30 protein-coding genes and 5 pseudogenes (1 of these 35 running past the window's edge) are annotated in these 57,671 nt (G+C 61.0%); 18 read left to right on the top strand and 17 right to left on the bottom strand.

The annotated features are described in order from the left end of the window. The 10 genes and pseudogenes from RS887_RS11615 to RS887_RS30560 form a co-directional block, all read left to right on the top strand. Nucleotides 1-67 carry the final stretch of an SCP2 domain-containing protein gene (locus RS887_RS11615; RefSeq protein WP_322615496.1) on the top strand. The gene continues 557 nt to the left of window position 1, outside the view, so 67 of the gene's 624 nt are visible here — the last part of the coding sequence; the start codon falls outside the window, past its left edge; the stop codon is at nt 65-67. After that, nucleotides 64-1,668 carry a ubiquinone biosynthesis regulatory protein kinase UbiB gene (ubiB, locus tag RS887_RS11610; protein WP_322615495.1) on the top strand — a complete coding sequence of 535 codons (1,605 nt, stop codon included), beginning with the start codon at nt 64-66 and terminating at the stop codon, nt 1,666-1,668. The genes RS887_RS11615 and ubiB overlap by 4 nt, the downstream gene beginning before the upstream one ends. Before the next feature lie 91 nt (nt 1,669-1,759). Then, complete coding sequence (gene hisI, locus RS887_RS11605) at nt 1,760-2,161, top strand: phosphoribosyl-AMP cyclohydrolase (protein WP_007909357.1); 402 nt, start codon at nt 1,760-1,762, stop codon at nt 2,159-2,161. Next, on the top strand, nt 2,154-2,486 hold the full coding sequence (locus RS887_RS11600; protein ID WP_090328169.1) for a phosphoribosyl-ATP diphosphatase: 333 nt from the start codon (nt 2,154-2,156) through the stop codon (nt 2,484-2,486). The genes hisI and RS887_RS11600 overlap by 8 nt, the downstream gene beginning before the upstream one ends. Before the next feature lie 25 nt (nt 2,487-2,511). Next, on the top strand, nt 2,512-2,784 hold the full coding sequence (locus RS887_RS11595) for a twin-arginine translocase TatA/TatE family subunit (RefSeq protein ID WP_008017048.1): 273 nt from the start codon (nt 2,512-2,514) through the stop codon (nt 2,782-2,784). A gap of 10 nt (nt 2,785-2,794) precedes the next feature. Beyond that, entirely contained in the window at nt 2,795-3,238 is a 444-nt protein-coding gene (tatB, locus tag RS887_RS11590; RefSeq protein ID WP_322615494.1) for a Sec-independent protein translocase protein TatB, read from the top strand. Beyond that, the gene (tatC, locus tag RS887_RS11585) at nt 3,235-4,029 is read left to right on the top strand and encodes a twin-arginine translocase subunit TatC (protein ID WP_008017050.1); all 795 of its coding nucleotides are present in this window, start codon (nt 3,235-3,237) and stop codon (nt 4,027-4,029) included. Before tatB ends, tatC begins: the two co-directional genes overlap by 4 nt. Further along, nucleotides 4,026-4,733: a 16S rRNA (uracil(1498)-N(3))-methyltransferase gene (locus tag RS887_RS11580; RefSeq protein ID WP_322615493.1), complete on the top strand. Its 708-nt coding sequence runs from the start codon at nt 4,026-4,028 to the stop codon at nt 4,731-4,733. Before tatC ends, RS887_RS11580 begins: the two co-directional genes overlap by 4 nt. Before the next feature lie 206 nt (nt 4,734-4,939). Next, nucleotides 4,940-6,001 (top strand): annotated as a pseudogene (locus tag RS887_RS30565) (methyl-accepting chemotaxis protein); the annotation flags it as partial. Further along, the gene (locus RS887_RS30560) at nt 5,984-6,856 is read left to right on the top strand and encodes a methyl-accepting chemotaxis protein (RefSeq protein WP_416339966.1); all 873 of its coding nucleotides are present in this window, start codon (nt 5,984-5,986) and stop codon (nt 6,854-6,856) included. The pseudogene RS887_RS30565 and the gene RS887_RS30560, both read left to right, overlap by 18 nt. A gap of 155 nt (nt 6,857-7,011) precedes the next feature. Here RS887_RS30560 and RS887_RS11570 read toward each other — a convergent pair whose 3' ends face one another. Beyond that, nucleotides 7,012-7,746 carry an amino acid ABC transporter ATP-binding protein gene (locus RS887_RS11570; RefSeq protein WP_322615491.1) on the bottom strand — a complete coding sequence of 245 codons (735 nt, stop codon included), beginning with the start codon at nt 7,744-7,746 and terminating at the stop codon, nt 7,012-7,014. After that, the gene (locus tag RS887_RS11565; RefSeq protein ID WP_322615490.1) at nt 7,739-8,698 is read right to left on the bottom strand and encodes an amino acid ABC transporter permease; all 960 of its coding nucleotides are present in this window, start codon (nt 8,696-8,698) and stop codon (nt 7,739-7,741) included. The genes RS887_RS11570 and RS887_RS11565 overlap by 8 nt, the downstream gene beginning before the upstream one ends. 265 nt (nt 8,699-8,963) lie before the next feature. Between RS887_RS11565 and RS887_RS11560 the strand changes: the two are divergent. Further along, a pseudogene (locus RS887_RS11560) lies at nt 8,964-9,909 on the top strand (IS110 family transposase). 123 nt (nt 9,910-10,032) lie between these two features. On the opposite strand, the gene RS887_RS11555 reads toward RS887_RS11560, so the two are convergent. From RS887_RS11555 to RS887_RS11495, 14 genes and pseudogenes are all read right to left on the bottom strand, one after another. After that, nucleotides 10,033-10,830: a transporter substrate-binding domain-containing protein gene (locus RS887_RS11555; protein WP_322615489.1), complete on the bottom strand. Its 798-nt coding sequence runs from the start codon at nt 10,828-10,830 to the stop codon at nt 10,033-10,035. A 305-nt stretch (nt 10,831-11,135) separates the two neighbouring features. Then, entirely contained in the window at nt 11,136-13,706 is a 2,571-nt protein-coding gene (mdoH, locus tag RS887_RS11550) for a glucans biosynthesis glucosyltransferase MdoH (protein ID WP_322615488.1), read from the bottom strand. Next, nucleotides 13,699-15,513: a glucan biosynthesis protein G gene (locus RS887_RS11545; protein WP_322615487.1), complete on the bottom strand. Its 1,815-nt coding sequence runs from the start codon at nt 15,511-15,513 to the stop codon at nt 13,699-13,701. Before RS887_RS11545 ends, mdoH begins: the two co-directional genes overlap by 8 nt. A gap of 321 nt (nt 15,514-15,834) precedes the next feature. Continuing rightward, nucleotides 15,835-16,272: a D-aminoacyl-tRNA deacylase gene (gene dtd / locus RS887_RS11540; RefSeq protein ID WP_322615486.1), complete on the bottom strand. Its 438-nt coding sequence runs from the start codon at nt 16,270-16,272 to the stop codon at nt 15,835-15,837. Then, nucleotides 16,269-17,240 (bottom strand): prolyl aminopeptidase, encoded by a 972-nt coding sequence (pip, locus tag RS887_RS11535; protein WP_111289437.1) that lies wholly within the window; start codon nt 17,238-17,240, stop codon nt 16,269-16,271. Before pip ends, dtd begins: the two co-directional genes overlap by 4 nt. 104 nt (nt 17,241-17,344) lie before the next feature. After that, nucleotides 17,345-18,250 carry an alpha/beta hydrolase gene (locus tag RS887_RS11530; RefSeq protein ID WP_322615485.1) on the bottom strand — a complete coding sequence of 302 codons (906 nt, stop codon included), beginning with the start codon at nt 18,248-18,250 and terminating at the stop codon, nt 17,345-17,347. A gap of 146 nt (nt 18,251-18,396) precedes the next feature. Next, on the bottom strand, nt 18,397-19,344 hold the full coding sequence (locus RS887_RS11525; protein WP_322615484.1) for a choline ABC transporter substrate-binding protein: 948 nt from the start codon (nt 19,342-19,344) through the stop codon (nt 18,397-18,399). A 260-nt stretch (nt 19,345-19,604) separates the two neighbouring features. Next, nucleotides 19,605-20,408, bottom strand: a complete 804-nt coding sequence (hutG, locus tag RS887_RS11520; RefSeq protein WP_322615483.1) for an N-formylglutamate deformylase — start codon at nt 20,406-20,408, stop codon at nt 19,605-19,607. A 10-nt stretch (nt 20,409-20,418) separates the two neighbouring features. Beyond that, nucleotides 20,419-21,624 carry an imidazolonepropionase gene (gene hutI, locus RS887_RS11515; protein WP_322615482.1) on the bottom strand — a complete coding sequence of 402 codons (1,206 nt, stop codon included), beginning with the start codon at nt 21,622-21,624 and terminating at the stop codon, nt 20,419-20,421. Between the two features lie 181 nt (nt 21,625-21,805). Next, nucleotides 21,806-23,338: a histidine ammonia-lyase gene (gene hutH, locus RS887_RS11510; RefSeq protein ID WP_322615481.1), complete on the bottom strand. Its 1,533-nt coding sequence runs from the start codon at nt 23,336-23,338 to the stop codon at nt 21,806-21,808. 12 nt (nt 23,339-23,350) lie between these two features. Next, nucleotides 23,351-23,431, bottom strand: a pseudogene (locus RS887_RS30555) (hypothetical protein); the annotation flags it as partial. A gap of 540 nt (nt 23,432-23,971) precedes the next feature. Beyond that, the gene (locus tag RS887_RS11505; RefSeq protein ID WP_322615480.1) at nt 23,972-24,619 is read right to left on the bottom strand and encodes a hypothetical protein; all 648 of its coding nucleotides are present in this window, start codon (nt 24,617-24,619) and stop codon (nt 23,972-23,974) included. Nucleotides 24,620-25,321: 702 nt separating this feature from the next. Next, nucleotides 25,322-26,032 carry a hypothetical protein gene (locus RS887_RS11500; RefSeq protein WP_322615479.1) on the bottom strand — a complete coding sequence of 237 codons (711 nt, stop codon included), beginning with the start codon at nt 26,030-26,032 and terminating at the stop codon, nt 25,322-25,324. Between the two features lie 50 nt (nt 26,033-26,082). Further along, the gene (locus tag RS887_RS11495) at nt 26,083-37,251 is read right to left on the bottom strand and encodes a peroxidase family protein (RefSeq protein WP_322615478.1); all 11,169 of its coding nucleotides are present in this window, start codon (nt 37,249-37,251) and stop codon (nt 26,083-26,085) included. Between the two features lie 680 nt (nt 37,252-37,931). Between RS887_RS11495 and RS887_RS11490 the strand changes: the two are divergent. Continuing rightward, a pseudogene (locus tag RS887_RS11490) lies at nt 37,932-38,683 on the top strand (ABC transporter transmembrane domain-containing protein); the annotation flags it as partial. Between the two features lie 151 nt (nt 38,684-38,834). Then, nucleotides 38,835-39,113: a hypothetical protein gene (locus tag RS887_RS11485; protein WP_322615477.1), complete on the top strand. Its 279-nt coding sequence runs from the start codon at nt 38,835-38,837 to the stop codon at nt 39,111-39,113. 199 nt (nt 39,114-39,312) lie between these two features. Here RS887_RS11485 and RS887_RS11480 read toward each other — a convergent pair. Beyond that, nucleotides 39,313-50,002: pseudogene (locus RS887_RS11480) on the bottom strand (peroxidase family protein). A gap of 675 nt (nt 50,003-50,677) precedes the next feature. Here RS887_RS11480 and RS887_RS11475 point away from each other — a divergent pair. From RS887_RS11475 to RS887_RS11455, 5 genes are all read left to right on the top strand, one after another. After that, complete coding sequence (locus tag RS887_RS11475; RefSeq protein WP_322615476.1) at nt 50,678-52,414, top strand: type I secretion system permease/ATPase; 1,737 nt, start codon at nt 50,678-50,680, stop codon at nt 52,412-52,414. 6 nt (nt 52,415-52,420) lie between these two features. Then, nucleotides 52,421-53,761 carry an HlyD family type I secretion periplasmic adaptor subunit gene (locus tag RS887_RS11470; protein WP_322615475.1) on the top strand — a complete coding sequence of 447 codons (1,341 nt, stop codon included), beginning with the start codon at nt 52,421-52,423 and terminating at the stop codon, nt 53,759-53,761. A 1-nt stretch (nt 53,762) separates the two neighbouring features. After that, nucleotides 53,763-55,091: a TolC family outer membrane protein gene (locus RS887_RS11465; protein WP_322615474.1), complete on the top strand. Its 1,329-nt coding sequence runs from the start codon at nt 53,763-53,765 to the stop codon at nt 55,089-55,091. A gap of 246 nt (nt 55,092-55,337) precedes the next feature. After that, nucleotides 55,338-56,468: a carbon-nitrogen hydrolase family protein gene (locus RS887_RS11460; RefSeq protein ID WP_322615473.1), complete on the top strand. Its 1,131-nt coding sequence runs from the start codon at nt 55,338-55,340 to the stop codon at nt 56,466-56,468. 3 nt (nt 56,469-56,471) lie between these two features. Further along, nucleotides 56,472-57,512: an AraC family transcriptional regulator gene (locus tag RS887_RS11455; protein ID WP_322615472.1), complete on the top strand. Its 1,041-nt coding sequence runs from the start codon at nt 56,472-56,474 to the stop codon at nt 57,510-57,512. Nucleotides 57,513-57,671 lie beyond the last annotated feature (159 nt).

The following is a 57,671-nucleotide window of genomic DNA, read 5'->3' as shown; positions in this document are numbered from 1 at the left end:
TCTGGAACGTCTCGAGGCGCGTTTCGAGCGCCTTTCCCGATCCCTCGACCCAAGCGATAACGCATGAAGCTGCTTGCCGTCCGCCGTCTGTTGCGCATCCAGCGCGTCGTGATCCGCTACCGCCTTGATGACCTGTTGTTCGATCTGCCACTGCCCTGGTTTCTGATGGCGCTGCGCTATGCCTTGCCGTGGCGCTGGTTCCCGCGCAAGCCGCTGGACCTGAGCCGTGGCGCGCGCTTGCGCCTGGCGTTGCTGGACCTGGGGCCGATCTTCATCAAGTTCGGGCAGATCCTGTCCACTCGCCGTGACCTGTTGCCGGAAGACATCGCCGATGAACTGATGAAGCTGCAGGACCGGGTGCCGCCGTTCGATTCGCAGGTGTCGGTGAAGCTGATCGAAGAGCAGTTGGGCAAGAAAATCAGTGACGTGTTCAGCCGTTTCGACGTTGAACCGCTGGCCTCGGCCTCGGTGGCGCAGGTGCATGCCGCGCAACTGAAAACCGGTGAAGAAGTCGTCGTCAAGGTGATCCGCCCGGGCCTCAAACCGGTCATCAAGCAGGATCTGGCGTGGCTGTTCATTCTCGCGCGCGCTGCCGAAAGAGTGTCTGCCGATGCGCGCCTGCTGCATCCGGTTGACGTGGTCAGCGACTATGAGAAAACCATCTACGACGAACTCGACCTGCTGCGCGAGGCGGCCAACGCCAGCCAGTTGAAGCGCAACTTCGACGGTTCGCCGCTGCTATACGTGCCGCAAGTGTATTGGGACTGGTGCCGGCCGAAAGTGCTGGTGATGGAGCGCATCTACGGCATCCAGGTCACCGATCTGGCGACCCTGGCCGACCAGCGCACGGACATGAAAATGCTCGCCGAACGCGGCGTGGAGATCTTCTTCACCCAGGTGTTCCGCGACAGCTTCTTCCACGCCGACATGCACCCCGGCAACATCTTCGTCAGCACCGTGCAGCCGTGGAGCCCGCAGTACATTGCGATCGACTGCGGCATCGTCGGCAGCCTGACCCCGGAAGACCAGGATTACCTGGCACGTAACCTGTTCGCCTTCTTCAAGCGTGATTACCGCCGCGTGGCGCAATTGCACATCGATTCGGGCTGGGTGCCGGCGGAAACCAAACTCAACGAATTCGAAGCAGCGATCCGTACCGTATGCGAGCCGATCTTCGAAAAACCATTAAAGGATATTTCCTTCGGCCAGGTGCTGATGCGCCTGTTCCAGACCGCGCGACGCTTCAATATGGAAGTGCAGCCGCAACTCGTGCTGTTGCAAAAAACCTTGTTGAACATCGAAGGCCTGGGCCGCCAACTGTACCCGGACCTCGACCTGTGGAACACCGCGCAACCGTTCCTCGAACGCTGGATGCGCGAGCGCGTCAGTCCCAAGGCCTTGTTTGGCAACGTACAGAGCCAGATCGAACAGATCCCGCACCTGGCCAACATGACGCGTGACCTGCTCGAACGCCTGTCCCAGCCCCATGCCAACGATCCGTCTCCAACATGGCATCGACGCCAGGACGACTGGTTCCTGCGCCTGCTCGGCACGGCTCACCTGGCCGGGGGCGCTATCCTTGCCGCCGGCGGCCCGCTGAACCAGTTGGCTTACTGGCCGGCCGGCATCATGATGGCGGTCGGTTTGTATCTGGTCGTTCGCCGATAGCCAGTCGTGCAACACGCTGGCACACTGTTTGGACGCTGCATTGAACGCAGGCCCCCGATTATTGAAGTGCGGGCCCGTATTGGAGTCGTTGATGAAGAATTGGCTGGACGAGATCAAGTGGGACGCTGACGGCCTGGTGCCGGCCATTGCCCAGGACCACAAGACCGGGCGCGTCCTGATGATGGCCTGGATGAACCGCGAAGCACTGGAACTGACCGCTGCCGAGAACCGCGCCATTTACTGGTCGCGCTCCCGTGGCAAGCTGTGGCGCAAGGGCGAAGAGTCCGGCCATGTGCAGACCCTGCACGAGATGCGCCTGGACTGTGACGCCGACGTCATCATCCTGATGGTCGAGCAGATCGGCGATATCGCCTGCCATACCGGCCGCCAGAGCTGCTTCTACCGTGTATTCGAGAACGGCGACTGGAAAACCGTCGATCCGGTACTCAAAGATCCGCACGCCATCTATTCCGCAGGACACAAACATGAGTGACACTCTGACCCGTCTGGCCGCCGTGCTGGAAGAGCGCAAAGGCGCTGCCGCCGACAGTTCGTATGTCGCCAGCCTGTACCACAAGGGCCTGAACAAGATTCTGGAAAAAGTCGGCGAAGAGTCGGTCGAAACCATCATTGCCGCCAAGGATGCCGCCGTCAGCGGTGACTGCAGCGATGTGATCTACGAAACCGCCGATTTATGGTTCCACAGCATGGTCATGCTCGCCCAATTGGGGCAGCATCCGCAGGCTGTACTCGATGAACTGGACCGTCGTTTCGGTCTCTCCGGACACGCCGAGAAAGCCTCGCGCCCGTCCGCCTGAATAACTATTAGAGAGGAGCAGCAGCATGGGCATTTTTGACTGGAAACACTGGATCGTCATCCTGGTTGTCGTGGTACTGGTATTCGGCACCAAGAAACTGAAAAACCTCGGCACCGACGTCGGCGAATCGATCAAGGGCTTCAAGAAAGCCATGAACGACGACGAAAAACCGGCCGACCCGGCAGCGACCCCGACCCAACCGGTTCCGCCTGTTCAGCCGCAGGCCTCGGTGAACCAGCCGCACACCATCGACGTGCAGGCCCAGAAAGTCGAAGAGCCGATCCGCAAAGACGTGTGAGCACTGACTAATGTTTGGTATCAGCTTCTCTGAACTGCTGCTCGTCGGCCTCGTCGCCCTGCTGGTGCTGGGCCCCGAGCGCTTGCCGGGCGCTGCGCGCACCGCTGGCCTGTGGGTCGGGCGTCTGAAGCGCAGCTTCAACGCGATCAAACAGGAAGTTGAACGTGAAATCGGTGCCGACGAGATACGTCGGCAACTGCACAACGAACACATCCTGTCGCTTGAGCAGGAGGCGCGGAAAATCTTCACGCCGACCCAGCAGGAGCCGACGCCGGTGGAGCATGTGGGAGAGCAGACGATTCAGGCTCCCGCCGCCAGCGTCGCAACACCTGCGGCTGCGGCGGAACCTGCACCCGTTGTTGCAGCAGCCATACCGGTTGAACCTGTCACACCTGCGGCTGCGCCTGTTGCGCCAGCCCCTCATGACCCCACACTGCCGCCGCGAGCCCCATGAGCGATCTTCCTGAAAACGACCAGCACATGCCGCTGGTTTCGCACCTCACCGAGTTGCGTACCCGACTGCTGCGCTGTGTAGCGGCGATTTTCATCATCTTCGCCGGGTTGTTTGCTTTCACCCAGCAGATCTACACCTTCGTCTCCACACCGCTGCGCCAGTACCTGCCGGCTGGCGCGACGATGATTGCCACCGACGTGTCGTCGCCGTTCCTGACGCCACTGAAGCTGACCATGATGGTCTCGCTGTTCCTGGCGATTCCGGTGATCCTGCATCAGATCTGGGGTTTCATCGCCCCCGGCCTGTACAAGCATGAAAAGCGCATTGCCGTGCCGCTACTGGTGTCCAGCATCCTGCTGTTCTACGCGGGCATGGCATTCGCCTATTTCCTGGTGTTCCCGTTGATCTTCAAGTTCTTCGCCGCGGCCACCCCGGCCGGTGTGGAAATGATGACCGACATCACCAGCTACCTCGATTTTGTCATGACGCTGTTCTTCGCCTTTGGTGTGGCGTTCGAAATCCCGGTGGCCGTGGTGCTGCTGGTGTGGATCGGCGTGGTCGACGTCAAATACCTGAAGAAAATCCGCCCGTACGTGATCATCGGCTGCTTCGTGGTCGGCATGATTCTCACGCCGCCGGACATCTTCTCGCAGACCCTGCTGGCCGTGCCGATGTGGTTGCTGTTCGAGATCGGCATCCTGTTCGGCAGCCTGATCAGCAAGCGCAGCGACCATCAGGAAGACCAGCCGGCTGACGATCACAACGACCAGCCGCCAGCGACCCAAGCGTGAACCTGCTGCTCCTCATCGATGCCGACTTCATTGCGGTCGACCGGGCGGTCCTGCGTGATCGCCGGTTGACCCACATGCAGGAAGTCCACCGCTGCGAAGTCGGCGACAGCATGCGCGTCGGGCGGATCGGCGGACTGATGGGCTCGGCCGAAGTGCTGCGCCTGGACGCCGACGAAGCGGAATTGCGTGTCACCCTCGACCAGCCGCCTCCTGCCAAGCTGCCATTGACCCTGGTTTTGGCCCTGCCAAGGCCCAAGATGCTGCGTAGGGTGTTTCAGACCGTGGCGGCCATGGGTGTGCCACGGGTCGTGCTGGTCAACAGCTATCGCGTCGAGAAGAGCTTCTGGCAGACGCCATTCCTGGAGCCCGAGGCGATTCGCGAGCAGTTGATCCTCGGCCTGGAACAGGCGCGGGACAGCGTGCTCCCGGAAGTCATCATCGAGAAGCGCTTCAAGCCGTTCGTCGAAGACCGTTTGCCGGCGATCACCGACGGTACCCTCGGCCTGGTGGGGCATCCGGGCAATTACCCGCCCTGCCCTCGCGCACTCAGCGAACCAGTGACCCTGGCCATCGGCCCCGAAGGTGGCTGGATTCCCTACGAGATCGACCTGCTGGGCAAATCCGGCCTGCAACCGGTACAACTGGGCGAACGCATTCTCCGGGTCGAAACCGCCGTGACCGCGCTGCTGGCACGCCTTTTCTAAACCCCCGACACAATCCCTTGTGGGAGCGAGCTTGCTCGCGATGGCGATGTACCAGCCGCCATTGCAGTGGCTGACAGACCGCCATCGCGAGCAAGCTCGCTCCTACAGATGGTCATTCACCCGTACGTCGAGTAGCGCCTACAGATTCAGGCACCCCTGCCGATATACCCCCATAAAACCAAATTGCGGTCCGGGGGAGTTTCAGCATGTATCAATGGCTAGCCGAAAATCTGGGAAACGTCAGCGTCAAACGCAAGCTGGGGATCGGCTTCGGTCTGGTGCTGTTACTGACCCTGCTGATCACCTTCACCGGCTGGAGCGGCCTGAGCGGCGTGACCAGCCGTGGCGATAAACTGGGGTTCATCGCCAGCCTGAACGACCTGACCAAGGACCTGCGCATCGCCCGCCTGGATTACGAGATGCGTCGCGGCGAACAAGGTCCCGGCGCCGTCAACGATCTGTTGGGCAAACTCGAAAACGGCCTGCAGACCGCCCGCGGCCTGATCGAACAACCGGCTGATACGGCCATGGTCGAGCAACAACTGGCTGCTGTCGCCGAATACCGTCGTGCATTCGGCGACATGACCCAGGCCGGCGCCCAGCGTGAAGACGCCCGTAGCAAACTCGGCGCCACCGCCGATAACGCCGTGGCCCGCGTCGCCGAAGTGGAAAAATCCATGCTGCAAGGCGACAGCGTCGCAGCGTTCAACAGCGTGATAGACCTGAGCAAACTGATCCAGCTGGCGCGCTTCCAGGTCCGCGGCTACACCTACAGCGGCAAGAGCGAAGCCGAACAGCCAGCCCTCGACGCCATCGACAACGCCCTGAAGAACCTCGAAAGCCTCCCGGCCAAACTGCCTGAAGAACACATCGCCAACCTGCAACAAGCGACGGATTCGCTGAAGGCCTACCGCGCCGCTGTCAGCCAGTTCCGCGACTCCCAGGTGGCCAGCGCCAAGGCTCTGGTACGCATGTCTGCCCAAGGTGAGATCCTGTTGGACATGAGCCAGAAACTCACCGTCTCACAGACCGTCGTGCGCGACACCGACGCCGCCCATGCCAAGAATATGCTGACCCTCGCTACGGTGCTGGCCATCGCCTTCGGCCTGCTGGCTGCCTGGGCGATCACCCGGCAGATCATCATTCCGTTGAACCAGACCCTGGCCGTGGCCGAGCGCGTCGCCAGTGGCGACCTGACCCATAACCTGACGTCGCAGCGCCGCGACGAACTCGGCCAGTTGCAGCGTGCCATGCAGAGCATGACCCAGGGCCTACGCGAACTGATCGGCGGCATCAGCGATGGTGTCACGCAGATTGCCAGCGCCGCCGAAGAGCTGTCCGCCGTCACCGAGCAGACCAGCGCCGGGGTCAACAGCCAGAAGGTCGAGACCGATCAGGTTGCGACGGCCATGAACGAAATGGCCGCCACCGTGCAGGAAGTGGCGCGCAATGCCGAAGAGGCCTCCGAAGCCGCCGTCGCCGCCGACCAGCAGGCCCGCGAGGGCGACAAAGTGGTCGGTGAAGCCATCGCCCAGATCGAACGCCTGGCCGCGGAAGTCGGTCACTCCACCGAGGCCATGGGCGAACTCAAGCGCGAAAGCGACAAGATCGGCAGCGTGCTCGACGTCATCAAGTCCGTGGCCCAGCAAACCAACCTGCTGGCACTCAACGCCGCCATCGAAGCCGCCCGCGCCGGTGAAGCCGGGCGTGGTTTTGCCGTGGTGGCAGACGAAGTCCGCAGCCTGGCCCAGCGCACCCAGAAGTCCACCGAAGAGATCGAAGAGCTGATCGTCGGCCTGCAAAACGGCACCCAGCAAGTCGCGACCATCATGGACAACAGCCGCACCCTGACCGACAGCAGCGTCGAACTGACCCGCCGCGCCGGTGGCTCACTGGAAAGCATCACCCGCACCGTTTCGGCGATCCAGGCGATGAACCAGCAGATCGCCGCTGCCGCCGAACAGCAAAGCGCCGTGGCCGAAGAGATCAACCGTAGCGTGCTGAACGTGCGGGATGTGTCGGATCAGACCTCGGCAGCGAGCGAAGAGACCGCGGCCTCCAGCGTTGAGCTGGCGCGGCTGGGGACGCACCTGCAGATGCTGGTGGGCAAGTTCAAGGTTTAAGGCGATTCAATAACCTCGGTTCACTCGAAACCGAGGCGATTCCATCGCGAGCAAGCTCGCTCCCACAGACTTGATGTGAACACAAATTTTGTGATCAACCCAAATCACTGTGGGAGCGAGCTTGCTCGCGATAGCAATCTAAAGTGCGCTAGAGATTAAAGAACCTGTCGCAAGAAAGCCTGCGCCCGCGGATCCTTCGGCGCATCGAAGAACTCCGCTGGCGAGGCGTCTTCCAGCAGTTTGCCGTGATCGAAGAACAGCACCCGGTCCGCCACTTCCCGGGCAAAACCCATTTCATGGGTGACGCAGACCATCGTCATGCCTTCCACGGCCAGGTTTTTCATCACATCCAGCACTTCGCCGACCATTTCCGGGTCGAGTGCCGAGGTCGGCTCGTCGAACAGCATGACCTTCGGCTCCATCGCCAACGCCCGGGCAATCGCCACACGCTGTTGCTGACCACCGGACAGGCGTGACGGAAACTCGTTGGCCTTCTTCGCGATCCCGACCTTTTCCAGCAGCGCCAGGGCCTTGGCCTCGCGTTCTTGCTTGCCGCGCTTGCGCACGACTTTCTGCGCCAGACAGAGGTTTTCCAGCACGGTCATGTGCGGGAACAGATTGAAGTGCTGGAACACCATGCCGACTTCACGGCGGTAAGCGTTGACGTCGGTTTTCGGATCAGCCAGTTGCAGGCCGTCGATGCTCACCGAGCCCGAGTCGAACGCCTCCAGGCCGTTGAGGCAACGCAAGAAGGTCGACTTGCCGGAGCCGGACGGACCGATCACCACCAGCACTTCGCCCTTGGCCACATTGGTGGAGACGTTATCCACCGCGCGCACCACCTGGCCGCGGGTGTCGAAGACTTTTACCAGATCGTGGACTTCAATCACTTTGCGCGAGCCTCCGCTCAAGCCGGCTGGCGATTTTCGACAGCGGCAGGTTGATCAACAGGTACAGACCGGCGACGCAGAACAGAATCTCGAACGGCGAAAACGAAGTGGTGATGACTTCGCGGCCGCTTTTAAGCAGCTCGGTAATCGCGATCACCGACACCAGCGAGGTGTCTTTCACCAGGCTGATGAACTGCCCGGCCAGCGGCGGCAGCACACGCTTGAAGGCTTGCGGCAGCACCACATGACGCATCGACTGACCTGCGCTCAAACCGAGGGAGCGCGCGGCTTCGTTCTGGCCACGGGCGATGGACTGCACGCCGGAGCGGATGATTTCCGCCACATAGGCACCGGTGAACAGCGACAGCGCGGCGATCCCGGCGAATTCCCGGGACAGGTTCATCACGGTGCCAATGAAGAAGTAGAAAATGAAGATCTGCACCAGCAGCGGCGTGCCGCGTACCAGCTCGACATAAATGGTCGAAAGGTCACGCAGGGTCGGGTTGTTCGACAACCGGCACAGGCCAGTGGCCAGACCGATCAGCAGCCCGAGAACGCCGGACACCACAGACAGCCACAAGGTGGTCCAGAGCCCCCACATCAGTGGTCCTGCGGCCCAATGGCGGGTCACGCCGATGACGTCGCCTTCGGCTACGTCATCACCCTGGGCGACTTGCAGACTGTTTTCGTCGACGGTCAGGTGTTGCTCATCACCCGCGTCGTTGCGCAGGGTGACTTCAGCCTTGTCGCCCTTGCGCACCAGCTCGCTGACGGTGGAGATGTCGGCGGCGCGCTGGGACTCTTCGGCGTGGTAAGCGAAGTATTGCGGCACACGGTTCCAGCGCCATTCGTAGGACATCAGCGAGGTGGCGTAATACAACGCGCCGGCCAGGCCGATCAGCACCAGCACGGTCAGCACGTGCCAGGGCCATTGGGCTTTTTTCTGTTTCATTGGGTTTTTTGAATCCGAAAGTTGTATCGCCGGGGAGGCCGTCTTCGCGGGCAAGCCCGCTTGTATGGTAGGACTTGAAGGGAGGAGGAGGGACAAAGCCCGATTCTGACTGTTGACGCAGTACAGATCCGTGGGAGATTTCGCCCCTCCTCCTTTCACCCAAGCGCCGATAAAGAATGCATCTGGCTAGACCGACGATAGGAACAAGCCTGCGCCTCTGGGTGAGCCCTTCAAGTGCTCAAAACCATATCCCGGAGGAAATTTAATGGCAATGCCGGTTTCTGTCTCAAAGCCGATCGCAGGCGTGGATGTCGCCAAGAATGAACTGGTGATTTATCACGCCGAACTTGACCTGCTTGAAACGATTCCCAACAACAAGGCAGCCATCAAGCAGTGGCTGAAGGACTTGCCGAGGACAGTGGCCATCGCCATTGAGTCGACCAATATCTATCACCTGGAGTTCGCCGATCTGGCCTACGAGGCCGGCTGCGTGATTTACATGGTGGGTGGCTATGAGCTGAGCCATTACCGCAAAGGGTGAGTGTCCGCGCCAAAACCGACGCGCTGGATGCCAGGCTGCTCGCTCGCTACCTGAAGAACGAAGGTGACGATCTTCATCCCTGGACCCCGCCATCACCGCTGTACCGTCAGCTCTTGAGCCTTTTTCGCCGCCGGGCGGCTCTGGTTCAGGCACGAGTGGGCCTGGTGCAAAGCTGGGCGAATGAACCGCTGTTGAAGACCGCTTTCGCCGAGCAAGTGAAATCCATGCAACAGCTTGAGGCGCTGGTCGAAAAGACGATTAAGGATTATCTGAAAGAAGCCGGTTTACTCGGTCAGTTGAAGCGCTGTCTGAAAGTTGAAGGCATCGGATTTTTGACCGGAGCCCGCTTGATCGCAGCATTCCAGCGAGGCGATTTCAGAAACGCAGATGCCTTCATCGCCTTTCTGGGAATGGATTTGCGGGTGGCGAAGTCAGGACAAAAGACGGTCGCCGAAGCTTGACCAAACGAGGTGATCCGGAAGCTCGCCGACTTCTGCACAACGCAGCCATGTCGGCCAGTCGTACACCAGCCTGGAAAGATTTTTACGCGGCACAAAGAGCTCGAGGGTTCAGCACCACTCAGGCACTGGTGATACTGGCTCGCAAACTTGCTCGGGTCGTATTCGCCTTGCTCAAGGGGCAAAGCGAATACCAGCCAAAAGTCGGTTGAGGGCTTCCCCTCAACCATAGAATCTCCCACAGGTTCAGCGCCGGACACAAAATGTGTACTCGCTCAGATCACTGTGGGAGCGGGCTCGCCCGCGAATGGGACGACTCGGTCTAACTGACTGAGTTATTCCATGTCCTTGAGCCACTCGCTGCTCTTGAACCACTTGTCATGGATGCGATCGTAGGTGCCGTCTTCGTGGATCTGGTGCAGGAAATTGTTGATGAAGTTGATGCTGTCGTAGTCACCCTTCTTCAAACCAAAGGCCAGCGGCTCGTAGGTGAACGGCTTGTCGAGGAACACCAGTTTGCCGTTGCCGACCTTGTTCACTGCCACGACGTTGTACGGCGCGTCGTAGATGAAGGCATCAGCCTTGCCGTTGACCACGTCGAGCACGGCTTCCTGCTCGTTGTCATAGCCGTGGTACTTGGCTTTGGCGATCAGTTTTTTGGCGACCATTTCGCCGGTGGTGCCGAGCTTGGAGGTGATGCGATAGTCGGCAGTGTTCAGGTCTTTATAGGACTTGATGGTGCCTTCCAGTTCCTTGCGGATCAGCAGGGTCTGGCCGACCACGATGAACGGTTCGCTGAAGTTCAGGCGTAGGTTGCGCTCCTGGGTCAGGGTCATGCCACTGCCGATCATGTCGAACTTGTCGGTCAGCAGGGCCGGGATGATGCCGTCGTAACCGGTGGAAACCAGCTCCAGCTTGACGCCCATGGCCTTGGACATGGCTTTGAGAATGTCGACTTCGAAACCGATGATCTCGCCGCGCTTGTTGGTCATTTCGAACGGCATGTAGGTCGGGTCCATGCCGACTTTCAACGTGCCGCGCTTGACCGCGTCATCGATGGCACCGGCCTGCGCCGCGTTGACTGCAACCAGTGCCGTGACGCCGACCAGCAGCATCGACAGATACTTCTTCATCTTCAAGTCCCCAAAACCATTGCGTTGTGAGGCGCGCAAAAATGGCGGCTCCCCGGGAGGAAACGCACCAATACGGACAAAAATTATCCGGGCACACCAATTCGGGGACGGATCCTAAACTACTCGCCCGTTTGCACAAGGGTTTGGGCAGGATTTGTTGGCAGGAACAAATAAAAAAACCCCGCTGGCTAGCGGGGCTTATGTAGGAGCGAGCTTGCTCGCGATGGTCGTTAACGATTACGCGTATTTACCGGTTAAACGCGGCGCTCTTGAGTCCATCGCGAGCGAGCTCGCTCCTACATTTTTTAAGCCAACTGAGGTTGCGCGCTCAACGGCTTGAGCGGCAGCAGCGGTGCGTGGGGGTCGGCCTCGACCGACTTGCGCCACGCGCCCAGCCACTCGGCATGACCTTCGTTCCAGACCTGCTCATGCAGGCGGGCCAGGGCCACCGGGTCACTGAGCAGTTGTACGCGCTCGTTGTTGGTCAGCCCTTCAGGACCGACTTTCATTGCGTGCCGCACCCGTTCGATCCGCAGCCATTCAATCGGCTCGGCCTCACGGTGACGCGAGGTCGCCAGCGAACACGCCAGGGCGTTCTGCTGCGGGTCGACCACCGAACGGACGAAGCCGTCGTTCAGCGCGTGCCAGCGGTTTTCGTGGGTGTACTGATCGGTGGACAGCAAGGCCTGCGGCGGATTGTATTCCTCGGGGATCAGGAACAGGCTCTCGTCACGGGACTTCAGGCCCAGGCCGACACGGCTGGAAATCACCGACACCGGGATCGACAGCATCAACGAACCGACAATCGGCACCAGCCACCACAGGAAGCTCGGGTTCAGCCAGATCACCAACAGGGCCCAGAAGAAGCCCAGCAGGGTTTGCGGACCATGACGCTTGACCGCTTCGCTCCACGGCGTGGAGTCATCGTCACGTTGCGGCGAGTTCCAGGTCGCGGCCCAGCCGAGGAACGCGGCGAGGACGAAACGGGTATGGAAAATCATCCGCACCGGTGCCAGCAGCATGGAGAACAGCATCTCCAGCAGCATCGACAGGGTCACCTTGAACTTGCCACCGAACTCTTTCGCACCCTTGGCCCAGATCAGGATGATGCTCAACAGTTTCGGCAGGAACAGCAGCACGATCGTGGTCGAGAACAGCGCAATCGCCTTGTCCGGGTGCCATTGCGGCCACAGCGGATAGAGCTGACGCGGCTCAAGGAAGTACTGCGGCTCCATCAGCGTGTTGACCGCCAACAGCGCTGTCGACAACACCAGGAAGAAGAACCACAACGGCGCCGACAGATAGGACATCACGCCGGTCAGGAACACCGCACGGTGCACCGGGTGCATGCCCTTGACCAGGAACAGGCGGAAGTTCATCAGGTTACCGTGGCACCAGCGACGGTCACGCTTGAGTTCGTCGAGCAGGTTTGGCGGCAGTTCTTCATAGCTGCCCGGCAAGTCGTAGGCAATCCACACGCCCCAGCCGGCACGGCGCATCAACGCGGCTTCCACGAAGTCGTGGGACAGGATCGCACCGGCGAACGCGCCTTTACCGGGCAACGGCGCCAGGGCGCAATGCTCGATGAACGGCTTCATGCGGATGATCGCGTTGTGACCCCAGTAGTGGGACTCGCCCAGCTGCCAGAAGTGCAGGCCGGCGGTGAACAGCGGGCCATACACACGCGTAGCGAACTGCTGCATGCGCGCATACAGGGTATCCATGCCCGACGCACGTGGCGCGGTCTGGATGATCCCGGCGTCCGGCGTGGCCTCCATCAGGCGTACCAGACTGGTCAGGCACTCGCCGCTCATCACGGAGTCGGCATCGAGTACGACCATGTACTTGTAGTCACCGCCCCAACGACGGCAGAAGTCGTCGAGGTTGCCGCTTTTACGTTTTACGCGACGGCGACGGCGGCGATAGAAGATCTTGCCGAAGCCCCCGGCTTCGCGGCAGACGTCCAGCCAGGCCTGTTGCTCGGCAACACAGATATCGGCGTCGTTACTGTCACTGAGAACGAAGAAGTCGAAGCGATCCAGGTCACCCGTGGCCGCCACCGACTCGAAGGTCGCCCGCAGACCGGCGAATACCCGTGGCACGTCTTCGTTGCAGATCGGCATCACCAGGGCGGTGCGTGCGTCCTTCGGAATCGGCTCATCGCCGGCGCTGGCACCGGAAATACGGTACTTGTCGTGACCGGTGAGCAATTCCAGGAAGCCCATCAGCGCCGTCCAGAAACCGGCCGACACCCAGCAGAACAGAATCCCGAACAGGATCAGGATGCTGGTCTGCAAGGCATACGGCAGCACTTGCGTGGCGGTTTGCAGCAGCGGTTGATGCAGCACTTCGTTGAGGTCGACAAACGACCAGCCCTGGTACGGCATGATGCCTTTCATGTACCAGCCGGCGACGATGGTCTGGCCGAGCATCAGCAGCAAAAGAATGTAGCGACGGATCGAACCGACGGTGCGCCAGCGTGCGGCCGGCAGAACACGTTCGTCCTTCGGCGGCTTCGGTGGGTTGGTGCGGCCGGTCAGGCGGCGCCAGCCACGCACCAGAATGTTGGTGCGCCACGGCTCCGGCACGACCTTGGTCCGCCGGATCGGCGGAGTCGCCTTGAGGCAGACCCGGCCGCTGGCGTCGAGCGCCAGCATTTCCGCGTCCTGCAGCTCTTCGGCAGTGCTCAGGGTCAGGCGTTTGCCGACGGAAGCCTGCGCGGCTTCGGTCGGGGCGTCGAACGTCGACGATGACAGGCGTTCATGCAATTCGCTGAAAGACTGGCAGCCCGCGAGTTCCGCGCGCTGCTCGTCGGTCATCGGCAGATGCGCCAGATACTCGGAGAGAGTTTCTGGCCGTACTTGAGAGTTACTCATCGGCAGGCAACTGATAGCTCCAGGTCTCGGTCAGGACTTCTTCAGTCGGGGCCGATTCCGGTGTGGCTGGGGCCGCGTCGGCAGCGGCAGGCTGCTTGGCGTCTTTATTGGCCTTTTCCTTGGCATCTGCAACAGGCTTCGCTTCAGCCTGCTTGGCCTCCGCTTGCTTGGCTTCCTTGTCCGCTTTCTCCTGTTGCTTGGCGGCAACCTTGTCGGCCTTGGCAACCGACGAGTTCGACGACGGGATCGACGTCTTGGCCAGATCCGCCGGCACAATGTTCTGCACCAGTGCGGCACGCATTTCAGTGGCCTTGCCCGGATCCTTGATCTTCATCCGCAGGGTCAGGCGCCAGCCATTGGTTTCAGGGTTGAAGCGCACGCTGTTTTCCACCAGCTCGGCGTTGTCGCCGACGCTGACCTGGCTGCGAACCTCCGCATCGGCCGGCAATGCCGCCAGGGACGGGCCTTCGAAGTCCACCAGGTAGGCAACACTGCCGTCCGGCTGACGAATCAGGTTGGACTGCTTGACGTCACCGGTGGAACGCAGGGTCTGCTTGACCCAGGCACTGTCCGGCGCGTGAATGGCCGACTCGTCCATTGTCCAGTGCATACGATAAGCGACATCGAGCGGCTGGCCAGGTTCCGGCAATTTTTCCGGGTTCCAGAAGGCAACGATGTTGTCGTTGGTTTCGTCGGCGGTTGGAATCTCGACCAAATCAACGGTGCCCTTGCCCCACTCGCCTTTCGGTTCGATCCAGGCACTTGGGCGCTTGTCGTAGCGATCGTCGAGGTCTTCATAGTGGCTGAAGTCGCGACCACGCTGCAGCAGACCAAAGCCGCGCGGGTTTTCCACGCTGAAGTTGCTCACCGCCAGGTGTTTCGGGTTGTTCAGCGGACGCCAGATCCACTCGCCGTTGCCGGCATGGATCGCCAGACCGCTGGAGTCGTGCAGTTCGCGACGGTAGTTGAGTACTTTCGACGGCTGGTTGGCGCCGAACAGGTACATGCTGGTCAACGGGGCGATACCCAGTTTGCCGACCTTGTCACGCAGGAACATCTGCGCCTTCACGTCGACGATGGTGTCGCTGCCCGGACGCAGGATCAGGCGATAGGCACCGGTGGCACGAGGCGAGTCCAGCAGGGCGAAGATCACCAGGTGCTTGTCGCCTGGCTTGGGCTGCTGGATCCAGAATTCGCGGAAACGCGGAAACTCTTCGCCGGACGGCAAAGCGGTATCGATGGCCATGCCGCGAGCGGACAAACCATAGACGTGACCCTTGCCGACGACGCGGAAATAGCTCGCGCCGAGCATGGTCATGATTTCGTCTTGCTTGTCGGCCTTGTTGATCGGGTACAGCACACGGAAACCGGCATAACCCAGTTGTTCGGTGGCCTTGGGATCGAACTTCATGTCGCCGAAGTCGAAACGACTCGGGTCGTATTTGATCTCTTCGACGGTGTTCGCGGTGATTTCGTTGATTTTCACCGGTGTATCGAAATGCATGCCCTGGTGATAGAAAGACAGCTTGAACGGCGTCTTCTGATCAGCCCACTCGGCTTTTTCCGTCAGAAAACGAATTTTCTGATAGTCCGCGAATTTCATGTCGCGGAACTCGTTCGGCAGGTTACTGCGCGGCGCTTCGTATTTCTGCGCGGCCAGCTCTTTTGCCTTGGCCGATACATCATCCAGACTGAATGCCCAAAGCTGGCCGGCGCTGAGCAGGCAGAGCAGTGCAGAGCCCGCTACCAGGGCGCTGCGTAACCGTTTGGCAGACAATTTTGGTGCGTTACAGGGACTAACAATCACGAGCAACCCTCGCCGAAAACAGATCAAAAAACCAACGGCCAGTTAAAGGGTCTGCACGGTCTGCGGTATGAAAAAACCGCCCTTGCAAACCACTCTTGCCAAGTTGGCGAGCATTGTTCCGACTCCGCTGGGGCGAAATGATTCCCCAATCGGATCCGGACAAGTCTCTACCTAAGTCAAAATGGACCAACGAACGCTGATCCCCGTAGCGCGCGATTATCTAGTAGGCCGCGTTACAACGCATCAGGGGTAACAAAGTATTTATCGTGAAAAAACCCTGTTTTCAGTCGAAATGAGCTTAAAAACTTGTTTCAAGCGCTTTCAGACTTGTAACAGGAAGGTTACCGGGCCGTCATTGACCAGGTGCACCTGCATATCCGCGCCGAATCTACCTGATGCCACAGTGCCATGCACCTGTTTCGCTTTGCTTAATAGATAGTCGAATAATTCCTCGCCCAGCGCCGGAGGGGCCGCGGTCGAGAAACTCGGACGCAGCCCGCTTTTGGTATCGGCAGCCAGGGTGAACTGAGAGACCAGCAGCAGCCCGCCGCCCACATCCGCCAGGGACAGATTCATCTTGCCCTCAGCGTCACTGAACACCCGATAGTTAAGCAGCTTATTGAGAAGTTTGTCTGCGCTGGCCCGCGTGTCATCGGGCTCGACGGCCACCAGCACCAGCAAGCCCTGATCGACGGCTCCCACGATCTCGCCCGCGACCTCGACTCGCGCGCCACGCACCCGTTGCAGCAGAGCCTTCATGCTTCTTCAGGCGCCAGATCAAGCAGACGACGGGCCATCTGATTGGCGGCACGTACCAGCGCGTCGGTGATTCCCGGCTCGGAAGCGGCATGACCGGCATCGCGGATGACCTGCAGTTCGCTGTTCGGCCAGGCTTGATGCAGTTCCCAGGCGTTATCCAGCGGGCAGATCACGTCATAGCGACCATGGATGATCACGCCGGGCAAATGGGCGATCTTACCCATGTTGCGGATCAACTGGTTCGGCTCCAGGAAGGCGTTGTTGCTGAAGTAGTGGCATTCGATGCGGGCAATCGACAATGCGCGTTGTGGCTCGGAGAACCGATCGACCACCAGCGGGTTCGGACGCAGGGTCGCGGTGCGGCCCTCCCAGGTGGACCAGGCCTTGGCCGCGTGCATCTGGGCAATCTGGTCATTGCCGACCAGTCGCTTGTGGAACGCGGCAAGCAAGTCGTCGCGCTCGTCCAGCGGGATCGGTGCGATGTAGTCCTGCCAGTAATCGGGGAACAGGCGGCTGGCGCCGGCCTGGTAGAACCATTCGATTTCTTGCGGACGGCAGAGAAAGATCCCGCGCAGGATCAGGCCGTGCACACGCTCAGGATGGGTTTGCGCGTAGGCCAGGGCCAGGGTCGAACCCCAGGAGCCGCCAAACAGCACCCATTTGTCGATGCCCAGGTGCTGGCGAATCCGCTCGAGGTCGGCGACCAGATCCCAGGTCGTGTTGTTTTCCAGGCTGGCGTGGGGCGTGGAGCGACCGCAACCGCGCTGATCGAAAGTGACAATGCGATAAAGGTTGGGATCGAAGAAGCAACGACTCTGGGCATCACATCCGGCACCGGGGCCGCCGTGGATGAACACCACCGGCAATCCTTCCGGTGAACCGCTTTCGTCGACATACAGCGTGTGAGTTTCGTCGACGGCCAGATCGTGCCGGGCGTGGGGTTTGATCTGCGGGTACAAAGTCTGCATTGCGCACTCCGTAAGGGGTCGAGGTCATCCCTGGGGGGACTTCTATTATTCTGCCGTCCGGCATCATAAACCCGAATTACGTCAATGAGCATGCCCGGGCGGAGTCAGAGTTTTGCCGACAGATATCCGAACAGGGTTTCGTACAGTGCATCGACCTCGAGCGCCTGCCCACGGGCCCGTAAACAGCCATGAACCAGGCCCTCGCCGAGATAAAGTGTGGCAGCCACGCCCGCGGCATTCAGTTGCTCGGCATACAGCACACCGTCATCACGCAACGGATCGAATTGCGCCACGGCGATCCATGCCGGTGGCAGCCCGCTGAAATCCGTGGCGAGCAATGGCATAGCGTAGGCGTTCGGATCGCGGGTGCCCTGCAGGTAAAGCGCGTGATAGCAATCGACGTCACTGCTGCTGAGCAGCGGTGCGTCGATGCACTCACTGCGCGATGGCAGCCGGTGATCGCCGCCCAACCCCGGATAGATCAGCACCTGCGCGCACGGCACCGGCTCGCCGGCATCGCGCAGCGCCAGGCACAGCGCAGCTGCAAGATTGCCGCCCGCACTGTCGCCGGCCACCAGCATGCGTTCCGGGTCAAGTTGAAACGGCCCGGTGCGCAGTGCTCGCCAGACCTTCAGGCAATCATCGAACGCGGCGGGAAACGGATGCTCCGGTGCCCGGCGGTAATCGACGGCGATCACCAGTACACCGAGTGTCGATGCCAATTCGGCGCAGATGAAATCGTGGGAATCAAGATCCCCCACCACCCAGCCGCCGCCATGCAGATAAACGATGCACGACGCGCCACTGGCCGGTGGTTGATAGGAACGAACGGCAACCCCGGCCAACTCGAAATCGACCACATATAACCCGGCCGGGCGCGCCGGGGTAAACGCCCGGCACATCTCGCTGTAGGCCTGGCGCAGACCGTCGGGGCTGCTGTCGGTGCTGTTGAAACTGACGGTTTTCTCGACGAAAGCCGTCATCTGTTCGGAAAGCGGATAAGGAGCCATGAGCCTGGTGCCCGTTCAGGGGAATATATGGCCCCTGTAGGAGCGAGCTTGCTCGCGATAAACCCGAGAACGCCGCGGGGTATCAGGCTCGTCGCGTTATCGTTGACTATCATCGCGAGCAAGCTCGCTCCTACAGGGTTTTGATGTCAGTTTTTCAAACTGGCCTGAACCGTCGCCACGCCATCCTTGCCATCGAAACTGCTGACACCCGCCAGCCAACGCTGCAAATCCTCGGGATGCTCACGCAGCCATTTTTTCGCGACATCCTGAGCCGTCTGGCGCTCCATGATCGGCACCATCAACTGGCTTTCCTGGGCTGCGGTGAATGTCAGGTTTTCCAGCAACCGGTTGACGTTCGGGCAGCGCTCGGCGTAATCCGGGGCAGTCACGCTGGAGACGGTTGCGGCGCCTTCATTCGGACCGTAGACATCTTCGCTGCCGGTCAGGTAGGTGATGTTCATGTTGATGTTCATCGGGTGCGGGGTCCAGCCGACGAACACCACGAACTCCTTGCGATTCACCGCCCGCTGCACGGCCGCCAGCATCCCGGCCTCGCCGGACTCGATCAGTTTGAAGTCCTTCAGGCCGAAGTGATTGGTCTCGATCATGGTCTTGATGGTGGTGTTGGCGCCGCTGCCTGGCTCGATGCCGTAGATCTTGCCGCCGAGCTGATCCTTGAAGCGGGCGATGTCCGCGAAGGTTTTCAGCCCGGCCGCTGCCACATAATCCGGAACCGCGAGGGTGGCCTGGGCATCGGCCAGGCTCGGTTTATCCATGACCTTCAGCTGATTGGCAGCCACGAACGGGGCGATATTCTTATCCATCGCCGGTTTCCAGTAACCCAGGAAGATGTCCAGGCGCTTGTCGCGGATGCCGGCGAAGATGATTTGCTGCACGGCGCTGGTTTGCCTGCTTTCGTAGCCGAGACCGTTGAGCAGCACATCAGCCATGCCACTGGTGGCGATCACGTCGGTCCAGTTGACCACGCCCATGCGCACGGTTTTGCAGGAGGCGTCGTCCGCGGCCATGGCGCCGGCGCTCAACAGAGCGGTGCCGCAGAGGATTGAGAGACAGCGGGTGAACAGTCTTTTCATCGGGATGATCTCGTGCGGCAGCGGATTATTGTCGGGCCGGTGTCTATGTGCACCGTGGCCGAAACATTACGCAGCAGACGAGCGGCAAAAGCGAACTGAGGCGACCGTGTTTTGCACAGTGGCGACTGTCTGTAGGAGCGAGCTTGATCCGGGCGGCGTTCCGACGATGGAGGACAACGATGACGCGGGCTGCCTGAATGCACACGTTGACCTGACGTTTTTCGCGAGCAGGCTCGCTCCTACAGAGACCGCACCAAGCCTTAATGCCCGTAGTGTTTTTCGCCCCAAGCCAGCAAGCCTTCCAGCAGTTCCTTCAATACCACCCGCGTCGGCTCTGCCAGATCCGCCCGATAGCGGAACGGCTCGAACTCTTCCATGTACGTGCACTGCCCCAGCTCCAGCTGCACGGCGTGGATGCTCTCGGCCGGGTTGCCGTAATGGCGGGTGATGTGGCCGCCCTTGAAGCGTCCGTTCAGCACGTGGGTGTAATTGTCATGACGCGCGCAGATCGCCTCGAGTTGCGTCGCCAACTGCGGATCGCAACTGGCGCCGTTGAAGGTGCCGAGGTTGAAGTCCGGCAGTTTGCCGTCGAACAGGTGCGGGATCAGCGAGCGGATCGAGTGCGCATCGAACAGCAGCGCATAGCCGAACTCGGCCTTCAATCGCGCCAGCTCCTGCTGCAGGGTGCTGTGGTACGGCGTCCAGATCTGCTCCAGATAGGTCGTACGCTCTTCTTTCGAAGGCTCCAGCCCTTCACGGAACAACGGCACGCCGTCGAACAGCGTGGCCGGGTACAAGCCGGTGGTCGCGCCCACGTACAGTGGCTTGTCGTCGGATGGACGGTTCAGGTCAATGACGAACCGCGAGTATTCGGCGGCCAGGGTACTGGCACCCAGTTCAGCGGCGAAGTCATAAAGCTGCGGAATGTGCCAGTCGGTGTCCGGCAGGCTTTTCGCCTGCGGGATCAACCCGGCTTCGACCGCCGGAGTCAGGCGCACACCCGCGTGGGGCATGCTGATCAGCAGCGGTACGCGGCCTTGTTTGAAATTCAGAACCTTATCCACAGCTGCTCTCCTACAGACTTGTCTCGACGCCGTGACGCACGACGCGTTTTTCCAGGTCGCCGCCCAGCCAGTACGACAGGTCGGCCGGACGATCGATTTGCCAGGCCACGAAATCCGCGACCTTGCCGGCTTCCAGCGAACCGTGGGTATCGGCCATGCCCAGCGCGGTAGCGGCGTGAATCGTTGCACCGGCCAAGGCTTCTTCCGGGGTCATGCGGAAACAGGTGCAGGCCATGTTCAGCATCAGGCGCAATGACAGCGCCGGCGAGGTACCCGGATTGAGGTCGCTGGCGATGGCGATCTTCACGCCGTGCTTGCGCAGGGCTTCCATTGGCGGCAATTGGGTTTCGCGCAGGAAGTAGAAGGCGCCGGGCAACAGCACCGCGACTGTACCGGACTCGGCCATGGCGATGGCGTCTTCTTCGGTCATGAACTCCAGGTGATCGGCGGACAATGCGTGGTAACGCGCCGCCAGGCTCGAACCGTGCAACGACGACAATTGCTCGGCGTGCAGTTTCACCGGCAAGCCCAGTTTCTGAGCGGTAATGAACACGCGCTCAACCTGCGCCGGGGAAAACGCCAGGTACTCGCAGAACGCATCCACCGCATCCACCAATCCTTCGGCGGCGAGAGCCGGGAGCATGTCGGCGCAGATGTGATCGATGTAGTCGTCGGCGCGATCCTTGTATTCCGGCGGCAAGGCGTGAGCGGCCAGGCAGGTGCTGCGCACGCTGATCGGCAGTTCGGCGCCGAGGCGACGGGCGACCCGCAGCATCTTGCGTTCGTTGGCAAGGTCCAGGCCGTAGCCGGACTTGATTTCAATGCTGGTGACACCATCGCGCATCAGGCTTTTCAGGCGCTTGGCGGCGCTGGCGAACAGTTCGTCTTCACTGGCCGCGCGGGTGGCGCGCACGGTGCTGGCGATGCCGCCACCGCTGGCGGCGATTTCCGCATAGCTGACGCCTTGCAGGCGCTGCTCGAATTCGCCGCTGCGATTTCCGCCAAACACCGTGTGGGTGTGGCAGTCGATCAGGCCCGGCGTGACCCAGGCCCCGTTCAAATCGTTGACCGCCGGGTACTCGCCCGCCGGCAGGTCAGCGCGCGGCCCGATCCACTCAATGAGCACACCGGACGTCACGATGGCCGCGTCCTCGATAATCGAGTAGACGCCTTGCGCCATGGTTGCGACGTGGCAGTGTTGCCAGAGGGTTTTCATCCCTTAGTCTCCACAAGTTTCTAAATCGATTCGCGAGCAAGCCCGCTCCCACAGGGTTTAGGTAATCCACTGTAGGAGCGAGCCCGCTCGCGATGGTCGTCAACGATAACGCGCTCAGCCTGAATGCCCGCGTTGCCCAGGCGTTTTTCGCGAGCAGGCTCGCTCCTACAGGAGGAGCCCGTTACAGGCTCGGCAGCAACTGGGTTGGAACCAGTTCAGTCAGGCAGCGCGACGCCAACAACTCCGTGGCCGCGTTGATGTCCGGTGCGAAGAAGCGGTCCTTCTCATAGAACGGCACTTCGTTACGCAGGATGGCGCGGGCCTTTTCCAGTTTCGGCGAAGTCTTCAGGCCATTGCGCAGGTCCAGGCCCTGGGCGGCGGCCAGCCATTCCACGGCGAGAATCCCGCGGGTGTTCTCGGCCATTTCCCACAGACGCTTGCCGGCCGCCGGGGCCATCGAGACGTGGTCTTCCTGGTTGGCCGAGGTCGGCAGGCTGTCCACCGAATGCGGATGGGACAGCGCCTTGTTCTCGCTGGCCAGTGCCGCCGCGGTCACCTGGGCGATCATGAAGCCGGAGTTCACCCCGCCGTTGGCCACCAGGAACGGCGGCAGTTGCGACATGTGCTTGTCCATCATCAGCGAGATGCGACGCTCGCTCAGGGAACCGATTTCGGCGATGGCCAGGGCCATGTTGTCGGCGGCCATGGCCACCGGCTCGGCGTGGAAGTTGCCACCGGAGATCACGTCACCTTCGGCGGCGAACACCAATGGGTTATCCGATACGGCGTTGGCTTCGATGGCCAGCACTTCGGCGGCCTGGCGGAACTGGGTCAGGCAGGCGCCCATGACTTGCGGCTGGCAGCGCAGGGAGTAGGGATCCTGGACCTTTTCGCAGTTTTCATGGGAGTCGGAGACTTCGCTGCGCTCGCCCAGCAGATCGCGGTAAGCGGCGGCGGCGTCGATCTGGCCCTTCTGGCCACGGGCGGCGTGGATGCGCGCGTCGAACGGCGAACGCGAACCCAGCACCGCTTCAACGGTCAGGCCGCCGAGGGCCAGGGCACCGGCGAACAGGTCTTCACCTTCGAACAGGCCGCGCAGGGCGAACGCGGTGGACACCTGGGTGCCGTTGAGCAGGGCCAGGCCTTCTTTCGCGGCCAGGGTCAGCGGGGCAAGACCTGCGACTTTCAGCGCTTCGGTCGCTTCCATCCACTCGCCCTTGTAGCGCGCCTTGCCTTCGCCCAGCAGCACCAGCGACATGTGCGCCAACGGCGCCAGGTCACCGGACGCACCGACCGAGCCTTTCAGCGGAATGTGCGGGTAGACCTCGGCATTGATCAGGGCGATCAGCGCGTCGATCACCACCCGGCGGATGCCGGAAAAACCACGGCTCAGGCTGTTGACCTTGAGCACCATGATCAGGCGCACCAGCTCGTCGCTGATCGGCTGGCCGACACCGGCGGCGTGGGACAGCACCAGCGAGCGCTGCAGGTTTTCCAGGTCTTCGCTGGCGATGCGGGTCGAGGCCAGCAGGCCGAAACCGGTGTTGATGCCGTAGGCGGTGCGGTTCTCGGCGAGGATCTGCTCCACGCAGGCGACGCTGGCTTCGATCTGGGCCGCGGCGCTGTGGTCGAGGGTGATCTTGACCGGTCGCTGATAGACGTCACGCAGTTGGGCGAGGCTCAGTTGGCCGGGGATCAGGTTTAGTGTGTTCATTTTCAGGCTCCTTTAACCGGGGGTAACCATTGGCAGGCTCAAGCCCTGCTCTTTGGCACAATCAATTGCAATCTGGTAACCGGCATAGGCGTGTCACGACACCTTGCAGGTTTACTGTCAGTCACGAAAAAGACGCTTAAGCGATCAATTCAAGCCAACCCAGGCAGTGGGCAAGCCAGCCTGTGCGCATCGTTGCGCGACAAGCGAATCAGTGGATGTTGTGGAGAGACTCAAGAGACTCATACGCACACGCATTTACTTGTACATACAATCATATGCAATCAAGCGGCCAACTTGTTGGACAGGCATTCAAGAAAAACTCGGAAAGGGCTGCAGAGCACCAGAATCAAGGGTTCTGGCGTTAGTGAAATTTTTCGAGGGGAATTTTTGAGGACGAGGTGATTGTTACCTGAGCGTGGTTTTACGCTACACCGGTGGGGGGTTGGTAACACCGGGACTCACTTCTTCAGGACTGCAAGCTGCTCGACGGAGTCGAGGATAGCGGCCCGTCGGATGGGAATGATTCAAAAACAAAAGGGCCTTCCGGTGCAGGTCCGGGTTGAAACCTGCACCAGGAAGATCGCCACCTCTCGGGCTCTGGGCAAGCCCGCAGGATTTACCCGCAGAACCGGGTTAGCATGCGCTTGCTACTGTCCGCTGAGGCGCCACGTAGTCGTCCTGTTGTTTCGCTCGCTGAGTCAGCGCCAGCATCGCCAGGAACCCGAGCACAATCAGTACCGGGTAAGCCATCAACAGTTCGGAAAGGGAAAATTTCCAGGCCAAAGGGCGCCCGACACCCAGCATGGCGGCATACATCCAGGACACGGCCGACAACGAGCCGCAGGCCAACGCCAGCATCCGTGCACTGAATTCGAGTTTGAGCAAAGAACCTGCCTTTTGCAGTGCCGGCAGTACCAGGCGATGCAACAAAACGCCGTTGTAACTCAGCAACGCGACAATAATCACTTTGGCTTGAAGCTTTGGATTCATAAAGTATTCGACACCTTTACCCAGGTAATCAATACCGACGACAGCGATACCCGTTACCCACAAAGCTATTAGTGCAACGACCACAGACTTCTGAAGACTTTCCACGTGAGCATTATCATGCTCAGTGAATACTTTGCGCTTTAAAAGATCTCTCACCATCGCGACATCACTGGTCAACACCAGACCAATAGCAACACAACACGCCACTAAATGAACGTAAATAACGCCCAGACGCAAAAATTCCAGGAATTCTTTATTTTCCAGCAGACTCATAATTGTAGTTATCGCCACGGTAATTTCTCCACCTTATTCGATAGTACAGATCGACCATTTTACAAGATTCTTACCTATTAAAAATCCTGTACGACCTTACTTCTAAAAGATAAGCCAAATCATGGACCTGGCACTATTAGCGTCATTGACTTGCTTGAAAAATCAATGACCGCGTTGTTTATTGCCTCCCTGAATTCCGCATAAAAAACCCATTTGCACTCACTGTATTTGAGACTCGACTTCCACTTCTTTTTTGCAATTGCGGGAGCAGGTCATGGCTGACGCGCTGAAGAATCAGAGGCCTCAGACGCTCCAATGTTCATTTTCCGAACAAACCACCGACAAACGGTACTTAGCGCAAGTGCGCCTGGAACGACAGTAATAAAACGACTTCCCCGCAATCCCCCACGGCAGCTGGCCTGCCTGATTACATGCACTTAGAGAACTGCATATTGGATCCGCTAGTTGTTATACATCCCACAACTCGCGCAATAGCGAGCGACTCTCATCCAGAGCAAACGCCAACTGCATACTCCACGGCAATTCGGCCACCCTTTCCAGCCGGCAGCAACGCAGGATTAATTGAAACCACCAGAGCATTAATCAAGTAACATCCGCGAATGCAAGTTTGGTTCGCCAAGGCGAAACAAACTGCACCACGAGGGACTGTGTTAATACCAAGAGCAACTCACGCTTGCGCTTGCTGGTTACGCAGACGGCTCAAAACCCGAAGTAAACAAATGCCGTAGCTACAGCGATACCCCACGCGGTCAACGCCATGACCGTTGAATTGTACGCAAACCGGGAATCTCTCATTCGCTGCAAGCCAGGCTTCGAAAAACCGGCCTGGTCATAACGGCAATGCATGATTGCCCGGAAGGTATACAGGAGGCCGACCAACAGAAACAGTGTGATCAGGCCGAGGACAAGTTCACGCCTGATAGCCGGTCTAACCAATGGCGCCAGGTGATCCTGTTCGCAGGCAACGCTATCGACTTGCGCAACGGTAATTCGCTGATAGTCCGTCAATGACCTCTTTTGACCGACCTGGATTGCAGCTTGTTGCTCCAGATCCAGCGCCTGATACTTCCAGAGTGTTGACGATCCTTTTCGGCAGAAGGTAAATACAGCAGGACTTGAGACGGCGATAATAAAAGCATCGTTGATGTCCAGCTTTTTCAGCGTTTGCGTGGCTGACCTGGTGAAGCCCAGGTCGAAGACCGAGGTAACCCCGGTAGCAGAAGCCGCAACCGCAACCAACAGGCTGCTCAAGAGGCAGATGGCTGAAATGTTCAAGGCCGGGTTTCCTTTTTCCATTGTTTCTTTGATTTCGCAGCTCGGTTCCAACCTGCTTTGATGAGCACCAGTACGTTGCTGGCACCCCGATACCGGATGGGCAATTGAGTGGAGGGAGAAAGGGAGGGCATCCATTGCCCTCCCCTCTTCTGTTCCGCCCTCCTGCGACGGTACTGACCAGGACCTCAACTGGCCAGAATGAAGTCCGAGGCAGTGACGGTTGTTGCGTCGGCCACACCTACCAGGGTGATGGTGCCAGCTCCGAAGCTGAGCAACGTATCGGCACCGACATCGGCGATGGTGACACTGCTGCCAAAGGTCGCCGCCGTGATGTTGAGCGCGGCGATATTGAGCAGATCCTGGCCTCCCGCCGCGTTGGCATCGAAGCCGGTGATCACATCGTTGCCGAAGCCCGCAGCGAACATGAAGACATCGTCGCCATTGCTGGCAAGCATCGTGTCGTTGCCGGCACCACCGGTCACACTATCGTTGCCGGCACCGCCATCGAGGAAGTCGTTGCCGGCGCCACCCAGCAATGTGTCGTTACCGGCGCCACCGTTGAGGGTGTCATTACCCACCCCACCGGTGATGACGTTGTTCGACGCGTTGCCGTTGCCGACGAAGTTGCCGACTCCGGTGTAGAGCAGATGCTCGACGTTGGCGCCCAGCGTGTAGCTGGCCAGCGAGGTCTGTACAGAGTCCTCACCGTTATTCCCCACCTCGACCACCCCGTCCGCGAATGAATCGACGCGGTAGGTGTCGTTGCCGGCTCCGCCTTCCATCCGGTCGGCACCCGCATCGCCATTGAGGACGTCGTTGCCGAGGCCGGCCAGCAACGTATCGTTGCCGTCACCGCCGTTGAGCGTGTCATTCCCCCCCCCACCGGTGATGATGTTGTTCAACGCGTTGCCGGTGCCGACGAAGTTGCCGGCTCCGGTGTAGAGCATGTGCTCGACATTGGCACCCAGTGTGTAGCTGGTCAGCGACGTCTGTACCGAATCCGCACCCTCACCCGACGCCTCGACCACCAGGTCTCCGGCTGAGTCGACGCGGAAGGTATCGTTGCCGGCTCCGCCGACCATCGCGTCATTACCCGCACCGCCAGTGAGGACGTCGTTGCCGGCGCCACCCATCAAGGTGTCGTTGCCGTCACCGCCGTTGAGGGTGTCATTACCCACCCCACCGGTGATGACGTTGTTCAACGCGTTGCCGTTGCCGACGAAGTTGCCGGCTCCGAGGTAGAGCAGATGCTCGACATTGGCGCCCAGTGTGTAACTGGCCAGCGTGGTCTGTACGGAATCCTGCCCCTCACCCGACGCCTCGACCACCAGGTCCCCGGCTGAGTCGACGCGGAAGGTATCGTTGCCGGCGCCGCCGACCATCGCGTCATTACCCGCACCGCCAGTGAGGACGTCGTTGCCGGCGCCACCCATCAAGGTGTCGTTGCCGTCACCGCCGTTGAGGGTGTCATTACCCACTCCACCGGTGATGACGTTGTTCGACGCGTTGCCGGTGCCGACGAAGTTGGCGACTCCGAGGTAGAGCAGATGCTCGACATTGGCGCCCAGCGTGTAACTGGCCAGCGTGGTCTGTACGGAATCCTGACCCTCGCCCGTCAACTCGACCACCACGTCCCCGACTGAGTCGACGCGGTAGGTATCGTTGCCGGTTCCGCCCAGCATCTGGTCATTACCTGCACCGCCATCGAGGAAGTCGTTGCCGCCCTCACCATTGAGGATGTCGTCGCCGTCCCCGCCATTGAGAACGTCATCGCCAGTGCCGCCAAACAACTGGTCGACACCGCCCAGGCCATTGAGCGTATCGTTCCCGCCCAGGCCGAACAGCACATCGCTACCCGCAGTACCGTTGAGGGTGTTCGCCAGGGCGTCACCCGTTTGCACCGCACCCAGCAGCACTACCGCCGCCGTTGCCGCAGAGGTCACCGACTCCAGCGTGCCGAAGCCGTCGGTATAGCGCGCGATCACCCGCAGTTGCTGGTTGATCTGCGCCGCTCCAGGAGTGAAGGTCGCAGCGGTCGCACCGACGATATTGGTGAAGGTGGTCCCGGTACCTTGCTGCCATTGGAAGCTGAACGTGCCCACCCCGTCCAGATCGGCAATCCCGGCCGTCAGTGCGGTCAGCACCTGCCCTTGAGTCGGTGTCGTATCACTGACCAGCAATGCGCCTGTCGGTGCATCGTTGACGTTGGCCACCGGGGCCGTGGCGTCGGACGCAACGCTTTCGGCCGTACCGAAGTCGTCCACGTAACTGACCACCACACGCACCTGATTGCCGACCTGAGCCTGGCCAAGCGTGAACGTGCTGGCAGTGGCTCCGGGGATGTCGACGAAGCTGACCCCGTTGGTCTCCTGCCACTGGAAGGTGAACTGCGGATTGCTGAGGCCATCAACGTCGATGATGGTCGACGGGTCGGCGGTCAACACCTGATTCTGCGTCGCCAGCCCGGTAATGGTCGGCCCTGCGGTCGGTGCGTTGTTCCCCGACGAGTCGACGATCTCCAGCGTACCCTGGGCATCCTGATACACAGCCCGAACGCGGATGTTCAGACCGGCGACATCATCCGCCACCAGATAGGTGGCGCCGACCGCCCGCGATACCTCGCCGGCGGCGAAAAAGGTGATGTCCTCAAAGACGCCCGAGCCCGCAACGTTTTCGACCTGCCAGTAGTAAGCCACGGGACCTGTAACCGCGCCGGTCGGATTGGCTGCACTGACACTGTCCGCGTCGCGTACCGACTGATCGCTGACGCGCAGCAGTTGGCCGGCGACAGACGCGTCGGTACGCGCACCGGTGGTAGCATCGAGGATCGCCAGACGCCCCACAGGACCACTGTTCAGGGCGGTGCCAACACCGGACGCCCGCGCCTCGTCGGCGAATTGCAGACGCTCGATACCCGTCAGGCGATCGACCCCATCACGCCCGGCCACCAGGTCGGTCACGATGACGGCATTGCCATCGACAGCGACGCTGTACTCCGAAACATTACCGGAGAACACCGCGGTGTCGAAGTTGTCAGTGCCGGTCAGAATCTCCCGCACGATGACCAGTTGGCCCGGGTTGTAAGAACCGTTGAGCATCGCCTGGACCATTGGCGCCATGCTGTCGAACGTGGCGATTTCCGGACCAGTGCCATCAGCGTTTGCCCGTACGCTGATGCGTACGTTCAGCCACTTGTCACCATCGATGATGTCGTCACCACCGCGGCCTTCGATGAGGTCGCTGCCGCTGCCACCGAGGATGATGTTGCCGCCGTCGAAGAACGTCGCTCCGACAGGCAGCAGACCCGCCAGGCCGTCGATCAGGCTGATATTGGTCAGCACACTGCCGGTTGCACCGGCGGTAGGCAGCGATGTCGCATCTTCGTTATCACCGCGCAGGAAGTCACCGTGGGACGAACCCGACAGACCTTCCATGATGTCGAAACGCACCAGTGCCGAAGCCCCCGAACCCGGCTGCACGGGCACATCGAAGAAGCGGTCGCTGTAATCGATGGTCACGCCCTGGGCGAGATCCTTGAAGGTCGCCCAGTCATAGCCGGAGCCGCCGATATAGCGGTCACCGAAGCCGAGACTGCCGACCATGATGTCGTCGCCGCCTTCAGCGTTGAACTTATCGTTCTCGTTACCGCCGATGAATACATCGTTGCCGATCACCGGGTCGTTGCCGAGCGGATCGAAGTTGTCGCCAGGTGCACCGTCCGAGGTGCCCTTCTCGATCCAGTCATCGCCTTCGTTACCCATGTCCTGTTCGTTGGCTTTGCTGCCCAGGATGAAGTCATTACCCTGGCCACCAATGGCCTCGGAAGCGTCCTCACCGGTCACGATGAAGTCGTTGCCGAACCCGCCAATGATCAGGTTGATGCCGTTGCCACCGTGCAGCACGTCGTTGCCGTCGCCACCCTGAATGTTATCGTCGCCGCCGGTGTCGGTGATGATGTCATCGCCGGCGCCACCGCGCAGTTGGTCGTTGCCGTTACCGCCGTCGATACGATCGTTGCCGCCATCACCCCAGACCGTGTCATCGCCATCGCCCGAGAGGAGGATGTCTGCGTTGTCGGTACCACCCAGCACGATGTGCTCTTCACCTGTGTACTTGATGTAGTTGGTGTCCAGCCCCACGGTCAGCGGGTTGTCGCGGAACACCACCTGCGCGCCGGTCGGGCCAAGCGGATCGGCCCCGAGCAGGCCTTCGTTGAATTGCTTGCCCGGGTCCACTTCCAAGTAGAACCCCGGATCCGAGAACACCAGGCCCGGCAAGTGCGTGGCCGAGGTGTTGGCCATGATCAGCTTGGCGAACGAGTTGCTTTCAAGTTCGGCGTTCATCGACAGGCCAGAGGTACGCTCCAGGTAGTAGAAGCGGTCGCCGTCCTGCAGTTTTTCCAGCTGGTTCTCGAACACGAAGTTGAAGGTCGTGCCGAGCATGCCGCCGAACGGGGTTTTCTCTTCGGCCAGGCCGCCGATCCACAGGTCAATGGCATCGACGCCCGTGATTGTCACACCCTTCAGGTCGTCGGCAGTACCCGGCAGCCCATCCTTGCCGGCCAGCGTTACGTTGGCAAAGGCACCGGTGCTGTTGAGGAAGTCCAGGCGGTCAGCCGGCGCACCCGCACCACCGAAGACCAGCGCCAGGGCTGCAGCGCGCTTGTCTGCCAGTGTGGTCGCCGCCGTGATCGTGTCATGCGTGCCATAGGCCGCGATGAAGTTGATCAACGACTCTGGATGTTTGAGGTGCTGCACCAGGTCGACCCAGCTGTTGTACGGCTTGAGTTGGGTATCACCGGTCTGGCTGTAGATGTCGCGGCGGATCGCATTGAGTGAGGGAATCCCCACGTCGCGGCCACGGGCGATGTTGATCGCCGGCAGGTCGAGCGGCAGCCCGAGCAGGTTGTTGCGCAGCGCCTCGGTGACGAATTCGTCGATTTCGTTACCGGCTTGCCGAGTCACCCCACGTATGATCGCGCTGGTCGCATCCTCTGGCGACACGCCACTGGCGGCGTACGCCAACGGGTTGAGGAACGCCGCGATCAAGCCGAGTTGCTGATCGGGATTGGCACTGGCTGGATCGCCCACCACGTTGAAATCGATATCGAAGCGATCGACGGTCTCGGTCAGCATCGAGTGGCCAAACCGGTACACGGTGTGGGCGAACTCGGCGACGATCGAGGCATCGAGGTCGACGTCGTAGACCTGGGTCGGTGCGAAGAACAGGTCGATGTTGGGCTGGATGGTCCGCGCAAACTCCTCGAACACCAGGTGCTGATACTGCATCTCGGTGCCGAACTTGGCAGCCTGGAACAAGCGCTCGCCATTCCACAGCAGCGCATCGAACTCAGCCTGGGTGGCTGGCAACGCTGCCACCGGAGTGAGCAGCCACTCGTTGAGGAAGGCCACGTCACCCGAATCGAGCACGGTGTCCTTGGTCTGCTGGACCAGGCGATTGTGCTCGGAGTGGAAGATCGCATGCACCGCGGTCAGGCCGATGTTCTCGTTGACCCGGCCGTCGCCGGCGATGTAGTGAGCGTCGAGCAGTTCGTTGTCATAGGTCAGGTTGTTACCGCCCGGGCCAACGGGCTGCGCATTGCCGACAGCGGTGTCGGCATCCGCTTGCAGAACCCCGCCGACGATGACCGGCGTTGCATTGTGGGCGATGTCGACGAGGAACTGGTGACCGGTGCGTACAGCATTGGTCAGGTCAAGGGGAGCCGTCGGATCGCCTTCGACAAGGACGTCATCAGGCGTGCCACCAAGACCGTCAACCCCCTTCATCACCACCATCGGGAAGCCGTTCGGCCCCTTGATGAAATTGCCATAGGCGTCAGTCGCCAATAGCGGGGCATTATCGACATCGGCATCGGTAAGGTTGATACCCAGGATGTCGCGGGCCTGTGCCTTGACCACTTTCCAGGTCGCCATGCCACCGATTTCGACGTCGTCCGCGGTACCAAACGTGCCATCCACACCCAGATCACGGTTGGTGATCAGCCTGCCGGTCGCTACGGGGCCGCTGTCGGTCATCTGATAAGCGCGCAGGAACACCTGGTGCGACGGGTGCGAGCTATAGGTCTGGTTCTGATCCACGAACGGCGTGGTGGTGTTGGATTGCTCATGGATGTCGTCGGCCGTACCGAGAACGCCATCCGGCCCTGGCAGGTTGGTCGCGCGGGTCAGCACCATGAAGTTCGTCGGGCTGCCTGGCACAAACAGCGGATCATCCGGTTGCAGCGGGATGAAGACGGTGCCCGACCCGCCTTTGGTAACCAGGTCCAGACCATGATCGAAGAACTGCCCGAAGAAGGTCATCCAGGCGTTGAACGGCGCGGACAATCCCGCGTCCGCCGTGGTGTTCTCGAAAAAGTACACATCGTGATCATCGGCAGTCCCGAACTGACCATCCAGGCCAGGGCTGGCAACAATCTGTACGCCATCCTTGAGCACGTCGTCGTTACCCACCGCGCCGAAGTTGAGCACACCGTCCAGGCCCGGGTCGAAAGCCGTGGCATAGGCCGCCGGGTTGTTCGCCGTCTGATCGACGATCAGGTTACTGATGGTGCGCGGCTGCGAGTCAATCACAAGGCCGCTGGTCTGCGTATACGACGTTCCCCCTTCCGCCGGATTGAAGACCGGATCGGTCAAGCGCGGGAAGACGTTATCGGCGGCACCAAACTCGGTGTGATTGTTGCCGTTGAGGTTCATCAGGTTGTTGTTCGACCCGTCGACCGCACGCAGGCCAAACGGCGCACGGATATTCGGGATCAGCGAGAGGATGTCCTGACCGGACGCTTCCGCTTCGGCAATCTTGATCTGGTCAAGTATGAAGTTGAGGTCGGAGCGGACCATGTGAAGGCCCGGACCACCCGCGGTGGCATCGACTACAGGTACCGCTGCCGTTGGCGTGACCGGAGCACCGGCAACTATGGCAGCCGTCGGCGTGGAGAACAGGATCTCCGTGGTGCCGTGACCATCCTGATAGATCGCCTTGACCCGCAACGACAACCCGGCAAGGTCAGGAGAGACCTTGAACGCGGTACCATCGGCGCTTTGGAATGCCAGGTCGCCAGCCGGTAACAGGATGATGTCCTCGAATACGCCGCTGCCTGGCGTTGCCTCGAACTGCCAGATGTAGGACACCGAGGAGTTGGTGATCAAGCCCAGCGGATTACCCGCTGCGACGTTGTCGGCATCGCGCACTCCGGCCACGCTGACAGTCAGCGTGTCGCCCACCGTGATCGCGCCGCCGTTGCCATCCGCGATAGTGGGACTGCCAGCCGGTTGGGCATTGAGTCCATCCACCAGCACTAGCTGGTTATCGGCGAACTGCAGGCGTTCGATATGCAGCAGGGTATCGGTGCCGTCGCGACCCGCTACGCTATCTATCACTGTATAGACATCGTCCGCCAGATCGGCCGTGCCGCGGTCATCAACGGTGACCGTATACTCGCCCTGAATCCCGGAGTAGATGGCGGTGTCGAAAGCCGCCCCGCCCGTCGAGGTACCGGGCATGATTTCCCGCACGGCCTTGAGCTGACCAGGGTTATAGGTGCGGTCCAGCATGAACGGGATCATGTCGACCATGCTGTCGAAGCTGGCGATCTCGGGACCGGTATGGTTGACATCACCAGGGGCATAAACGGCAATTCTGACGTTGATCCATTTGTCGCCATCGATCAGATCATCGCCACCACGGCCTTCGATCAGGTCACTGCCATTGCCGCCAAGGATGATATTGCCAGTGGCAAAACCGGTGGTCGGCAATCCGGCATCGGCCAGGAACTGAGCGAGTCCGCGGATCAACGCGACATTGGTCAGCGCACTGCCCGTGGTACCACCGTGGTTGACGATAGTGACCGCGTCAACATCATCGCCTTTGAGTACATCGCCGAAATTCGAACCGGACAAACCCTCGACCTCGGCAAAACGGTCGAGAATCGAGGCGGGCGAGGCGCCGACCGGATTGAACACGCCGGCGTTCTGGTTTGGTGCATTGCCGTGTGGCTGCGCCAGTGCGGCCAGGCTCAGGTCAACGGTCACACCAACCTTGTCATTCTTGTAGGTCACCCAGTCAAAGCCGGACATGCCGTCCATTTTGTCCTGGGCATCGCTGCCGACGAAGATGTCATCGCCACCTTCGCCGATCATTTCGTCGAAGCCGCCACCACCGACAAAGATGTCATTGCCGACCACATCGTCATTGAGCAGCGGCGAGAAATTATCGCCAGGCGCACCGTCCTGGGTACCCTTCTCGATCCAGTCATCACCTTCGTTGCCGGTAGGTGGCAGGTTGGTCTTGGCACCGAGGATGAAGTCGTCACCCTGACCACCAAAGGTTGTGCTGATATCTTCGGTGGTGATGATGAAGTCCTGGCCATCGCCCCCCAGGATCAGGTTGCCTGCAGCAAGCATGCTGCCAACCACGATCACATCGTTACCGGCATTACCTTCCAGACGATTGTCGCCGAACGAGTCGGAAATGATGTCATCGCCCGCGCCGCCCAGTACCGCATCGTTCCCGGCACCGCCTTCGAGGCGGTCATCACCGGCATCGCCGTAAAGGGTGTCATCGCCGTCACCGGAAATGATGATGTCATTGCCGGCGGTGCCGCCCATGACGACATGGTCTTCACCGGTGTACTGCAGATAATTGGTGTCCGGACCGACAGTGTCGGGGTTGTCGCGAATCACCAGCGGCACGACTTCCACGCCGTTGATCATGATGCCGCCTGTCGGATCGGCGCGGCTATCCAGGCCAAGGCCGGTGAACTGAGCGGCCTGATTCACTTCGAGGGTGAACGTCGGTGTCAGGAACACGGTGTTCGCCAGGTGGGTGACATCGGTGTTGAGCATGATCAGCTTGGCAAAGGAGTTGTTCTCAAGCTCAGTGCCGAAGTTCAGGCCCGCGGTACGCGACAGGTAGTAGAAGCGGTCGCCGTTCTGCAACGCCTCCATCTGGGTTTCAAACACGAAGTTGAACGTCGAACCGAGCATGCCACCGAACGGCATCTTCTGTTCGGCGAGGCCACCGACCCAGAAGTCGATGTCGTCGACGCCGGTGACTGTCACGCCCGTCAGGTCATCTGCAGTACCCAGTATCCCGTCCTTGCCGGCCGTCGTTACGTTGGCATAGGCACCGGTGCTGTTGAGGAAGTCCAGGCGGTCAGCCGGCGAACCCGCACCACCCAATACCAGCGCGAGGGCTGCAGCGCGCTTGTCTGCCAGCGTGGTCGCCGACGTGATCGAGGTATGCGTGCCAAAGGCCGCGATGAAGTTGACCAGCGACTCGGGGTGCTTGAGGCTGTCCGCCAGGTCAGCCCAACTGATGTAGGGCTTGAGTTGGCTGTCGCCGGTCATTGCGTAGAACTCACGGCGCGCTTCATTCAAGGTAGGGATGCCCGTGTCGCGACCACGCGCCAGGTTCAGGCTCGGCAAATCGAGCGGCAGACCGAGCAGATTGTTGCGCAACGCTTCGGTGACGAACTCATCGATCTCGTTGCCGACCTGGCGGGTCACACCGCGAACGATCGCCCCTGCCGCCTGGTCCGCAGTCACCCCGCTGCCGGCGAACGCCAACGGATTGAGGAAGGCCGCGATCAGGCCCAGTTGCGAGTCCGGGTTGGCCGGGTTGGTGAGGAGCGGATTGAACGCGGGATCGAAACGATCGACGGTCTCGGTCAACATCGAGTGACCGAAGCGGTACACCACGTGGGCGAACTCGGCGAGGATTGCCGGGTTGATCGAGGTGTCATACCCATTGGGCGCAAGGAATCCGTCGACCTGCGGTTGAATGGTCCGTGCGAACTCCTCGAACACCAGGTGCTGGTACTGCATCTCGGTGCCGAACTTGGCAGCCTGGAACAGGCGTTCGCCGTCCCACACCAGCGCCGCGATCCCGGCGGGGGTAGTCGGAATAGCGGCCACGTCGTCCACCAGCCACTCATTGAGGAAGGCCAGGTCACCGGAGGCCAGGATGGTGTCCTTGGATTGCTGGACCAGGCGGTTGTGCTCGGAGTGGAACACATGGTGCACGGTGGTCAGGCCGATATTCTCGTTGACCCGGCCGTCGCCGGCAATGTAGTGGGCGTCGAGCAGTTCGTTGTCATAGGTCAGGTTGTTACCGCCCGGGCCAACGGGCTGCGCATTGCCGACAGCGATGTCGACATCCGCCTGCAGAACCCCGCCGACGACTACCGGCGCAGCATTGTGGGCGATGTCGTCGAGGAAACCATGCCCGGTGCTCACGGCGTTGGCCAGGCTGATCGGAGCAGCCCGGTTGCCTTCGACCAGTTGAGTGACGTCATCAGCTGTCCCGGCGATGCCGTCGGCACCGTTGCTGATGCGAATCACCACCTGTGGCATGCCGTTCGGCCCACGGATGAAGTTGCCGTACGCGTCGGTTGCCAGCAGCGGTACGTTGTGTACATCGGCATCGGTCAGGTTGATGCCGAGAATGTCACGGGCCTGGGCCTTGACCACCTTCCAGGTCGCCATGCCGCCATTTTCGCCGCTGCCATCATCGGCAGTGCCGAACAGGCCATCGGCGCCGAGATCGCGGTTGGTGATCAAGCGTCCCGTTGCAACGGGATCGCCTGCCGCGTTGAGGGTGTACTCACGCAGGAACACTTGATGCGACGGGTGCGAGCTGTAGGTCTGGCTCTGGTCGACGAACGGCGAGGTGGTGTTGGCCTGGCCATCATCGGCAGTGCCAAGTATTCCATCCGCGCCGGCGGTATGCACCGCACGTGGCAGCACCATGAAGTTGGTCGGGCTGCCCGGTACGAACAACGGATCGTCCGCCTGCAGCGGAATAAACACAAAGTCGGTAGCGCTCTTGGTGACCAGGTCGAGACCGTGGTCGAAGAACTGGCCGAAGAAGGTCATCCACGAGTTGAAGCTGGCGGTCAGGCCGACGTCCGGCGACACGTTGGGCATGAAGAACACTGGCTTGTCATCGGCCGTGCCGAACACGCCATCCAGCCCGGGGCTGGTGACAGTCTGTGAACCCGGATTGGCCGCTGCGGCCGCGACCGCCGCCGGATTGTTGGCGGTCTGGTCGACGATCAGGTTGCTGATAATCCGTGGTTGCGGATCGAACACATTCCCCGTCCCGGCGTATGGGGCAAGAAACGAGGGATCAAGCAGGCGCGGGAAGGCATTGTCCGCGGCGCCAAACTCGCTCTGGCTGGTGACCAGGTTGTTGAAGCTGCCATCGACGGTACGCAGGCCGAATGGCACCTGAGCGTTGGGAAGCAAATCAATGAGGCTTGCGCCGTCGGCATTCGCTTCTGCAATAAAGATTTGCTTGAGGATGAACTCCAGATCCGACTTGTTGAAATTGGCCATTTTGGATTGCCCTCGATCTATTTAGGTAAAGGCACGGGACGAGAGAATCCGCCCGCGCCAAGTCAAGTGCTGGCTTGCGCAGTTTGTTGGTTATGTTTTTTTGCGAGAGATCTGGCGTTACCCGGGACCCGGGATACGCGCCTGGAATTCGCGTAGCGAATTGCTCGCCGGTCGATCAGGCAGAGCGGATTCGAACCCTGGGCGGGTCATGGAATCTGGAAGTGAAGGCGAACGCCCTGGACACCCCCTTCCCTCTGCAAAAGCACGAAATGATCGACATGATTCTGCTCCTCTCCGGGAAATCACCGCGCCTTGCGTTGCCAAAGCGATGGCAAGCTTCAGGCAGGCGGGCCCCCCGATAACTAAGACTAAAGTTCCATAGCAAATCTTTGTCAATATTACGTCGCTAAAACAGACGACTGGTGCTTTGGCTTTACAACTAGCTGTTTTTAAAAGACATATATGCGGTTGAGTGCAGGTATAGAGCGAAATGTTATTTTGATTTGTTTCTCCGCCACCTACGCTGCTGCATAAGGGAGCAACGCAGCGATTTCGGAAGATCCGCCATCCATAGAGCGACCAGCCTGCGTCTCCATAACCATAAGCTGTTGAAGGAACTACATTTACCGTTAGCTGTTGCGCCAAAAGGGCAACCGGCTTTTCGAAGTGGGAGGACCAACATGCCCAAGCAGTCGAGCATCCGTTCCGAACTGGATGACGCGCTCTTTCGCATGCGCCGCAGTTTTTACTCGCTGGCAGGGTTCAGCGGCGTCATAAACGTCATGATGTTGACGCCAACCGTTTATAGGCTGCAGGTCCATGATCGAGCCCGGTCCGTCGCAACGTCACGACGCTGGCGATGTTGACTGTCCTGGTGTCAGGTCTGTTCCTGCTGATGTCCACGCTGGAAATGGTCCGCACCCGCGTGCTGATCCGGGTCGGCAACTGCCTCGACATGGACCTCAACCGGCGCATTTTCACCGCGGCATTCGAGCGCAACCTGAGCCGCGCCGGTGGTAATCCGGCCCAGGCCCTGCAAGATCTCGTCCAGGTTCGTCAGTTCGTCACCGGCAACTCCCTGTTCGCTTTCTTCGATGCACCCTGGACGCCGATCCACCTGCTGGTCGCCTATCTGATCCACCCACTGCTTGGACTGCTCACGCTGATCGGCTCGCTGATTCTGGTGACCCTGGCCTGGCTCACCGAGAAGGCGACGCAGAAGCCGCTGGCCGAAGCCAATCAGGCCGCCCTCTCCTCCGCCCAATACGCCAACAACAACCTGCGCAATGCCGAGGTCATCGAGGCCATGGGCATGCTGCCGTCGATCAGCAAGCGCTGATACCTGAGCCATTTGCGCATTCTGGAAATGCAGACCCAGGCCGCGCTTACCCTCATCGTGATAAGCGACGAGCCAAGACTCCAGAGTTTGCTCAGGGTTTTCCGTGACAATCCCTCAAAGCAGGCGCTGTTTCAGGCAGTGATTGAGGATGAGATCAGAAACAGCAGCGAAATGCTGGCTGGTGGACAAAACGCATCAGGCGACCAGCTGGAGCAATGTTTACGCAACTACCCAAGTACCTTTCATGTCCTTCATCCAGAAGAAGGTTGTGTCCTTCCAGCCTTGGGTGGAGATTGCGCGCGCCGAACCGGAGGTACGGGTGGCCGTCGAAAAAGGCCTGAAGCAAATACAGAAAGCCTGGGCTGATCGTCTCGGTAGCCCTGATGCGGCATGTGCCGTCATCGCTCAATGTGTGGGAGCGCTAGTCCTGTCCCGAGCAGTCGAGAAAGAACGAACTCGCAAGGAAATCATTGCCTCGACCCGCAAAGCTATTGAAAAGAGCTATTTCATGCCGGAAAAATAGAAGAACGTCTCCGATTATGCGAGAGCAGCTCGCAACGTCATGATTATCGCTATCGCTGCAAAACCCTGGTCGATTCAGCCCTCCCTGAATTCCCACACCGAATGCATTCATGAGGCAATTGAGTGGAAGGAGAAAGGGAGGGCATCCATTGCCCTCCCTTCTTCTGTTCCGCCCTCCTGCGACGGTACTGACCAGGACCTCAACTGGCCAGAATGAAGTCCGAGGCAGTGACGGTTGTTGCATCGGCCACACCTACCAGGGTGATGGTGCCACCTCCGAAGCTGAGCAACGTATTGGCACCGACATCGGTGATGGTGACGCTGCTGCCAAAGGTCGCCGCCGTGATGTTGAGCGCGGCGATATTGAGCAGGTCCTGGCCTCCCGCCGCGTTGGCATCGAAGCCGGTGATCACATCGTTGCCGAAGCCCGTAGCGAACATGAAGACATTGTCGCCATTGCTGGCAAGCATCGTGTCGTTGCCGGCACCACCGGTAACACTATCGCTGCCGGCACCGCCATCGAGGAAGTCGTTGCCGGCGCCACCCAGCAATGTGTCGTTGCCGGCGCCGCCGAAGAGGGAGTCATCACCCACCCCACCGGTGATGACGTTGTTCGACGCGTTGCCGTTGCCGACGAAGTTGCCAACCCCGGTGAAGAGCAGATGCTCGACGTTGGCGCCCAGTGTGTAGCTGGCCAGCGAGGTCTGTACAGAGTCCTCACCGTTATTCCCCACCTCGACCACCCCGTCCGCGAATGAATCGACGCGGTAGGTGTCGTTGCCGGCTCCGCCTTCCATCCGGTCGGCACCCGCATCGCCATTGAGGACGTCGTTGCCGAGGCCGGCCAGCAACGTATCGTTGCCGTCACCGCCGTTGAGCGTGTCATTCCCCACCGGTGATGATGTTGTTCAACGCGTTGCCGGTGCCGACGAAGTTGCCGGCTCCGGTGTAGAGCATGTGCTCGACATTGGCACCCAGTGTGTAGCTGGTCAGCGACGTCTGTACCGAATCCGCACCCTCACCCGACGCCTCGACCACCAGGTCTCCGGCTGAGTCGACGCGGAAGGTATCGTTGCCGGCTCCGCCGACCATCGCGTCATTACCCGCACCGCCAGTGAGGACGTCGTTGCCGGCGCCACCCATCAAGGTGTCGTTGCCGTCACCGCCGTTGAGGGTGTCATTACCCACCCCACCGGTGATGACGTTGTTCAACGCGCGTTGCCGTTGCCGACGAAGTTGCCGGCTCCGAGGTAGAGCAGATGCTCGACATTGGCGCCCAGTGTGTAACTGGCCAGCGTGGTCTGTACGGAATCCTGCCCCTCACCCGACGCCTCGACCACCAGGTCCCCGGCTGAGTCGACGCGGAAGGTATCGTTGCCGGCGCCGCCGACCATCGCGTCATTACCCGCACCGCCAGTGAGGACGTCGTTGCCGGCGCCACCCATCAAGGTGTCGTTGCCGTCACCGCCGTTGAGGGTGTCATTACCCACTCCACCGGTGATGACGTTGTTCGACGCGTTGCCGGTGCCGACGAAGTTGGCGACTCCGAGGTAGAGCAGATGCTCGACATTGGCGCCCAGCGTGTAGCTGGCCAGCGTGGTCTGTACGGAATCCTGACCCTCGCCCGTCAACTCGACCACCACGTCCCCGACTGAGTCGACGCGGTAGGTATCGTTGCCGGTTCCGCCGGTCATCTGGTCATTACCCGCACCGCCAATGAGGAAGTCGTTGCCCGCGTCGCCATTGAGGATGTCGTTGCCGCCCAAGGCGTTCAGGGTGTCGTTGCCAGCACCTCCGCTGGCCACGTCGTCGCCTGCCGTGCCGGTCCACAAGTCGACACCGGCGGTACCGACAAACAGATCACCGACCACTGTCGTTGCGGCAGAGGTGACTCGCTCAAGTGTGCCGAGGTCATCGGTGTAGCTCGCGACGACACGCAGTTGCTGACCGACTTGCGCCTGGCCGGGCGTGAAGGTCGTGCCCGTCGCGCCGGCGATGTCGGTAAAGATCGCACCGCTACCCGCCTGCCACTGATGGGTAATCACCGAGGTGGTGGTCCCGTTGGCGTCGGTGAACGCATCCGTGGCGGTCAAGGCCGAGCCTTCCGTCGGGGTCGTATCGCTGATCAGCACAGTGCCAACCGGCAGGACGTTGACGGGGCTGCCGCCGAGCGGCGCAGTTGGCGCGGTCGGCGCCGAGAACACGCTTTCCAGCACGCCGTGGGCGTCCTGATAGACGGCCCTGACGCGCAGCAGCAGTCCCTCCTCAGCCGCGGTCACCGTGAAGGTCGAGCCGGTCGCGGTTGCTAGCCCACCTCCGAGCGCAATACCAATGTCGTCGAAGATACCGGTGCCCGGGTTCGTTTCAACCTGCCATACGAAGGCGATGGGACCGGTGATCGCGCCGCCGCTCGCGATATTGTCAGCATCGGTGATGCCGGCCGCCAAGACGGTCAGCGTCTGGCCGACGGCTGGCGTGGGATCGTCGACCCTCAGCAAGCCCACCGGCTCGGCGTTCAAGCCCGCCACCAGGACCCGCGACTGATCGGCGAACTGCAGCCGCTCGATACTGCTGAGCCTGTCAGTACCGTCCCGACCGACGACGCTGTCGGCCACGGTGATCGTGCCGTCGACGTTCTCGATGACGGTGTAGTCGGCCATAAGGCCGGTGTACAGGGCCGTGTCGAAGGAATGGCCAGGGTTAAGGGGGTCAGGCGCATCCGTCAGGATCTCACGGACGGCAACGAGTTGGCCGGGGTTGTAAGTGCCGTTGAGCATGAGCGGCACCAACGGGAGCATGCTGTCGAACGTTGCGATCTCCGGACCTGTGCCATCAATGTTCTGCCGCACGCTGATACGTACGTTGAGCCACTTGTCACCGTCGACCAGGTCATCGCCACCACCACCTTCGATGATGTCGCTGCCGCCGCCGCCGAGGACGATGTTGCCGGCGCCGAACTGATCGTCTGCCGTGCCCACAATGCCGTCCGGGCCGGCTGCCGCGGTGCCGACGAACGAGCGCAGGCCGTTGACCAGGTCGAAGTTGGTGAGCACGCTGCCCTGAGCACCGGCAGCCGCGATCACGGTGGCGTCGGCATCATCGCCACGCAGGATGTCGCTGAAGTGCGATCCCGACAGACCTTCCACCAGCTGGAACCGAGCCACGGTTGCAGCCAACTCCGGCAGTGGCGGCGCGAGAGCGATTTCGGCGAGACCCAGGTCGACGGACACGCCGAACGGGTCGTCCTTGAAGCCGGCCCAGTCGTAACCGGAGCCACCCAGGTAGCGGTCCCCCGCGCCGCCGTTGCCGAACATGATGTCGTCGCCACCTTCGGCCATGAACCTGTCGGGCCCGCCAGTGCCGATGAAGATGTCGTTGCCGCGTATCAGGTCGAGCCCGTTCGGGTCGAAATTGTCGCCGGGAGCACCATCGGCGGTTCCCCTCTCGATCCAGTCGTCGCCTTCGTTACCCATCAGTTGTTCGTCGGCGACACTGCCCGTGATGAAGTCGTCGCCCGCGCCGCCGAAGACCTCCGAGGAGTCCTCGCCGGTGACGACGAAGTCCTTGCCGAAGCCGCCGAGGATCAGGTTCAGGCCGTTGCCACTGTGGATGACGTCGTTACCGTCGCCGCCATGAATGGTGTCGTCGCCGCCCATGTCGGTGATGATGTCGTCGCCGTCGCCCCCGATGATGAAGTCGTTGCCGTAGCCACCTTCGAGGCGGTCATTGGCACCGTCGCCATAGAGCGTGTCGTCGCCGTCGCCAGAAACGAGAATGTCATTGGCGGCCGAACCACCGAGCACCACATGGTCTTCGCCGGTGTACTGCAGGTAGTTGGTATCAGGGCCGACCGTCGCAGGGTTGTCCCGAATGACCAGCGGCGTGAGGAGGATGCCGCCGACAGGATCGGCATTACCGGGCAGGTCGTCGACGGTGCCCACGATGCCGTCCGGACCGGCAATCACACTTGCGTTGAACTGCCTGGCCGGGTCGACCTCCAGGGTAAAGGCCGGAGTCAGGAACATGACGGACGGGAGGTGGGTCGCATCGGTGTTGGCCATCACCAGTCTCGCGAACGAGTTGTTCTCCAACTCGGTGACGAAGTTCAGCCCCGCGTTGCGTTCCAGGTAGTAGAAGCGGTCGGCGTTCTGCAGCTTCTCCATCTGGTTCTCGAACACGAAGTTGAAGGTCGAGCCGAGCATGCCGCCAAACGGCATTTTTTCCTCGGCCAGGCCGCCGATCCAGAGGTCGATGTTGTCCAGACCGGTAATGGTGACGCCGGTCGGGCCACTCGCCCAGGCGCCGGTGCTATTGAGGAAGTCCAGCCGGTCCGCCGGCTCGCCGGCGCCGCCCAACACCAGGAGCGTGGCCGCTGCGCGCTTCCCGTCGAGCGTGGTGGCGCTGGTAATGGAGGCGTGCGTGCCATAGGCGGCGATGAAGTTGATCAGCGATTCCGGGTGCTTGAGGTGTTGCACCAAATCGGCCCAGCTGATGTAGGGCTTCAGGTTGCTGTCGCCGGACGCGGTGTAGAACTCACGACGCGCCTCGTTCAGGGTCGGAAGCCCGGTATCACGGCCGCGCGCGATGTTGATGGCAGGCAGGTCGAGCGGCAGGCCCAGCAAGTTGTTGCGCACCGCTTCGGTGACGAACTCATCGATCTCGTTGCCGACCTGGCGCGTCAAGCCGCGGACGATGGCACCGGCCGCCTGTTCCGGGGTCGGGCCGCTGGCCGCAAACGCCAGCGGATTGAGGAAGGCCTGAATCAGGCCGATCTCGCTCGAGACAAAGTTGGGGTCCAGCCGGTCGATGGTCTCGGTCAGCATCGAGTGGCCGAGGCGGTAGACCGCGTGCGCGAACTCGGCGACGATCGCCGGGTCGATCTCGGTTTGATAATTCTGGTGTTCGCCAAGGAAGGGATCGATGTTCGGCTGAATGGTACGCGCGAACTCTTCGAACACCAGGTGCTGGTACTGCATCTCGGTACCGAATTTCGCCGCCTGGAACAGGCGCTCTCCGTTCCAGTGCAGGGCAGCGATCTCAGCCGCGGTTGTTGGCAACACCAACAATTGGGCATCAGGCATCAGCCACTGGTTCAGGAAGTTGACATCGTTGGAGGCGATGGCCACATCCTTCGTGTGCTGGACCAGACGGTTGTGCTCCGAGTGGAAAATCGCGTGGACGGTGGTCAGGCCGATGTTCTCGTTGACCCGGCCGTCGCCGGCGATGTAGTGCGCGTCAAGCAGTTCGTTGTCGTAGAAGCCTGGTGCAGGTGTACCGCCAACGATAGTGTCCGCATCGGGCAGGAGTGCTGCACCAGTCTGGCTGTCCACCGGAACGGCGTTGTGGGCAATATCGATGAGGAACTGGTGGCCGGTGCGCACGGCATTGACCAAGCTGATCGGCGCAGCAGGATTACCCTCGACGAGCACATCATCGGCGGTATCAGCAATACCATCCGCGCCCCTCATCATGACCATCGGGAAGCCGTTCGGGCCCTTGATGAAATTGCCGTAGGCGTCGGTGGCGAGCAGCGGCACGTTGTCGAAGTCGGCATCGGTAAGATTAATGCCAAGCAGATCGCGCGCCTGTGCCTTCACCACTTTCCAGGTGGCCATCCCACCGATTTCGACGTCGTCCGCAGTGCCGAACAGGCCATCGGCGCCCAGGTCACGATTGGTGATCAGCTTGCCGGTCGCCACCGGATCGCCGGCGGCATTGAACTCGTAGGCGCGCAGGAACACCTGGTGCGAAGGGTGCGAGGTATAGGTCTGGTTCTGGTCGACGAACGGCGTGGTGGTGTTTGCAGCCTCGTGGATGTCGTCGGCGGTGCCGAGGATGCCATCAGGCCCTGGCAGGTTGGTGGCCCGCGTCATCACCATGAAGTTGGTCGGGCTGCCCGGAACGAACAGCGGATCGTCCGGCTGCAGCGGGATGAACACCGTGCCGCTGCCGCCCTTGGTCACCAGGTCGAGGCCATGGTCGAAGAACTGACCGAAGAAGGTCATCCAGGGATTGAACGGTGCGGACAGACCCACGTCCGGCGACTGGTTAGGCATGAAAAAGGTCTGGAAAGTCGTGCCGTCGGTACGGGTTCCAGTAACGACCTGCGCACCGTCCTTCAAGACATCGTCAACCGTGCCGAGGATGCCATCCGGACCGGGATCGAACGTGGCCGCAACCGCTGCCGGGTTGTTGGCGGTGTTGTCGGCGATCAGATTGCTGATGGTGCGTGGCTGCGAGTCAATCACCAGGCCGCTGGTCTGGGCGTAAGAGGTGCCCGCTTCCGCCGTATCGAACTGCGCCGGAACCAGTCGCGGGAAGACCGTGTCGGCTGCACCGAACTCGTTCTGACCCGCCACCAGGTTGTTGAACGACCCGTCGACCGTGCGCAGGCCCAAAGGCAACCGTGCATTCGGCAACATGCTGAGGAGGTCCTCACCGGCTGCATTCCTTTCCGAGATCAGAATCTGGTCGAGAATGAACTGCAGATCGGCCCGGATATAGTGCACACCCGTGCTGGCGACCGGAGTCTCGATCGGCAGCGGGGCTGCCGCTGGCGGAGCAACGCCGGCTACGACCGCTGCGGTTGGAGCAGAGAACGCAGTCTCAAGCACACCATTTTGATCTTTGTAGACGGCCCTGACGCGCAATTCCAGCCCGGCGAGATCCGGGGTCACCCTGAAGGTCGGCCCGGTTATGTGCGCCAATGCTGCGCCCCCGTCCGCAAGACGGGTGATGTCCTGAAAGACGCCCGTACCCGGGACGGCTTCGAACTGCCAGTAGAAGGCGATCGGTCCGGTGATGGCACCGCCGGCGTTGTCGGCATCGGTCACGCCGGCAGCCGACACCCTCAGCAACTGACCCGTGGTCGGCGTAGCGTCCGGGGTGTTGCTGGCAGCATCGAGTATGGTCAGCAAGCCCAGCGGGTCGTTGTTGAGCCCGACCCCGGCGGGCAGTGTGAGCGACTGATCGTTGAACTGCAGCCGCTCGATACTGGTCAGGCGGTCGGTGCCGTCGCGCCCGACGACGCTGTCGGTCACGGTGGTCACGTCGCCCACAGTGGTGACGGTATAGTCGAGCCGGTTGCCAGTGAACAAGGCCGTGTCAAAGGCGGGGGCCGCCGTCAGGATCTCGCGGACGATGACCAACTGACCGGGGTTGAAGGTGCCATCGAGCATGAACGGGATCATGGGCTCCATGCTGTCGAAGGTGGCAATCTCCGGCCCGGTTCCGTCAAGGCTCTGGCGCACGCTGATGCGCACATTCAGCCACATGTCGCCGTCGACCAGGTCGTCACCGCCGCGGCCTTCGATGATGTCGCTGCCACCACCGCCGAGGAGGATGTTGCCCGCGCCGAACTGATCGTCTGCCGTGCCCAAAATACCGTCCGGGCCGGCTGCAGCCGCGCCAAGAAACGCCCGCAGACCGTTGATGAGGTCAATATTGGTGAGCACGCTGCCAGGGACACCGGCAGCGGCGATCGCGAGCGCGTCAGCATCATCGCCGGTCAGCATGTCGCTGAACGCCGACCCCGACAGACCTTCCACCTGGGCGAACTTGGTATGCACGCTTGCAACCGAAGGCGACAGGGCCGATTGTTCGAAGGCGATGCGGCTCATGTCCACGGTCACGCCGTAATGATCATCCTTGTAGGTGGTCCAGTCGAAACCGGACATGCCCAACATCTTGTCCGGGCCCTCACTGCCGATGAAGATGTCATCGCCGCCTTCACCGATCATTTCATCGAAGCCGCCGTCACCGCTGAAGACGTCGTTGCCGCTGACCAACTCTGCCAGCAAAGCCAGTGGCAGGTTACCGGCGAAATTGTCGCCGGGGGCGCCGTCCTGGGTCCCGACCTCGATCCAGTCGTCGCCATCGCCGCCCATCATTTGTGCGTTCAGCCGGCTGCCGAGCATGAAGTCATTGCCGGCGCCGCCGAAGACCTCCGTAAAGTCGTCGCCGGTGACGATGAAATCGTTGCCGTCACCGCCGAGGATGATATTGGTGCCGTTGCCGCTGTGGATGACGTCGTTGCCGGCCTCGCCGTGGATGACGTCGTCGCCGCCCATGTCAGTGATGATGTCGTCGCCATCGCCACCCTCGATCTCGTCATTGCCGTAGCCGCCTTCGAGGCGATCATTACCGGCGTCGCCCCAGAGCGTGTCGTCGCCGTCGCCAGAAACGAGAATGTCATTGCCGGCGGTGCCGCCGAGCACGACATGGTCTTCGCCGGTGTACTGCAGGTAGTTGGTATCGGGACCGACCGTCGCGGGGTTGTCGCGAATGACAAGCGGTGTGATCTCGACCCCGTTGATCAGGGTGCCGCCAGTGGGATCGGTGTTGCCGGGCAGGTCGTCCACGGTACCCACAATGCCGTCCGACCGGCAATCACGCTCCGGTTGAACTGCCTGGTGGGGTCGACCTCGAGAGTAAAGGTCGGGGTCGAGAAGATGAGGGCCGGGAGATGGGTCGCGTCGGTGTTGAGCATCACCATCTTGGCGAACGAGTTGTTCTCGAGCTCGCTCAGGAAGTTGAGTCCCTGGGTGCGGTGCAGGTAGTAGAGCCGGTCGCCGTTTTGCAGCTTCTCGAGCTGGTCCTCGAAGACGAAGTTGAAGGTCGAGCCGAGCATGCCGCCGAACGGCATTTTTCCTCGGCCAGGCCGCCGATCCAGAAGTCGATGGCATCAACGCCGGTAATGGTTGCCCCATTTGCCAGGTTGGCATAGACGCCGGTGCTGTTGAGGAAGTCCAGGCGATCCGCCGGCTCACCGACACCGCCCAACACCAGGAGCGTGGCCGCTGCGCGTTTCGCGTCGAGCGTGGTGGCGCTGGTAATGGAGGCGTGCGTGCCGTAGGCGGCGATGAAGTTGATCAGCGATTCCGGGTGCTTCAGGTGTTGCACCAAATCGACCCAGCTGGTGTAGGGCTTCAGTTGGCTGTCGCCGGTGCCGGCGTAGAATTCACGGCGCGCCGCGTTCAAGGACGGGATGCCGGTATCGCGGCCGCGCGCGATGTTGAGGGCGGGCAGGTCGAGCGGCAGGCCCAGCAAGTTGTTGCGCACCGCTTCGGTGACGAACTCATCGATCTCGTTGCCGACCTGGCGCGTCAAGCCGCGGACGATGGCGCCGGCCGCCTGCTCCGGGGTCGGGCCGCTGGTCGCAAACGCCAGCGGGTTGAGGAAGGCCTGAATCAGGCCGATCTCGCTGGAGACGAAGTTGGGGTCCAGCCGGTCAATGGTCTCGGTCAGCATCGAGTGGCCGAAGCGAAAGACCGTGTGCGCGAACTCGGCGACGATCGACGGATTGATTGTGTCATCGAAGTCAAGGAAGGCATCGACCTGCGGTTGAATGGTGCGCGCGAACTCTTCGAACACCAGGTGCTGATACTGCATCTCGGTGCCGAATTTCGCCGCCTGGAACAGGCGCTCACCGTTCCAGTTCAAGGTCGACAGATCAGCAGGAACAGCCGTGACGGGCGTCAGCAGCCACTGGTTCAGGAACGTCAGGTCGCCGGCAGCCGCTGAGGCGAGGACCGTGTCCTTGGTCTGCTGGACCAGCCGGTTGTGCTCCGAGTGGAAGATGGAGTGGACGGTGGTCAGGCCGATGTTCTCGTTGACCCGGCCGTCGCCGGCGATGTAGTGCGCGTCGAGCAGTTCGTTGTCGTAGAAGCCTGCGGCCACCGGGCCGCCGGCAACGAGGTCGGCATCGGCCGTCAGTGGCGCACCGGTCTGGCTGTCCACCGGGCTGGCATTGTGCGCGATGTCGATGAGGAACTGGTGACCGGTGCGGATCGCCAGCGATGCGTCGATCGGCGCCAGCGGATTGCCCTCGACCAAGCCGGTCGCGGTCACGATCTGCGCAAAGCCGTTCGCCCCCCGAATGAAGTTGCCGTACGCGTCGGTCGCCAACAGCGGCAGGTCGAGGACGTCGAGATCGTCGAGATCGATACCAAGCATGTCCCGCGCCTGCGCCTTCACCACTTTCCAGGTGGCCATGCCGCCGATTTCGACGTCGTCGGCAGTGCCGAACAGGCCATCGGCGCCCAGGTCACGATTGGTGATCAGCTTGCCGGTCGCCACCGGCTTGCCGGCGGCATCGAGTTCATAGGCGCGCAGGAACACCTGGTGCGAGGGATGCGAGCTGTAGGTCTGGTTCTGATCGACGAATGGCGTGGTGGTGTTTGAAGCCTCGTGGATGTCGTCGGCGGTGCCGAGGATGCCATCGGGCCCGGGCAGGTTGGTGGCCCGTGTCAACACCATGAAGTTGGTCGGGCTGCCCGGGACGAACAGCGGATCGTCCGGCTGCAACGGGATGAACACCGTGCCGCTGCCGCCCTTGGTCACCAGGTCGAGGCCATGGTCGAAGAACTGACCGAAGAAGGTCATCCACGAGTTGAACGGCGCGGACAGACCCACGTCCGGCGACTGGTTAGGCATGAAAAAGGTCTGGAAAGTCGTGCCGTCGGTACGGGTTCCAGTAACGACCTGCGCACCGGCCTTCAAGACATCGTCAACCGTGCCGAGGATGCCATCCAGACCGGGATCGAACGTGGCCGCGACCGCCGCCGGGTTATTGGCGGTATTGTCGACGATCAGGTTGCTGATGGTGCGTGGCTGCGAGTCGATCACCAGGCCGCTGGTCTGGGTGTAAGAGGTGCCCGCCTCAGCCGGGCGGAAGACTGGAGTGGTCAAGCGCGGGAAAAAGTTGTCGGCTGCGCCGAACTCGCTCTGGCCCAGTCTCAGGTTGTTAAACGTCCCGTCGACCGTGCGCAGACCGAAAGCAAATTCCGGGTTCGGTATCAGGCTGGCGAGCGACTGGCCGGCAGTATCCGCTTCCGCGATGAAAATCTGCTGGAGAATGAACTCCAGGTCCGACTTGTTGAAATTGGCCATTTTGGATTGCCCTCGATCTGTCTGGGTGAAGGCGCGGGACGAGAAAATCCTCCCGCGCCAAGTCAAGTGCTGGCTTGCGCAGTTTGTTGGTCATGTTTTTTTGCGAGAGCTCTGGCGTTACCCGAGACCCGGGATACGCGCCTGGAATTCGCGTAGTGAATTGCTCGCCGGTCGATCAGGCAGAGCGGATGCGAGCCCTGGGCGGGCCATGGAATCTGGAAGTGAAGGCGAACGTCCTGGACAGCCCCATCCCTCTGAAAAAGCACGAAATGAGCGACATGATTCTGCTCCTCTCAGGAGAACCACCGCGCCTTGCGTTGCCAAAGCGATGGCAAGCTTCAGGCGGGCGAGTCCCCCCGATAACTAAGACTAAAGTTCCATAGCAGATCCTTGTCAATATTACGTCGCTAAAACAGACGACTGGTGCTTTAGTCCTACAACTAGCTGTTTTTAAAAGACATATAGGCAGTTGAGCGCAGGTATAGAGCGAAATGTTATTTCGAATTGTTACTCCGCCACCTACGCTGCTGCATAAGGGAGCAACGCAGCGATTTCGGAAGACTCGCCATCCATAGAGCGATCAGCCTGCGTGTCCATAAGCTGTTTAAGGAACTACATTTACCGTTAGCTGTTGCGCCACAAGGGCAACCGGCTTTTCGAAGTGGGAGGACCAACATGCCCAAGCAGTCGAGCATCCGTTCCGAACTGGCCGACGCGCTCTTTCGTATGCGTCGCAGTTTCTACTTACTGGCAGGGTTCAGCGGCGTCATAAACGTCATGATGTTGACGCCAGCCGTTTATATGCTGCAGGTCTATGATCGAGCCCTGGTCAGTCGCAACGTCACGACGCTGACGATGCTGACTGTTCTGGTGGTTGGACTGTTCCTGCTGATGTCCACGCTGGAAATGGTCCGCACCCGTGTGCTGATCCGGGTCGGCAACTGCCTCGACATGGACCTCAACCGGCGCATTTTCACCGCGGCATTCGAGCGCAACCTGAGCCGCGCCGGAGGTAACCCGGCCCAGGCCCTGCAAGATCTCGCCCAGGTTCGTCAGTTCGTCACCGGCAATTCCCTGTTCGCTTTCTTCGATGCACCCTGGACGCCGATCTACCTGCTGGTCGCCTATCTGATCCACCCACTGCTCGGACTGCTCACGCTCATCGGCTCGCTGATTCTGGTGACCCTGGCCTGGCTCACCGAGAAGGCGACGCAGAAGCCGCTGGCCGACGCCAATCAGGCCGCCCTCTCCTCCGCCCAATACGCCAACAACAACCTGCGCAATGCCGAGGTCATCGAGGCCATGGGCATGCTGCCGTCGATCAGCAAGCGCTGGTATATGAGCCATTTGCGCATTCTGGAAATGCAGACCCTGGCCTCCGACCGCGCCGCCTTGATCAGCAGCACCGGGCGCTTCGTACGTATCACGTTGCAGTCACTGATCCTCGGCGCCGGCGCGCTGCTGGCGATCGAAGGCAAGATCACCCCGGGGATGATGATTGCCTGCTCGATCCTCACCGGCCGCGCACTGGGCCCGGTGGAACAGGTCATCGCGTCGTGGAAGCAACTGCTCGGCTGCCGCTCGGCCTGGGGCCGGCTCAACGAGATGCTGCACGACTTTCCGCGCCGGCCACCGAGCATGTCGCTGCAGCGGCCTCAGGGCATGCTGGCGGTGGAGAATGTGTATGCCGGTGCCCCCGGTACCAACAACACGATTCTGCGCGGCGTGGGCTTCAGCCTTGTCCCTGGCGAAAGCCTTGGCATTATCGGTCCGTCCGCCTCGGGCAAATCCACCCTCGCCCGCCTGCTGGTTGGCGTCTGGCCGGCGCAGGCCGGCAAGGTGCGCCTGGACGGCGCGGACATATTCACCTGGAACAAGGGCGAACTTGGCCCGTGGCTCGGCTACCTGCCACAGGACGTGGAGCTGTTCGAGGGCAACATCGCCGACAATATTGCGCGCTTTGGCGAAGTGGACAGCGAAGCGGTCATCCGCGCAGCCAAGATCACTGGCGTGCACGAGATGATCCTGCGTTTTCCGCAAGGTTATGACACTCGTCTGGGTACCGATGGCAGCCCGCTTTCCGGTGGCCAGAAGCAGCGCATCGCCTTGGCCCGCGCGCTGTATGGCGAGCCCAACCTGATCGTGCTGGATGAGCCGAACGCCAACCTCGACGACGTCGGCGAAAAGGCCTTGGTCGATGCTCTGGCCGAACTCAAGGGCCGTGGCGCCACCGTCATTCTGATTTCCCACCGTCCCAACGTACTCTGCGCCGTCGATAAGGTGCTGATGCTGCGTGACGGCGGCGTGCAGATGCTCGGCACGCGCGATGAAGTATTCGCAGCGCTGCGCAAGGCCAGTGTGATGCCTGCAGGCGCGTCGACTCCGCTAGCGTCCGTCAAAGCACGGGAGTGACCGATCATGCAAATGAGCCAACACACCGAGATGATCAAAGCCGATACCAAGAGCGTGGTAGATCTGGACGTCGGTAAACCCGCGCGGTGGGGCGTGTGGCTGGTGCTCGCCGGCTTCGGCGGCTTCCTCCTGTGGTCCTGGCTGGCGCCGCTGGATGCCGGCGTAGTAGCGACAGGCACGGTCAAAGTCACCAACAATCGCAAAGCCGTGCAGCACCTCAGCGGCGGTACCGTGGAGGCCATTCTCGTTCGCGAAGGCGATCTGGTGACAAAAGGTCAGGAGGTGGTCCGCCTCGACTCGTTGCGTGCCGTTGCCGAAGAGGGTGCCGTCAGCGCCCAGTACATCGTCAGCAAGACCGTGGAAAACCGCCTGGAAGCGGAGCGTGACGGCCGCGACGTGGTGAACTTCGACCCCGATTTGCTCCAGCGCTTCAAAGGCGACCACCGCCTGGAGGCCGCCATGGACCTGCAACAGCGCCTGCTGGATACCCGGCGCGCCGGTCTCGCTGGCGAAATCAGCATCCTGCAAGAGAACCTGGCGGCGTCAGCAGTGCAGCTCAAGGGCCTGCAGCAGGTCTATAGCGCCCGCGCCTCGCAGATCAGCTTCCTCAACCAGGAACTGCAAGGCACCCGCGTGCTGACGGCCGAAGGCTATGTGCCGCGCAACCGCCTGCTTGAGCTGGAACGCAGCAATGCCGAGCTCTCCGCCGGCCAGGCCGAGAACCTCAACAACATCGCCCGCGTGCGCAGCCAGACCACCGAAATCAAGCTGCGCATCCTGCAGCGCCAGCACGATTACCTGAAGGAAGTCGAGTCACAGCTGACTGAAACCGCCAAGGAAAACACCACTCTGGCCGACCGCTTGCGCTCGCTCGACTATGAAGTGACCCACACGGTGATTCGTGCGCCAATCGACGGCATGGTCCAGGCCCTGAGCATTGCCACCGTCGGCGGGATCATTCAGCCCGGCTTCAAGATCATGGAAATCGTTCCGCTCAACGAACCGCTGCAGGTCGACGCGATGATTCCCGTGCAGGCCATCGACAAGATGGTCCCAGGCCTGCCCGTGGACATCTCCTTCCCGGCCTTCAACCATGCCAGGACGCCAAACATCCCCGGCCGCGTGAAGACCATCTCCGCCGACCGCCTGATGGACGAGGAAAACAAGCAACCGTTCTATCTGGCTCAGGTGGAGGTCACGCCCGATGGCATGGGCCTGCTTGGCAGCAACCACATTCGCCCCGGCATGCCCGCCAGCGTCACCATCAAGACTGGCGAACGCAACATGATCAGCTATCTTCTCAAACCAATGCTCGATCGTGTGGACAGCTCATTCAAGGAACAATGAGATGGAACGTCGTTGCCTGCTCTTCTGCCTGCTGGGGTTGGCCCTGCCGGCCGACGCAATGGACCTCAAGCAAGCCTGGGATCTGTTGCAATTCCAGGGCCCTATCTACCAGGCCTCCGTGCATGAAAAAGAGGCCGGCCAGGAAAACCGCGCCATTGGCAAGGCTGGCCTGCTACCGCAGATCAATGCCTCGGGCTACCACAACAAGGTCAATGGCTCCCAAAGCCAGAGCGGCATCGACAGAGATCTCCATTACGACTCCAAGGGCGCTAACGTGCGCCTGCGCCAACCGCTGTTCAACAAACAAAAGATGGCCGAATACCGCCAGGGTCAGCAGCGTGCCGACTACAGCAACGCGGTGTTCGATGCCAAGACCCAGGACGCCGCGGTGCGCTTGTCCGAAAGCTATTTCGATGTGCTCCTGGCCAGCGAAACCATCGTCCTGGCCAAGTCCAAGCTGACCGCCTTCGAAGAGCAACTCGCTTCGGCGAAGCGACGCATGGAGCTGGGGGCGGGCACCGTCACCGACATCGACGAGTCGACCGCTCGCCGCGACCTCGCTGACGCCGAGCTGATAGAAGCGCAAGACAACCTGATCAACGCGCGCCGCAAGCTTGAGGAGTATATCGGTGAAACCCCCGAGTCACTGACCACCTTGCGCCCGAGCTTCGATACACCACCGCTGCTACCGAGTAACCTGCAGGACTGGTTGGTCAAAGCCCAGACCGATAGCCCGCTGATCCATGCGCGCCGTTATAGCAGCGACCTCGCAGCAGAAGAAGTGAACCGCGCCAGGGCTGGCCACTGGCCAACACTGGATTTCATTGCCGGCTACACCGCGGGTGAGAGCCAGTCGCTCTCCGAGTTGAATCAACGCAACCACTACGGCTCAATCGGGCTGGAAGTCAATATCCCACTGTACAGCGGTGGCGGCGTCAGCGCGCTGACACGCCAGGCCAGTGCCAATAGCGATAAGGCCATGGACGAACTCGACGCCGCGCGACAGGAAGTCATCACCGAAACCACCCGTGAGTATCAAGGCATCCTGAGCGGCGCCAAACGCATTCGCGCGCTGGAGAAGGCAGTGGAGTCCAACGAACGCTCACTGGCATCGTCACGCAAGGGCTTCAAAGAGGGCGGCACCAGCACCAACTCGGACGTCCTCAATGCCGAAGAGCTGCTCTTCGTTGCGCGCCACGATCTGTTCGAAGCCAAGATACGCTATTTGTTGTCGCGCCTGCGTCTGGCCTCCTCGGTGGGCAGCCTGGGCGACGACGATATCAACCAGATCAACGACTACCTCGGACCGGAACTGCTGGTCACCAAATGACGCTCAATAGCCGGCCGGTCAAGCAAAGTGATGGCTGACCGGCACTCCCCTCCCATGATCCCCACCCTGTCAATGCACTTCTCGTTTAACCCATTGGTTCATGGCTGCATCCCGGCGCAGAAAGGCAGACGCCAGCGAAAAACCGTCAACGTTGAAATTTGCCCACTAAGCCCTTGATTCCCTTTATGCTCGATCCAGCCCCTAATGCTAAGCCAAGCCCGGCTCCAGACTGTAAACTGTTTCCCCATGCGCAAACTTTTGTACCTGACATTCTCCATGGCGTTGCTCGCCGCCCTCACGACCTACGCGATGTGGGCCGCGGACCGGCCGGTGGGGCATTACCTTTCGGACCTGCGGATCAACCTGGCTGTCGACCGGGGTACGCCTGCGGACCGTGGCAATCTGTTGGGCATTCAGCCCGAACTGTTTCCTACCGATTATCAAAGTCCCGAGCGTTTGCACCGCAAGCTCGCAGCCTATCTGCAAGCAGCCCGGGACCAGGGTTTGTTGAACGGCAAGACTGTTGTCGTGTTGCCGGAACATGTTGGCACCTGGCTGATGGTCAGCGGCGAGAAGGATGAGCTGTATCAGGCCAGCACCCTCAAGGAGGCCATGAACTGGCTGGCGGTGAGCAACCCCCTGAAGTTCGCGAAGGCGTTGATCAACGCCGAGGGTGGCAACCGTCTGGACGATGCCCACCTGCGCATGAAAGCCAAGGCGATGGCCAGAGACTACCAGGCCTTGTTCGGAGGGCTGGCCAGGGAATTCCACGTGACGCTGGTAGCGGGCTCCATTGTGCTGCCCGAACCGAGCATCATCGACGGCACCTTGAAAATCGGCCGTGGCGCGCTGTACAACAGCAGTGTCGTGTTCAACAACGAAGGCCTGCCGATCGGCCAGCCCCAGCGCCAGATGCACCCCTTCTTCGCAGAACAGAACGGGATCAAGGCGAACGGCGAGCACTCGCTCAACGTCGTTGATACCCCCGCAGGAAGGCTGGGCGTATTGATCGGCCGCGACAGCTGGTACCCGGAAAACTACCTCAAGCTCAACGAACAAAGCGTACAGCTGGTTGCGGTACCGGCCTTTGTCACCGGCCGTGGCACCTGGGATCAGCCGTGGCGCGGTTACAGGGGGTCGCCTGCGCCTGCGTCGGTCAACCTCAAGCCTGGAGAAGTCAGTGAGGGCCAGGCCTGGCAGCGCCTGACCCTCACGACCCAGATACCGGCCAGTCAGGCTGTCGCTGGCATGAGTGTGTTCCTGCGGGGCCAGTTCTGGGATCAGGGTAGCGCCGGGCACAGCTTTCTCAGCAGCAACGGCCAGCACTTTGCCGATGGCAACGCCCAGGGTGCGCGTTTGCTGAACCTCTGGTTGTAAGCCATGAAACCGCAGCCGATGCGCCTCGGCGATCTGTCGGTGGGCTTTGTTCATAGCCTGGCCGATGCCGTGCGCAGTCACGGCGTCGATCCGCAGCCACTGCTCGATCAATACGGCCTCGATGCCGCACGCCTGAGCGAAGCCGGTGCCCGGCTGTCGATACCGCGCTACATGCGCCTGGGCCACAGCGCCATTCAACTGACTGACAATCCGGCCCTTGGCTTGCGCATGGGACAGCTCAGTCGCCTGAGCCAGATCGGCCTCGCAGGCGTCACCGCCGCCCAGGCGCCGACAGTACGTGAAGCCGCCCGCTGCCTGATTCGATTCGAAGCCTTGTATGGTTCCAATTATCGGGGGCAATCAAGCTTTCACGAAGACGCCCAGGGCGCCTGGCTGCGTTTCTATTCGATCAGCCCCTATAACGCCTACAACCGTTTCGTGGTGGATTCGATCATTGCAGGCTGGTTGCAGCAATTATCCAGTGTCAGCCCCGCCCCGCTGCGCGCCGAACGTATCGAGATCGAATTCGAGGAACCCGGTTACCGCGCGGCCTATGACGTTTTGGGGGACTGTCCGATTCAGTTTGGCGGCGAACGCAATCAACTGCGCCTGAGCCTGGCAAGTCTCGCCCAGCGCAACCCCGAGCATTGCCCGAGCACCTGGCGGCATTTGCTGCAACTGTGCGAGCGGGAGCTGGAACAATTGACACGCACCCGCAGCCTGCGTGAACGCATCATCGCGCTGCTGGGACCGTTGCTCAATGGTGGCCGGGAACCCGACCTGGAAGAAGTGGCGGCACGCCTGAAGCTGCCCACCTGGACCTTGCGCCGCAAACTTGCCGAGGAAGGCACGCAATTTCGCGCAATCCTCAATGAAACCCGTCGCGATCTGGCCATGACTTACATACGCGACACCGAACTGGCGTTCGGAGAAATCGCCTACCTGCTGGGCTTTGCCTCAGCCGAAGCGTTTCAACGCGCATTCAAACGCTGGAACGGGCAGCCCCCCGGCGAATTTCGCCGCAGCCATCGCCAATCCGCCTGATGCCTACAACTCGGTAGCGTCTTCCGCCGGTTCCAGAGGGTCCAGTTCGAAAGCCTGGTACTCGAGCAGCTCTTCTTGATAATCGTCCATTTTTGAATCCCCCAACCCGTATTGAAAAACGTCTGAATAAATGACCCATTCCTTGAGCATAAAGTGCCC

It is taken from the genome of Pseudomonas sp. BIC9C, from assembly GCF_034541995.1.
Lineage (GTDB): Bacteria > Pseudomonadota > Gammaproteobacteria > Pseudomonadales > Pseudomonadaceae > Aquipseudomonas > Aquipseudomonas fluorescens_CC.
This window is presented reverse-complemented; position numbering and strand designations above follow the sequence as displayed.

Coding starts and splice junctions, on each gene's coding strand:
- hutI (WP_322615482.1), bottom strand. CDS start 21,624: ATGAAAACCCTCTGGCAACACTGCCACGTCGCAACCATGGCGCAAGGC.
- hisI (WP_007909357.1), top strand. CDS start 1,760: ATGAAGAATTGGCTGGACGAGATCAAGTGGGACGCTGACGGCCTGGTG.
- RS887_RS11495 (WP_322615478.1), bottom strand. CDS start 37,251: ATGGCCAATTTCAACAAGTCGGATCTGGAGTTCATCCTCAAGCAAATC.
- RS887_RS11565 (WP_322615490.1), bottom strand. CDS start 8,698: ATGAAACAGAAAAAAGCCCAATGGCCCTGGCACGTGCTGACCGTGCTG.
- RS887_RS11600 (WP_090328169.1), top strand. CDS start 2,154: ATGAGTGACACTCTGACCCGTCTGGCCGCCGTGCTGGAAGAGCGCAAA.
- RS887_RS11465 (WP_322615474.1), top strand. CDS start 53,763: ATGGAACGTCGTTGCCTGCTCTTCTGCCTGCTGGGGTTGGCCCTGCCG.
- RS887_RS11460 (WP_322615473.1), top strand. CDS start 55,338: ATGCGCAAACTTTTGTACCTGACATTCTCCATGGCGTTGCTCGCCGCC.
- RS887_RS11530 (WP_322615485.1), bottom strand. CDS start 18,250: ATGGCTCCTTATCCGCTTTCCGAACAGATGACGGCTTTCGTCGAGAAA.
- tatB (WP_322615494.1), top strand. CDS start 2,795: ATGTTTGGTATCAGCTTCTCTGAACTGCTGCTCGTCGGCCTCGTCGCC.
- pip (WP_111289437.1), bottom strand. CDS start 17,240: ATGCAGACTTTGTACCCGCAGATCAAACCCCACGCCCGGCACGATCTG.
- tatC (WP_008017050.1), top strand. CDS start 3,235: ATGAGCGATCTTCCTGAAAACGACCAGCACATGCCGCTGGTTTCGCAC.
- RS887_RS30560 (WP_416339966.1), top strand. CDS start 5,984: ATGCAGAGCATGACCCAGGGCCTACGCGAACTGATCGGCGGCATCAGC.
- dtd (WP_322615486.1), bottom strand. CDS start 16,272: ATGAAGGCTCTGCTGCAACGGGTGCGTGGCGCGCGAGTCGAGGTCGCG.
- RS887_RS11500 (WP_322615479.1), bottom strand. CDS start 26,032: ATGGATGCCCTCCCTTTCTCCCTCCACTCAATTGCCCATCCGGTATCG.
- mdoH (WP_322615488.1), bottom strand. CDS start 13,706: ATGAGTAACTCTCAAGTACGGCCAGAAACTCTCTCCGAGTATCTGGCG.
- RS887_RS11475 (WP_322615476.1), top strand. CDS start 50,678: ATGCCCAAGCAGTCGAGCATCCGTTCCGAACTGGCCGACGCGCTCTTT.
- RS887_RS11470 (WP_322615475.1), top strand. CDS start 52,421: ATGCAAATGAGCCAACACACCGAGATGATCAAAGCCGATACCAAGAGC.
- hutH (WP_322615481.1), bottom strand. CDS start 23,338: ATGAACACACTAAACCTGATCCCCGGCCAACTGAGCCTCGCCCAACTG.
- RS887_RS11525 (WP_322615484.1), bottom strand. CDS start 19,344: ATGAAAAGACTGTTCACCCGCTGTCTCTCAATCCTCTGCGGCACCGCT.
- RS887_RS11455 (WP_322615472.1), top strand. CDS start 56,472: ATGAAACCGCAGCCGATGCGCCTCGGCGATCTGTCGGTGGGCTTTGTT.
- ubiB (WP_322615495.1), top strand. CDS start 64: ATGAAGCTGCTTGCCGTCCGCCGTCTGTTGCGCATCCAGCGCGTCGTG.
- RS887_RS11485 (WP_322615477.1), top strand. CDS start 38,835: ATGTCCTTCATCCAGAAGAAGGTTGTGTCCTTCCAGCCTTGGGTGGAG.
- RS887_RS11595 (WP_008017048.1), top strand. CDS start 2,512: ATGGGCATTTTTGACTGGAAACACTGGATCGTCATCCTGGTTGTCGTG.
- RS887_RS11555 (WP_322615489.1), bottom strand. CDS start 10,830: ATGAAGAAGTATCTGTCGATGCTGCTGGTCGGCGTCACGGCACTGGTT.